The organism is Nocardiopsis alkaliphila YIM 80379 (assembly GCF_000341005.1).
Classification (GTDB): Bacteria; Actinomycetota; Actinomycetes; order Streptosporangiales; family Streptosporangiaceae; genus Nocardiopsis; species Nocardiopsis alkaliphila.
In genome coordinates this window covers 1-57,269 of record NZ_ANBD01000124.1, presented here as the reverse complement: position 1 = coordinate 57,269, position 57,269 = coordinate 1, and the positions used below count along the sequence as shown (strand labels likewise).

Annotated in this window: 54 protein-coding genes, 1 tRNA gene, 1 pseudogene and 1 riboswitch (1 of these 57 running past the window's edge); of the genes and pseudogenes, 26 read left to right on the top strand and 30 right to left on the bottom strand. The window is 67.5% G+C overall.

What is annotated here, in order from left to right:
• Positions 1-873, top strand: partial view of an N-acetylmuramic acid 6-phosphate etherase gene (locus D472_RS0117550; RefSeq protein WP_017605779.1) — the 3' portion only. It extends 120 nt beyond the left edge of the window; only the last 873 of its 993 coding nucleotides appear in the window; the start codon falls outside the window, past its left edge; it ends in the stop codon at positions 871-873.
• A gap of 302 nt (positions 874-1,175) precedes the next feature.
• Here D472_RS0117550 and D472_RS0117545 read toward each other — a convergent pair whose 3' ends face one another.
• The 3 genes from D472_RS0117545 to D472_RS0117535 form a co-directional block, all read right to left on the bottom strand.
• Positions 1,176-2,633, bottom strand: a complete 1,458-nt coding sequence (locus D472_RS0117545; RefSeq protein WP_017605778.1) for a hypothetical protein — start codon at positions 2,631-2,633, stop codon at positions 1,176-1,178.
• A 291-nt stretch (positions 2,634-2,924) separates the two neighbouring features.
• Entirely contained in the window at positions 2,925-3,542 is a 618-nt protein-coding gene (locus D472_RS0117540; RefSeq protein WP_026117814.1) for a SanA/YdcF family protein, read from the bottom strand.
• Between the two features lie 77 nt (positions 3,543-3,619).
• Positions 3,620-4,249, bottom strand: coding sequence for a DUF1707 SHOCT-like domain-containing protein (locus tag D472_RS0117535; RefSeq protein ID WP_026117813.1), 630 nt, complete (start codon positions 4,247-4,249; stop codon positions 3,620-3,622).
• 762 nt (positions 4,250-5,011) lie between these two features.
• Here D472_RS0117535 and D472_RS0117530 point away from each other — a divergent pair.
• Positions 5,012-6,832 (top strand): UvrD-helicase domain-containing protein, encoded by a 1,821-nt coding sequence (locus D472_RS0117530; RefSeq protein ID WP_026117812.1) that lies wholly within the window; start codon positions 5,012-5,014, stop codon positions 6,830-6,832.
• A 67-nt stretch (positions 6,833-6,899) separates the two neighbouring features.
• Here the strand turns inward: D472_RS0117530 and D472_RS0117525 are convergent, their stop codons facing one another.
• Positions 6,900-8,300, bottom strand: coding sequence for a DUF6114 domain-containing protein (locus D472_RS0117525; RefSeq protein ID WP_017605774.1), 1,401 nt, complete (start codon positions 8,298-8,300; stop codon positions 6,900-6,902).
• 4 nt (positions 8,301-8,304) lie between these two features.
• Positions 8,305-8,949 carry a DUF6230 family protein gene (locus tag D472_RS0117520; RefSeq protein WP_017605773.1) on the bottom strand — a complete coding sequence of 215 codons (645 nt, stop codon included), beginning with the start codon at positions 8,947-8,949 and terminating at the stop codon, positions 8,305-8,307.
• Positions 8,950-9,166: 217 nt separating this feature from the next.
• On the opposite strand from D472_RS0117520, the gene D472_RS0117515 reads away from it, so the two are divergent.
• Complete coding sequence (locus D472_RS0117515) at positions 9,167-11,017, top strand: GMC oxidoreductase (protein ID WP_017605772.1); 1,851 nt, start codon at positions 9,167-9,169, stop codon at positions 11,015-11,017.
• Positions 11,018-11,123: 106 nt separating this feature from the next.
• Here D472_RS0117515 and D472_RS0117510 read toward each other — a convergent pair whose 3' ends face one another.
• Positions 11,124-11,903 (bottom strand): MerR family transcriptional regulator, encoded by a 780-nt coding sequence (locus D472_RS0117510; protein WP_017605771.1) that lies wholly within the window; start codon positions 11,901-11,903, stop codon positions 11,124-11,126.
• A gap of 362 nt (positions 11,904-12,265) precedes the next feature.
• Between D472_RS0117510 and D472_RS0117505 the strand changes: the two genes are divergently transcribed.
• The 5 genes from D472_RS0117505 to D472_RS0117485 all read left to right on the top strand — a co-directional run bounded on the left by D472_RS0117505 (position 12,266) and on the right by D472_RS0117485 (position 17,053).
• Positions 12,266-13,120: an SDR family NAD(P)-dependent oxidoreductase gene (locus D472_RS0117505; RefSeq protein ID WP_017605770.1), complete on the top strand. Its 855-nt coding sequence runs from the start codon at positions 12,266-12,268 to the stop codon at positions 13,118-13,120.
• A gap of 12 nt (positions 13,121-13,132) precedes the next feature.
• Positions 13,133-14,047: an AurF N-oxygenase family protein gene (locus D472_RS0117500; protein ID WP_017605769.1), complete on the top strand. Its 915-nt coding sequence runs from the start codon at positions 13,133-13,135 to the stop codon at positions 14,045-14,047.
• 236 nt (positions 14,048-14,283) lie between these two features.
• The gene (locus D472_RS0117495; RefSeq protein ID WP_026117811.1) at positions 14,284-15,795 is read left to right on the top strand and encodes a flavin-containing monooxygenase; all 1,512 of its coding nucleotides are present in this window, start codon (positions 14,284-14,286) and stop codon (positions 15,793-15,795) included.
• Between the two features lie 15 nt (positions 15,796-15,810).
• Positions 15,811-16,143, top strand: coding sequence for a DUF4873 domain-containing protein (locus tag D472_RS0117490; RefSeq protein ID WP_017605767.1), 333 nt, complete (start codon positions 15,811-15,813; stop codon positions 16,141-16,143).
• A 25-nt stretch (positions 16,144-16,168) separates the two neighbouring features.
• A complete protein-coding gene (locus D472_RS0117485) occupies positions 16,169-17,053 on the top strand; it encodes an alpha/beta fold hydrolase (protein WP_017605766.1) in 885 nt (294 codons plus the stop codon).
• Between the two features lie 63 nt (positions 17,054-17,116).
• On the opposite strand, the gene D472_RS0117480 is transcribed toward D472_RS0117485, so the two are convergent.
• Both D472_RS0117480 and D472_RS0117475 read right to left on the bottom strand, forming a co-directional pair.
• Positions 17,117-18,478 (bottom strand): four-carbon acid sugar kinase family protein, encoded by a 1,362-nt coding sequence (locus tag D472_RS0117480; protein WP_017605765.1) that lies wholly within the window; start codon positions 18,476-18,478, stop codon positions 17,117-17,119.
• A gap of 125 nt (positions 18,479-18,603) precedes the next feature.
• Positions 18,604-19,710: a Gfo/Idh/MocA family oxidoreductase gene (locus D472_RS0117475; RefSeq protein WP_017605764.1), complete on the bottom strand. Its 1,107-nt coding sequence runs from the start codon at positions 19,708-19,710 to the stop codon at positions 18,604-18,606.
• Positions 19,711-19,942: 232 nt separating this feature from the next.
• Here D472_RS0117475 and D472_RS0117470 point away from each other — a divergent pair, with 232 nt between their 5' ends.
• The 3 genes from D472_RS0117470 (at position 19,943) to D472_RS0117460 (ending at position 23,295) form a co-directional block, all read left to right on the top strand.
• Entirely contained in the window at positions 19,943-21,286 is a 1,344-nt protein-coding gene (locus tag D472_RS0117470; protein WP_017605763.1) for an ABC transporter substrate-binding protein, read from the top strand.
• A 69-nt stretch (positions 21,287-21,355) separates the two neighbouring features.
• Complete coding sequence (locus tag D472_RS0117465) at positions 21,356-22,333, top strand: carbohydrate ABC transporter permease (protein WP_017605762.1); 978 nt, start codon at positions 21,356-21,358, stop codon at positions 22,331-22,333.
• Positions 22,330-23,295 (top strand): carbohydrate ABC transporter permease, encoded by a 966-nt coding sequence (locus tag D472_RS0117460; protein WP_017605761.1) that lies wholly within the window; start codon positions 22,330-22,332, stop codon positions 23,293-23,295. Before D472_RS0117465 ends, D472_RS0117460 begins: the two co-directional genes overlap by 4 nt.
• Before the next feature lie 114 nt (positions 23,296-23,409).
• On the opposite strand, the gene D472_RS0117455 is transcribed toward D472_RS0117460, so the two are convergent.
• From D472_RS0117455 to D472_RS0117435, 5 genes are read right to left on the bottom strand one after another with little or no spacing between them, the layout of a single operon-like run.
• Entirely contained in the window at positions 23,410-24,351 is a 942-nt protein-coding gene (locus D472_RS0117455) for a fructosamine kinase family protein (RefSeq protein ID WP_017605760.1), read from the bottom strand.
• A gap of 4 nt (positions 24,352-24,355) precedes the next feature.
• On the bottom strand, positions 24,356-24,883 hold the full coding sequence (locus D472_RS0117450; RefSeq protein WP_017605759.1) for a low molecular weight protein-tyrosine-phosphatase: 528 nt from the start codon (positions 24,881-24,883) through the stop codon (positions 24,356-24,358).
• A gap of 52 nt (positions 24,884-24,935) precedes the next feature.
• The gene (locus D472_RS0117445; RefSeq protein ID WP_017589192.1) at positions 24,936-25,370 is read right to left on the bottom strand and encodes a response regulator; all 435 of its coding nucleotides are present in this window, start codon (positions 25,368-25,370) and stop codon (positions 24,936-24,938) included.
• A gap of 24 nt (positions 25,371-25,394) precedes the next feature.
• Positions 25,395-27,350 carry a sensor histidine kinase gene (locus tag D472_RS25840; RefSeq protein WP_017605758.1) on the bottom strand — a complete coding sequence of 652 codons (1,956 nt, stop codon included), beginning with the start codon at positions 27,348-27,350 and terminating at the stop codon, positions 25,395-25,397.
• 25 nt (positions 27,351-27,375) lie between these two features.
• Positions 27,376-28,641, bottom strand: a complete 1,266-nt coding sequence (locus tag D472_RS0117435; protein WP_017605757.1) for a PP2C family protein-serine/threonine phosphatase — start codon at positions 28,639-28,641, stop codon at positions 27,376-27,378.
• A gap of 442 nt (positions 28,642-29,083) precedes the next feature.
• Here D472_RS0117435 and D472_RS0117430 point away from each other — a divergent pair, with 442 nt between their 5' ends.
• From D472_RS0117430 to D472_RS0117420, 3 genes are all read left to right on the top strand, one after another.
• Positions 29,084-29,764 (top strand): biliverdin-producing heme oxygenase, encoded by a 681-nt coding sequence (locus D472_RS0117430; protein ID WP_026117810.1) that lies wholly within the window; start codon positions 29,084-29,086, stop codon positions 29,762-29,764.
• A gap of 68 nt (positions 29,765-29,832) precedes the next feature.
• Complete coding sequence (locus tag D472_RS0117425; RefSeq protein ID WP_017605755.1) at positions 29,833-30,492, top strand: TetR/AcrR family transcriptional regulator; 660 nt, start codon at positions 29,833-29,835, stop codon at positions 30,490-30,492.
• A 160-nt stretch (positions 30,493-30,652) separates the two neighbouring features.
• Complete coding sequence (locus tag D472_RS0117420) at positions 30,653-30,907, top strand: hypothetical protein (RefSeq protein ID WP_017605754.1); 255 nt, start codon at positions 30,653-30,655, stop codon at positions 30,905-30,907.
• 44 nt (positions 30,908-30,951) lie between these two features.
• Here D472_RS0117420 and D472_RS25835 read toward each other — a convergent pair whose 3' ends face one another.
• Entirely contained in the window at positions 30,952-31,956 is a 1,005-nt protein-coding gene (locus D472_RS25835; protein WP_051046020.1) for a 3'-5' exonuclease, read from the bottom strand.
• A gap of 262 nt (positions 31,957-32,218) precedes the next feature.
• Between D472_RS25835 and D472_RS0117410 the strand changes: the two genes are divergently transcribed.
• Both D472_RS0117410 and D472_RS0117405 read left to right on the top strand, forming a co-directional pair.
• Positions 32,219-33,181 (top strand): asparaginase, encoded by a 963-nt coding sequence (locus tag D472_RS0117410; protein ID WP_017605752.1) that lies wholly within the window; start codon positions 32,219-32,221, stop codon positions 33,179-33,181.
• A gap of 57 nt (positions 33,182-33,238) precedes the next feature.
• Positions 33,239-34,504, top strand: a complete 1,266-nt coding sequence (locus D472_RS0117405) for an NAD(P)/FAD-dependent oxidoreductase (protein WP_017605751.1) — start codon at positions 33,239-33,241, stop codon at positions 34,502-34,504.
• Here D472_RS0117405 and D472_RS0117400 read toward each other — a convergent pair.
• The 3 genes from D472_RS0117400 to D472_RS0117390 are packed head-to-tail and all read right to left on the bottom strand — an operon-like array spanning position 34,488 to position 36,580.
• A complete protein-coding gene (locus tag D472_RS0117400) occupies positions 34,488-34,679 on the bottom strand; it encodes a ferredoxin (RefSeq protein WP_026117809.1) in 192 nt (63 codons plus the stop codon). The two genes, D472_RS0117405 and D472_RS0117400, sit on opposite strands and share 17 nt — an antisense overlap.
• Positions 34,680-34,709: 30 nt before the next feature.
• Entirely contained in the window at positions 34,710-35,666 is a 957-nt protein-coding gene (gene pip, locus D472_RS0117395; RefSeq protein ID WP_017605749.1) for a prolyl aminopeptidase, read from the bottom strand.
• Between the two features lie 44 nt (positions 35,667-35,710).
• Positions 35,711-36,580: a DUF4429 domain-containing protein gene (locus D472_RS0117390; RefSeq protein ID WP_017605748.1), complete on the bottom strand. Its 870-nt coding sequence runs from the start codon at positions 36,578-36,580 to the stop codon at positions 35,711-35,713.
• Positions 36,581-36,791: 211 nt separating this feature from the next.
• Here D472_RS0117390 and D472_RS0117385 point away from each other — a divergent pair, with 211 nt between their 5' ends.
• Both D472_RS0117385 and D472_RS0117380 read left to right on the top strand, forming a co-directional pair.
• The gene (locus D472_RS0117385; RefSeq protein ID WP_026117808.1) at positions 36,792-38,507 is read left to right on the top strand and encodes an AMP-binding protein; all 1,716 of its coding nucleotides are present in this window, start codon (positions 36,792-36,794) and stop codon (positions 38,505-38,507) included.
• Positions 38,508-38,701: 194 nt separating this feature from the next.
• Complete coding sequence (locus tag D472_RS0117380; RefSeq protein ID WP_017605746.1) at positions 38,702-39,763, top strand: 3-deoxy-7-phosphoheptulonate synthase; 1,062 nt, start codon at positions 38,702-38,704, stop codon at positions 39,761-39,763.
• A gap of 60 nt (positions 39,764-39,823) precedes the next feature.
• Here the strand turns inward: D472_RS0117380 and D472_RS0117375 are convergent, their stop codons facing one another.
• On the bottom strand, positions 39,824-40,729 hold the full coding sequence (locus D472_RS0117375; protein ID WP_026117807.1) for a penicillin-binding transpeptidase domain-containing protein: 906 nt from the start codon (positions 40,727-40,729) through the stop codon (positions 39,824-39,826).
• 148 nt (positions 40,730-40,877) lie between these two features.
• Positions 40,878-40,979: riboswitch (glycine riboswitch) on the top strand.
• A 148-nt stretch (positions 40,980-41,127) separates the two neighbouring features.
• On the opposite strand from D472_RS0117375, the gene gcvT reads away from it, so the two are divergent.
• The 4 genes from gcvT to D472_RS0117355 all read left to right on the top strand — a co-directional run bounded on the left by gcvT (position 41,128) and on the right by D472_RS0117355 (position 45,538).
• On the top strand, positions 41,128-42,240 hold the full coding sequence (gene gcvT / locus D472_RS0117370; RefSeq protein ID WP_017605744.1) for a glycine cleavage system aminomethyltransferase GcvT: 1,113 nt from the start codon (positions 41,128-41,130) through the stop codon (positions 42,238-42,240).
• A gap of 159 nt (positions 42,241-42,399) precedes the next feature.
• The gene (gene gcvH / locus D472_RS0117365) at positions 42,400-42,780 is read left to right on the top strand and encodes a glycine cleavage system protein GcvH (RefSeq protein ID WP_017605743.1); all 381 of its coding nucleotides are present in this window, start codon (positions 42,400-42,402) and stop codon (positions 42,778-42,780) included.
• A 2-nt stretch (positions 42,781-42,782) separates the two neighbouring features.
• A complete protein-coding gene (locus tag D472_RS0117360; protein ID WP_017605742.1) occupies positions 42,783-44,051 on the top strand; it encodes a serine hydroxymethyltransferase in 1,269 nt (422 codons plus the stop codon).
• 74 nt (positions 44,052-44,125) lie between these two features.
• Positions 44,126-45,538: an L-serine ammonia-lyase gene (locus D472_RS0117355; RefSeq protein ID WP_017605741.1), complete on the top strand. Its 1,413-nt coding sequence runs from the start codon at positions 44,126-44,128 to the stop codon at positions 45,536-45,538.
• A 479-nt stretch (positions 45,539-46,017) separates the two neighbouring features.
• Here the strand turns inward: D472_RS0117355 and D472_RS29540 are convergent.
• A pseudogene (locus D472_RS29540) lies at positions 46,018-46,176 on the bottom strand (type II toxin-antitoxin system Phd/YefM family antitoxin); the annotation flags it as partial.
• Between the two features lie 103 nt (positions 46,177-46,279).
• On the opposite strand from D472_RS29540, the gene D472_RS0117350 reads away from it, so the two are divergent.
• On the top strand, positions 46,280-46,915 hold the full coding sequence (locus tag D472_RS0117350; RefSeq protein ID WP_017605740.1) for a hypothetical protein: 636 nt from the start codon (positions 46,280-46,282) through the stop codon (positions 46,913-46,915).
• A 48-nt stretch (positions 46,916-46,963) separates the two neighbouring features.
• Here D472_RS0117350 and D472_RS0117345 read toward each other — a convergent pair whose 3' ends face one another.
• The 7 genes from D472_RS0117345 to purU all read right to left on the bottom strand — a co-directional run bounded on the left by D472_RS0117345 (position 46,964) and on the right by purU (position 50,783).
• On the bottom strand, positions 46,964-47,554 hold the full coding sequence (locus tag D472_RS0117345) for a hypothetical protein (protein WP_051046018.1): 591 nt from the start codon (positions 47,552-47,554) through the stop codon (positions 46,964-46,966).
• A gap of 2 nt (positions 47,555-47,556) precedes the next feature.
• Positions 47,557-48,162 carry an alkaline shock response membrane anchor protein AmaP gene (locus tag D472_RS0117340; RefSeq protein ID WP_017605738.1) on the bottom strand — a complete coding sequence of 202 codons (606 nt, stop codon included), beginning with the start codon at positions 48,160-48,162 and terminating at the stop codon, positions 47,557-47,559.
• 1 nt (position 48,163) lies between these two features.
• Positions 48,164-48,532: an Asp23/Gls24 family envelope stress response protein gene (locus D472_RS0117335; RefSeq protein ID WP_026117805.1), complete on the bottom strand. Its 369-nt coding sequence runs from the start codon at positions 48,530-48,532 to the stop codon at positions 48,164-48,166.
• A 14-nt stretch (positions 48,533-48,546) separates the two neighbouring features.
• Positions 48,547-48,720, bottom strand: a complete 174-nt coding sequence (locus D472_RS28700; protein WP_017605736.1) for a hypothetical protein — start codon at positions 48,718-48,720, stop codon at positions 48,547-48,549.
• A gap of 41 nt (positions 48,721-48,761) precedes the next feature.
• Entirely contained in the window at positions 48,762-49,079 is a 318-nt protein-coding gene (locus tag D472_RS0117325; protein WP_017605735.1) for an Asp23/Gls24 family envelope stress response protein, read from the bottom strand.
• A gap of 2 nt (positions 49,080-49,081) precedes the next feature.
• Complete coding sequence (locus D472_RS0117320) at positions 49,082-49,561, bottom strand: Asp23/Gls24 family envelope stress response protein (protein WP_017605734.1); 480 nt, start codon at positions 49,559-49,561, stop codon at positions 49,082-49,084.
• Between the two features lie 334 nt (positions 49,562-49,895).
• Complete coding sequence (gene purU, locus D472_RS0117315; RefSeq protein WP_026117804.1) at positions 49,896-50,783, bottom strand: formyltetrahydrofolate deformylase; 888 nt, start codon at positions 50,781-50,783, stop codon at positions 49,896-49,898.
• Positions 50,784-50,961: 178 nt separating this feature from the next.
• Between purU and D472_RS0117310 the strand changes: the two genes are divergently transcribed.
• Entirely contained in the window at positions 50,962-52,182 is a 1,221-nt protein-coding gene (locus D472_RS0117310; protein WP_017605732.1) for an amino acid deaminase/aldolase, read from the top strand.
• Positions 52,183-52,262: 80 nt separating this feature from the next.
• Here D472_RS0117310 and D472_RS0117305 read toward each other — a convergent pair whose 3' ends face one another.
• Together D472_RS0117305 and D472_RS0117300 are read right to left on the bottom strand one after the other, a co-directional pair.
• A complete protein-coding gene (locus D472_RS0117305) occupies positions 52,263-52,661 on the bottom strand; it encodes a DUF3618 domain-containing protein (RefSeq protein WP_017605731.1) in 399 nt (132 codons plus the stop codon).
• A gap of 17 nt (positions 52,662-52,678) precedes the next feature.
• Complete coding sequence (locus D472_RS0117300; protein ID WP_017605730.1) at positions 52,679-53,776, bottom strand: CDP-alcohol phosphatidyltransferase family protein; 1,098 nt, start codon at positions 53,774-53,776, stop codon at positions 52,679-52,681.
• A gap of 341 nt (positions 53,777-54,117) precedes the next feature.
• Between D472_RS0117300 and bcp the strand changes: the two genes are divergently transcribed.
• Together bcp and D472_RS0117290 are read left to right on the top strand one after the other, a co-directional pair.
• Entirely contained in the window at positions 54,118-54,600 is a 483-nt protein-coding gene (bcp, locus tag D472_RS0117295) for a thioredoxin-dependent thiol peroxidase (RefSeq protein ID WP_017605729.1), read from the top strand.
• Between the two features lie 90 nt (positions 54,601-54,690).
• A tRNA-Leu gene (locus D472_RS0117290) sits at positions 54,691-54,765 on the top strand.
• Between the two features lie 133 nt (positions 54,766-54,898).
• Here D472_RS0117290 and D472_RS0117285 read toward each other — a convergent pair.
• Both D472_RS0117285 and D472_RS0117280 read right to left on the bottom strand, forming a co-directional pair.
• A complete protein-coding gene (locus D472_RS0117285; protein WP_017605728.1) occupies positions 54,899-56,089 on the bottom strand; it encodes a serine/threonine-protein kinase in 1,191 nt (396 codons plus the stop codon).
• Positions 56,090-56,427: 338 nt separating this feature from the next.
• Positions 56,428-57,269, bottom strand: an 842-nt coding sequence (locus D472_RS0117280; RefSeq protein WP_017605727.1) for a M16 family metallopeptidase, incomplete at its 5' end; no start/stop codon positions are given.

Genomic DNA, 57,269 nt, shown 5'->3' with positions numbered 1-57,269 from the left:
GACATCGACCTGCTCCCGGCCCTGGACATCCTGCGCCAGATCAACGCCGAGGACACCACGGTCACGGCGGCCGTGGCCGCGGTCCTGCCCGACCTGGCCAAGGCCGTGGAGATGGGGGTGGCGGCCTTGGAGGCGGGCGCCGGCATCCACTACTTCGGAGCGGGCACCTCGGGGCGGATCGCCGCCCAGGACGCCGCGGAGCTACCACCCACCTACGGGATCCCTTCGGAGTGGGTCGTGGCCCACCACGCGGGTGGCGGTGATGCTCTGTCCAAGGCATTGGAAGGGGTCGAGGACGACTGGGAGGCCGGTCGTGCCGACGCCGCCGAGGTGCCCGAGGGCGCCCTGGTGATCGGTCTGGCCGCCAGCGGACGCACCCCCTACGTGGGCGGGGCACTGGAGGCGGCCCGAGAACGGTCGGCCTCCACCATGTTGATCAGCGCCAACCCCGACGCCCCGCTGGCCGCATCCGTCGACGTCCACGTCGGGGTGGCCACGGGTGCCGAGGTGATCGCCGGGTCGACCCGAATGAAGGCGGGCACCGCGCAGAAACTGCTGTTGAACGCCTTCTCCACCGCGGTGATGGTACGCATGGGCAGAACCTACTCGAACCTGATGGTGGGGGTGGACGCCACCAACGCCAAGCTGCGAGGACGCGTGGTGACGATCCTGATGGAGGCCACCGGGTCGAAGGAGGAGACCTGCGCGGAGGCGTTGACCGCGGCCGGGGGCGACACCCGAGTGGCGCTGGTGTCGCTGTTGGCCGAAGTGGACGCCGATCGGGCGGCTGAGGCATTGGACCGGGCCCGTGGGCGGGTGCGGGTGGCCCTGGCCGAACTGGATCCCGCCAACGGCTTGGGGTCGGGCTCCTAGGGCCTTGCCAGGGGGCGGCGGCCGTGGTCGACCACCGCCCCTGATCTCTCGGGCCCGGGTGCCCGAGGACTCGATCGTCCAGGATCGCGCCGATGGGGCCGAGCGGCGGCGCGCCCAGCGCCAACGGTTCACGACGCAAGCGTGACGGGCGAGACCCGCTCCCCCCGCTTCCGCGCCCGCACACCCGTTCTTCGGTCCTTGAGCGCCACGGAGGACCGGGGTGAACGGGGCCCGGCCCAGGCCGCCGAGGGGGCGATCGAATGGTCAGGGCCCCGAACCGGGGCGGGAACCGCCAAGGCGGCTCAGCGGCCTCCTCCGAAGAGGCGCCCGAACAATCCCTGCGGAGCCTGGGGGGCCTGTGGGGCCTGAGGTCGCTCCGGGGCGGGCTCGGGCTCGGGTTCGGGCTCCACTCCGACCAGGGCGCAGTACTCCTGGGCGTCCTCGGGCAGAGCCCACGCGGCCAAGGTCGCGGTGAACTCCTCGTCCTCCCAGGCGGAAGCGGGCAGCTCCGCGATGGCCCACAGAACCTTGAGGGTCTCCTCGTCGTACTCGGCCTGAACGTGCTCTTGGGGGGTGCGGTCCTTGGAGCGGGGGCCCAGGACGAGTTCCAGGCCGACTCCGGTGACCAGGGCCCGGGATTCCTCCTCTGTCTTGATCAGCCCGGGCAGGATGTCCAGGCGCAGTCGTCGGGCCCTGTCCCCGGCCCGACCCAGGGCAAGGAAACCCAGGACCTGTGGGGAGCGCCGACCACAGTGCGGCCAGGATTCGTTGAACAGTCCCTCGTAACCCATGGAGGTGCCGCCGCCGCGACCGATCCGCCGCAGGCCCTCCCTCGGGGTGTTCTCACCATGGATGAGCACCATGGACACCGAGGCGGCGAAGGAGTTGTACAGGTTGCCCCCGGCCATCTGGTGGGTGAGCCCGATGGTGGTGTCGATGTCGTGCGGGGTGGCGAGCAAACCGAGGGCGAACAGTTCGGCGGGCAGGGGCTCAAAGTGACCGATACCGCCGGTGGCGGCTTGTTCCATGGCCTCGCGCAGGCCGGTCGGGGCCTTGGGGGTGGGACGCAGGTCCTTGGCGAGGAGGAAGTGGGAAGCGCCGGTGATCTCCGAGACGATCCGCTCGGACTCATCGGGCAGGAACGCCAACAGGTAGCTCACCCACTCTCCAGCCCGGTCCATGCCGCCGCGGTTGGTGCCACCGTGCAACAGGGTGGCCAGGTCGGGCACACGGGCCAGGACGGCCTCGTAGGTGTCGAGTTCGGCTTGAAGGATCTCGGCACCCGCATCGGACTCCATGACCACGAGACGGTTGCGCATGCGGTGATACTGCTGCTCGTCGGGGGCCTCGTCCCGCCAGGTCCGGTACTGGGCGCGCACCTTCTCCACGTCGTTGGTGGAGGCCCAGGCCACCTCGTCGCGCCACTGGGCGAGGTCGCGGTGCTGGGGAAAGCGATCCTCCGCGTGCGCGCCGACCAGTTCCAGCAGGAGGCTGAGCGGACGCCACCGGCCCATGTCCGGAGTCGTGTCGGCGGTCGCGGCGTCGACCAAGTGGTCGACGACCTCGGGTGCGGCGCGGTGACCGGGCTCCGGGAACCGGATGATGTCGTGAAGGTCGGACAGCGCATCGTTGCTCTGGGTGACCCGTTCGAGGAGCTCGGGGATGCGCTCCCCACTCGGGGCGAGAGAGGCCCAGTCGACCTCGGGGGCGACGTCGTCGGCGGCGTTGTCGTGTGGTTCGTTTCCCGTCGTGGCGTTCATGCCTTGATTATCTCGGCTCCGGGCCGTGCTCGACGTAGGTGGTCTTCTCGACGCCTCCGCTCCCCCATTCCTCGCTCGTCAGCACCCTCGACGGCGTCGGTCCGGCGGCCGATGGCCCTTTCCCCGGCGCCCCCGTCTCCGGCGCTTACACGAGTTTCGACGAGCCGGGCCTGGAGGCTCCGTAGGTGGGATCGCGAGGTAGGAGCCATCACACCGTAGGTACCGAAGGTTCCTGGCTCCCAGGCGCCCGAACACGCCAAAGCGAAGCGGAGGCGCTAAAAGACACTGCGCCTAACCCTCTTGGGGGTCGGGGCGTCCGCTGTGGGCCGGTTCGGGGCGTAGGAGAGCGTCCTTGAGAGCCTTGACGGCGGCGGGGACCTCGCGCAGGTAACCGATCACCGTCGACCGCCTACGTGCGCCGAGGCTGGCGTCACCCACACCCAGGGCATCGATACCGGCGGCGCGGGCCAAGGCCACGGTTCGGGGCAGGTGAAAGGACTGGGTGACCATGGTGGCCGCGTCCACCCCGTACCGGTTCCTTACTCGAACACAGGTGTCCCAGGTGCGATAGCCGTACGGGTCGGCCTCGATCCGCTCGGCGGGGATTCCGTGTTCCACCAGGTAACGGGTCATGGTGTCGGTCTCGCGGTTGGACACCTCACGGTTGTCACCGGAGACCAGGATCCGGTCGACCCTTCCCTCGTCCATGAGGCGCACGGCCAGGTCCAGACGCCGAGCCAGCAGGGGTGAGGGCCCTTCGCTCCAGGCAGCGGCGCCCAAGACGACGGCCACGGGCCGGTGGGGGGCGTCGGTGATCTCCGGGCACCGCCCGAGGCAGGCCAGGCGCGTCCAAGCGTACGGCCCCAGGGCGAGGACCACGAGACCGATGGTCCCGATCCAGATTGGCAAATCCGCCGCCTTCCCGTGTCGGCCACGGCCGACGCCGCGGTGCCCCACCATCATGGCGCACGGCGGCGGAGGTCGAGTCAGGAGAAGAAGTTCCAGCTTCCGGCGCGCTTGTGACGCACCCGCAGGCCGCCGCCCTGGGCCGTTCCGGTGATGACGAAGTGGGTGGCGTCGGCCCGGCGGATGGAGTCGACGTCCGAACGCAGGCTGCCGAACCAGGAGGAGTCGACGTCGATCTCGGCGGTGCCGTCCTCTGGCAGGATCAGGTCGGCCGAGCCCCAAGAGGCGTCCAGCCAGACCTCGACCACCGGGGTGGAGATGCGTGCCTGGCGAAAGTCGAGTTTGATGGAACCGAAGCGGGCGTCCACCTCGATACGGTGCGGCACGGTCCATTCGCCCTTGCGGACCACCTGATCGCCTCTGCCCTTGAGCGCCAGCACCTGTCCGGCCGGAACGGCCGAGGGGGTCTGGTGCTGGGTGATGGCGGATCCTCCGGTGACACCGGAGGTGAGGCCTGCGGCACCGGCGGGCAGATCGGCGACGATGGGTTCGAGGTCCGCGTAGGTCTTGGCGGCGTAGACCGCGCTGATCCGCTCATCCAGCTCTTCGAGGTCCAGGCGTCCTTCCCCCGCGGCTTCACGCAGGATCTCCGAGACCTGGTCGCGTTCGGCGTCGGAGATGCGCATCCGACTCATGTCATTGGGACCCACGTGCTTCCTACCGCTCCTTCTGCCCGGTTTGTCAGACCCACGTTAGAGCATGTGGAGCGAGGAGGAAGGAATCCCACCGGAGGTAAGGGTCTGGGCACCCTCCCGCTTTGGGCGGGACGGAGGCTGGGTATCGCTTCTCTAGGGTGGTTGTGGACTCTGCCGGGGTAGGACGGACCCCGGCAGAGTCCTGAACCATGTGGGATTCCTTCCCAGGCTCCGTCCACGATCCCGCATCACAACCCCTACGCACAGAACGTGTCCACATGTGGCCATAGAGTGAGCATCGAGGGTCGGGCTCTCACGTTCACCGAGAGAGCCGGAGGCACCGCGCCCCGCCCCGTTTTCGGTCGCCCGATCCACTGCGCCCCATCCTGCCCCTTGAACCTCCGCCTCCAAGCAAGGGGCCCTATCCGGCCTACGTCGGCTAGTTTCGGCCAGACGATTAATCGACATCTGGACATAGAGGACCACCGAAGAACCCCTGGTCACGCGACCGACCCCGAAGAGTGCGGAGAAGTCCTTCGAAAATCTTCGAACACGTCTCCGTAAAATAAGCTTTGAGCTGCCAAAACGTGATCCCTTTGACGTTCGGGGGAATCTACCCTTCACCACCTGTTCGGAAGCGTTTGCCCAAATTCCACGGCGAGCATGTTCCAAGTGAGCGCGAACGGTCACCCGACCGACCTCTTCTCGCGCGACGCCCATCCGCTCCGACCATCCAGCAGAGCCATCACCAGGTCGAAGACCGGAGGAGACCACGACGTGTCCGCCCTTGCGATCGCCCCGACGTTCCTCAACGACTTCACCCGCCTCACGCCCGACGTCCAACTCGGCACCCTGGCCGTGATGCGCGCCTACCAGGCGGGCGAAGACCCCGGATCGGAATCCGTCGCGGGCGCCGCCGATCCCCGGATCCGGGTCGTCGACATCGCCCCCGACTGGTTCGGCGTCATCGTTCCCGACACACGCGTCGCACCGGACGCCCAAGCCGAGGGCCGGGACGCCCATGAGGACGACTCGAACTACCGGCTACTCACCGTGCGGCCACGCGCCGAAGCCCTTAGTTACGCCCGGAACCTGCGCCCGGAGACCTTCACCGCCCCCGGGCCGAGGGTCGCCGACCCCACCCCCGTGGGCCCGCCCGAACTGTCCGATGCCCTCGCAGCGCCGTTCGACCAGTGGCAGATCACCCTGCACCCGGACCAGCAGCGGATCACCGAAGCCCACTTCAACGGATCGGTACGGCTCACCGGTGGCCCAGGGACCGGAAAGACCGTGATGGCGCTCCACCGAGCCGCGCACCTGGCCGAAGCGGACGCCACCGCCCGCCCCGAACAAGACCGTGAATCGATCCTGCTCACCACCTACAACCGGACCTTGGCCCAGACCTTGGCCGAACGGTTGGACCAACTCCTGCCCGATCCCGGAGTCCGCTCCCGTGTCCGGGTGGCCACCATCGACAGCCTGGGCCGTTCCATCGTGCAGTCACGCACCGGCATCGCCCCACGGATGATCGGCCGGGACGAACTCGCCCAGCGTTGGCGGGCGGTCGCCCTCGCCGACGGGCTCCCGTTCTCCGGACGCTTCCTGGTCGACGAGTGGGAACAGGTCATCCTGGCCAAGGGTCTGGAACTGTTGCCCGACTACATTCGGTGCGAACGCAGTGGCCGCGTCCAGCACTTGGCCCCCGAACATCGACGCCAGGTCTGGGAGACGATCCGTCGGTACGTGGGCGCGATGCGTGTGGAGGGGCTGTGGTCCTATACGCAACTGGCCGCCGAGGCCGCCCGCCTGCTCACGCGTTCGGACCCGCTGTACCGGCACGCGGTGGTCGATGAGTCGCAGGATCTGCACCCGACCCAGTGGCGGATGCTACGCGCCGCCGTCCCCGAGGGGCCGGATGACCTGTTCATCGTCGGCGACCCGCACCAGCGGGTGTCCGACGACCGAGTGTCGTTGGCCTCTCTCGGCATCAACGTGCGCGGACGAGGCCAACGGCTCAGGGTCGGCTATCGGGTGACCCAGGAGATCCTCGACTGGAGTACGCCGATCCTGGGACGACGCCCCGCCCCGGGCCCGGCCGACGACGCCGACACCCTCGCCGGCTACCGTTCCCTGCTGCACGGTCCCGCACCGGTGCTGCGCGGTTGCGACGACCGCGCCGAGGAGCTTCAGGCTCTGGGTGAGTGGATACGGGTGTGGTCGGGGGCCGGTGTGAACCCGAGCGAGATCGCGGTCGCCGGGCGCAACCAGTGGGTCGCTCGGGAGATCACCAAGGAGCTGGAGGCGAGCGGGATCGCCACCACACCGTTGGAGGGCGTCAACGGCCCTGAAGCGGTGCGGGTGGGCACCATGCACCGGATGAAGGGACAGGAGTTCCGTTGTGTGGCGCTGGTGGGGGTGAGCGATCACCTACTGCCGCCCAAGGCGGCGATCGAAGCGGCCGACGGTGACCAGGTCGCCCTGGAACACGCGGTCCAGCAAGAGCGGACGCTGTTGTTCGTGGCTTGTACTCGAGCACGGGACGCGCTGTACGTGTCCTACGTGGGTCGGCCCAGTCGACTCATCTCCGATAGTCGGTAGCGGAACCGAAGAAGGTCGGGGGCGCCGCGTGATCGCGACGCCCCCGACCCGAGTCCGGATCCGGGGCTCAAGAACCCCCGCCGGCGTGCTGGGAGTCGAGTCCGGGGATGGTCATCTTGTCGGTGGAGGCCATCGGATCACCGACGTCGACGTCGGTGACGTACATGATCGGCAACAGCAGAGGCGGCGGGAAGTCCGGGGTGAAAGTCAGCGGGATCCCCAGCAAGCGCACGCTCATGCTGGTCACGTGTAGTTCCACGTTGCCGTCCATCCGCATCGTGGGCAGACCCAGCGACATCCGAACTCCGGCGTCGTCGAACCACAGCTCACCGCCGTCCATGTCACTGCGGCTCATGGTGAGCCGCAGGTAACGCCGAGGACCATCGGCGGTGGGGCACTCGACCACTCCCTCATAGCGGGCGCCGAACATGGTGAGGCTGTCGGCGGTCAGCCCCGAGTCACGGACCGAGCCGCGGAAGCAGTCGTATTCGGAGTCGATCATGACCTCGGGATAGGCGCCCTCCTCCTCCGCGGCCTCGCAGGCCAGGACCGCGCGGAGGAATTCCTGCTCGTCGTCGATGACGGCCGAGTCACCGATGCGCAGCTCGCAGTCCTCGGCGTCGGCGTCCTCGGCGTCGAGGTCCTCCTCGTCCTCCTCCCGTTCCTCCTCATCGGTCTCGCCCTCGGGGGTGTCGTCCTCGGGAGCGTCGTCCTCGGGGTCGCTTCCCTGTTCCGGGTCCTCGGGATCCTCCGAAGGACTCGGGGAGGGTTCCTCCTCAGGCGTCTCCTCGGACTGTTCCTCCTCGTCCCCGGGAAAGAGCCAGTCCCAAGGCCAGCCCAGGGCGGGGGCCGGGGCGGAGGCGATGGTGACCGCCACGGCGAGGGGAAGCGCGATCGCGGCCAGGGGGCGGGCGTCCGTGCGCGGATCGTCGACGGTGGTGTCGGCCTCGTCCTCGGAGGTGGTGAGCGAAGGGCCGCCTTCGGTCACGGCGGTCTCTTCGCCTTCGTCGGGTCCTTCGGTCTCCGTGGTCCGGGCGAGGGCCTCGCCGGCCCCGGCCCGGCGGCGACCACGTGGATTTCGCCGGGCGTCAGGGCCCCAGGCGAACACGAGCGCACCACCGACGATACCGAGCAGCATCCCGATGACGAAGCCGCCGAAGTTGGAGGTCACGAAGGAGACCAGCGCGAGCATGAGTCCGACCACGCCGAAGAAGGTGTGCTGGGCCGGCTGCAGCCAGCTCAGCACACCGATCGCGATCAACAGGACACCGATGAGGGTGCCGGAGACCCCGGCGATACCGGCGTAGATGATCAGGTCGATGGGCAGGATCAGACTCTGCGCGGCCGGTGCGACCAGCAGCTCGACTCCGGCCGCCAGGAGGAGGAGTCCGCCCCAGAACGGCCGTGTACGCCGCCAGGCGCGAAACCATCCCCATCCCGCACGGAGCGTGTTCATCACTTGGGCCATGGGCTCAGAAGCACTCGTGGTTACCAGGGCGGATGGCCAGGTTCAGACCGCTCAATCGCAGGGAACCGGAGGTGACCGCCCAGGAGGTCAGCTCCATGTCGGAGACCTCGATGGTGTCGGCCTGAAGCCCGAAACCACCAGCGGGTCCCTGGCCACCGTCGGCCTTGTCGAGAGTGCTGGCGTCACGGCCGATCTCGATGGCACTGAACTCGGCGTTGCCCTGGAGTTGTTCGATGTCGATGACCATCGAGGTGCCCTCGACCGGGGAATCGGCCCCGGCCTTGATCACCAGGGTCGCTTCACCGATGGGCAGGTCCCATAGGGAGGACATGCACAAATTCTTCAGCTCGGTGGAGTCCACGGTGGACAGACCGACCGGACGGGCCGAACCGTCGACCGAATTGGCCACGTCTCCGTACTGGGCGAACCCGGTGCCGGAAAGCTGATCCGCGGACATCTTGAAACTGTCTCCGGAGACCGCGAAGGAGGCAGCGAGCAGACCCTGCGTGGTCGCGCCGCCCAGGACCGCGGCAGCGACGAAGCCGGGCACCGCGAGCAGAGCGAACCTGCGCCAGCGGGTCCCCCCGCCGTGGTGCTCTTCGGGTGCGTCCTGAGATGCCTCGGGCACCTCTTCAGAGGTCTTGGGCATGTCTACCTCCAGAAGGTTCCGCCGTCGGGGGACGGCGTGAGGGAAGGGAGCTTGCGCCGACGCACGCCACGTGTGTTACATGGGACACACCTTACTCGGCGGTAATGAAGAACATTACAATAGTAAATGTCACATTTCTAGATGGCGCAATCATCGTTGCGGACTCGTATCCGGCGCATTACGGGCGTCCGCTTCTGACTGGAGAGAGGCTTCAGCCATGCCCCCTCAGCGCGAGGAAGAGTCCCCCGCCGACCAGAACCCACCCCACGACGGCTTCGACTACGACGTGATCGTGATCGGCTCCGGCTTCGGCGGATCGGTGAGCGCGCTCCGCCTCACCGAGAAGGGATACCGCGTCGGTGTCCTGGAAGCCGGACGACGCTTCACTCCCCAGACCCTGCCCTCGTCCTCTTGGGACCTGAAGAACTTCCTGTGGGCCCCACGGGCCGGCATGTACGGCATCCAGCGCATCCACCTGCTCCGGGACGTCATGGTCCTGGCCGGGGCCGGCGTGGGGGGCGGCTCGCTCAACTACGCGAACACGCTCTACCACCCCATGGATCCCTTCTTCGAGGACCCGCAGTGGCGCCACATCACCGACTGGAAGTCGGAGTTGGCCCCTTTCTACGACCAGGCACGTCGCATGCTCGGCGTACGCACCAACCCCACCATGACCCCCTCCGACGTGCACCTGAAGGCCGTCGCCGAGGACATGGGCGTGCAGGACACCTTCCGGATGACCCCCGTGGGCGTGTGCTTCGGTGATGGTCGGGACGGCTCGGGTACCAAGGCCGCGCCCGGTGAGTCCATGGGTGATCCCTACTTCGGCGGCGCGGGCCCTGACCGCAAGGCCTGCACCGAGTGCGGTGAATGTATGACCGGTTGCCGTCACGGCGCCAAGAACACGCTCACCGAGAACTACCTGTACTTCGCCGAGCGCGACGGGGCCGAGGTCCATCCCCTGACCACCGTCGAACGACTACGCGAACTGCCCGAATCCCAGGGAGGTGGCTTCGCCGTCGATACCCTCCGCACCGACGCGCCCCGGCGCAAGGGGAACGCCCGCACGTTCACGGCCCGCCAGGTCGTGGTCGCCGCCGGCACCTACAACACCCAGACGTTGCTGCACCGGATGCGTGACGAGGGGATGCTGCCGCGCCTGTCCGACAGACTGGGAACCCTCACTCGTACCAACTCCGAGGCGCTGGTGGGCGCCATGAGCCGGAAGGTGCCGGACGAGGACCTCACCCATGGGGTGGCGATCACCTCCTCCATCCACCCCAACGAGAACACCCACATCGAGCCGGTCCGCTACGGCAAGGGCTCCAACGCGATGGGCCTGTTGACCACCATCCAGGTGCCGGGTGGTGGCAGGATCCCGCGCTGGCTGCGCTACATCGGGCTGGCCCTGCGGCACCCCTACGTGTTCGCCCGCAGTTTCTCCAACCGTCGCTGGTCCGAGCGGATCATCATCGGCCTGGTCATGCAGTCCCTGGACAACTCGCTGACCACCTCGCTCAAGCGCGGACCGTTCGGTGGACGCAAGAAACTGACCTCGCGGCAGGGCCACGGTGAACCCAACCCCACCTGGATCCCCGAAGGGCAGGAAGCCGCCACCCGGCTGGCCGAACGCATCGACGGCTATCCGGGCGGCACCCTCGGCGACCCGTTCAACATCCCGATGACCGCGCACTTCTTGGGTGGATGCCCGATCGGGGACAGCCCCGAGAACGGTGTGATCGACCCCTACCACCGGTCGTACGGACACCCGGGGCTGCATGTGGTGGACGGCTCGGCGGTCACCGCGAACCTGGGGGTGAACCCGTCGCTGACGATCACCGCCCAGGCCGAACGGGCGATGTCGATGTGGCCCAACAAGGGCGAGAAGGACACGCGCCCGGTACAGGGCGAGGCCTACCGCAAGGTCGCACCGGTCTTCCCGCACGCTCCCGCGGTCCCGGCCGGCGCGTTCGCCGAACTGCGCTATACCCGGCCCCTGCCACTGACGGTGGTCGATCCGAGTGCGGACGCCAAGGTCTCCGAGACCGCCGAGCCGGACCCCTCCTGAGCCGACCGATCCGGGTACGACCCGAGCGAACGACCCCTGGGCTCGGGTGAGGGGTGGGCCCGGCCCTCAGCGGCGCCGGGAGCCCACCGCGACTCCGGGACCAGGCTCAGGGACGTTCCGCCGAACCCACGTGGTCGCCTTCCTGCTCGGCCTTGATGTGTTCCATGGCCTCGGCGAAATGGTGGCCCATCACGTCGTTCAGGTGGTGGGCCATCTCTTGGGCCAGAACGGCGTCGACGGCCTGTTGGGCCAAGGGGCGCACTCGGCGGACCAAATCGGCGATCTGGGCGACCTCATCGCTGCGGACCACGGTTCCGGGTGCGTACTCGGCGATGATGTGGTCGGAGACCAGGCGGACCATGTGTTCGGAGACGTCGCCGATCTTCTCCCTCAGGTTCTCGGCGATGTCGAGGACGGATTCGACCGTCATCCCCAGCTTGACCAACTCGGCCCCGGCGTGGAGCAGGCGAGGGCTGGGGACCCGGAAACGCAGGCCGTCGCGCTCGAGGAGCCCTAGTTTCAGAGCGCGCCTTATCGTGGCGGGGGTCACCTCCTTACCGAAGAGCTCCCTCAGGTCACCGAGGCCGAGGTAGTCGGCGATCTCGTCACTCCAGGCGTCACCGATCGCGGATTCGAAACCGAGGATCTCCGACAGGTCACCACCGCGCTCCCATACCTGGAACATCTCGCCGATGTTGGCGAAGGTGTAGCCACGGCGAAGAAGCTGGCCGATCAACCGCAGACGTGCCAGATGTGCCTCGGAGTAGATGCCGACGCGCCCTTGGCGTCGAGGTGGGGCGAGCAGCCCTCGATCCTGATACACCCGAACGTTGCGCACCGTCGTTTCGGCGAGCCGGGCGAGTTCGTCAATGCGGTATTCGGCCATGGGACCAGCCTAAGAGGCTGCCGGCCGAGAACATCGAGCGATCATGCCCCGGGGTGGGCGGAGCGCCCAGGGTGGGGGCGTGATCGTGCTGGTCGGGCACGGGGAGGTGTGTTCGTGATCCGAGGGCCCGACCAGGGCAGGACGGCGTCGCCCTTGCCCCCGGCGCTGCCATTGGCGCCAACCCAAGCGCTGGGGGCAAGAGCATCGGGTGCGGGGAGGGCGCAAAGAAGGACAGCGACCAGGAATCCCCGGGCGACCTGCGGACACCCAGAACCTACTCGCGAGTAAATTTCTGACGCCACCCCATTGCATTGTGACAATGCTCGTTGTAACGTTCCGGCAATGACTGTGGAGGAGATCACATGAGGACCCCCCTGCCGCGCCACCTGCGTCGGCTCCCCGGCCAGAACGCCATCGTCACCGGCGCCTCCGGAGCCTTCGGAAGCGCGACCGTGGCGGTCCTGCGCCACCTCGGCGTCAACGTCGTCGGCATCGATCACAAGCCCGCCCCCGGGGTCATCGCCTGTGACGTCACCGACGACCAACAGGTACGCGAAGGGGTCGCCGAAGCGATCGAACGGCTTGGCGGCGAACTGGACCTGCTCATCCACTACGCCGGTGTCGGCCCTTCCGTGGACCTGGGAGAACCACCACACGCCCACGCCCTGCAGGCATTGGAGGTCAACCTCCTCGGTACGTGGCGGGTCACCGCGGCCGCCCTGCCCCACCTGGTGCGCAGCCGGGGTCGAGTCATCGTGACCGCTTCCCTGCTGGCCCACCTCCAAGTACCCCTGGCCGGCGCCTACACCATCTCCAAGCGCGCCGTCTCCGCCTACGCGGACTCCCTGCGCGCCGAGTACGGCACCCACGTCGGCGTCACCACCGTCTACCCCGGTTACGTGGACACCCCCATCCACGAGAGCTCCCGCGCCACCGGCGCCTCCCTCGACGGTCTGGTCCCCGCCGAGACCACGCGCGACACCGTCATGACGGTGGTCCGCGCCGCCGGGGCCGGACGTCCCCCGCGAGACATCGCCTCCACCCCCCTGGGCACCGCCGCCCTGCACCTGACCCGACACTTCCCGGGCACCACCGAACAGATCGTGTCGCTCCAACTCGGACTACTTCTCACCGACGGCACATTCGCCGACGCGGAGATCGCGCGGGGGCTGCATTCGCGCCACGGCACCCCGCACGCCCCGACCACCCTCTCCTGAAGGAGGAACCGGATGACCGCCGAAGCCGCAGCCAAACCCAAGACCACCGACCGCGAGGACATCGCCAAGCGTCTCCTGCGCGGTTCCGCCAAGGCCTCCTATGACCCGCTCGTCGAGATCGACTGGGACGCCCCCGTCGACCCCGACATGTGGGCGATCCGTCCCGAGCGCATCTCCCTCTACGGCACCTACCTGTGGGATCGGCTGAGTGACGCCCAGCGCAAGGAACTGTCCCGGTTGGAGGTCGCCAGCATCGCCACCATCGGCATCTGGTTCGAGACCATCCTCATGCAGATGCTGGTCCGGCACACCTACGACAACGACCCCACCACCCTTCACGTCCAGTACGCCTACACCGAGATCGCCGACGAGTGCCGGCACACGGTCATGTTCGCGAAGATGATCGAGAAGCTGGGCTGGGAGGCTCACCGGCTCGACCCGGTCGCCCACCAGCTCGGGCGACTCTTCAAGACGATCGCGCACGGCCCGCTGATCTTCGCCGGTGCCCTGTTCGTCGAGGAGGTCCTGGATCAGTTCCAGCGTGAGGCCATCCCGGACGAGGAGGTCCTCCCGCTCGTGCGCGCGGTCGCGCGGATCCACGTGACCGAGGAGGCCAGGCACATGCGCTACGCCCGCGAGGAGTTCAAGCGCGACTGGCCTCGACGTGGTGCCCTCAACAAGGCCTACAGCCGCATCGTGCTGGGCCTGGTCACCTACTACTCCGCGACCCGCCTGATCAACCCGAAGGTCTACGAACAGGTCGGTTTGGACCCCAAGGAGGCCTACCGGGTCGCCAAGGGCAACCCCCGCTGGATCGAGACCAAGACCTGGGCCTCCCGAAAGGTGGTCGACACCCTGGAGACCGCGGGCGCCATCTCCGGCCTGGGCAGGTACTTCTGGAAGAAGGCCGGTCTACTCGGCCGCTGACCTTCCCCGCCACGGCCCGGGACCACGATGGTCCCCCGAGAACACCGTCGTCGGAAGGCGAAACGCGCCACGTCTTGCGACGACGGTCCCAACGTCGGGGCCCGAGGGCGAACGCGCCACGTCCTCGGGTCCCGGCACCTCTCCCCGGACGCGGAACGCACCGTGACTCCGGGGCCATACTTACCGGTCGGTAGAGTTTTATCGCCCCGATCGTGCCCTACGAAGGGAAGAGCAACGTGACCGAAGCAGTGCCGCACTACCGGGTGGCCGTCATCGGCTCGGGTTTCGCCGGGATCGGCATGGCGGTCCGTCTCAGGCAGGCCGGGCTCAGGGACTTCGTCATCCTCGAACGGGCCGACGCCCTCGGTGGGACCTGGCGGGACAACTCCTACCCGGGCGCCGCCTGCGACGTCCCCTCCCACCTGTACTCCTTCTCCTTCGCGCCCAATCCGCACTGGAGCCGGACCTTCTCCCCCCAGCCCGAGATCTGGGAGTACATGAAGCGGGTCGCCGGGGAGCACGGCATCGACGATCACGTGCGCTACGGCAGCGAGGTCACCGCGGCCCACTGGGAGCCCGACCGCAATCGATGGCGGCTGGAGACCACCGGTGGCACCGTCACCGCCCAGTTCGTCGTGAGCGGCGCCGGCCCGCTCGCCGATCCCTCCCTCCCCGACATCAAGGGGCTGGACACCTTCGAGGGCAAGCTCTTCCACTCCGCCGAGTGGGACCACGAGCACGATCTGGCCGGACGCAGGGTCGCGGTGATCGGCACCGGCGCCTCCGCCATCCAATTCGTGCCACGGATCCAACCGAAGGTGGACAGGCTGACCCTGTTCCAGCGCACCGCTCCCTGGGTGATGTTCCGTCACGACCGCGACATCACCCGTCTGGAGGGATGGCTGTACCGCAACGTTCCCGGGGCCCAACAGATCGCCCGCAAGAGCATCTATTGGGGTCGGGAGACCTACGTCCTGGGGTTCGCCAAGAACCCCAGGTTCCTCGGCATCGTGGAACGCCTGGGCCGAGCCAACATCGCCCGCAGCATCAAGGACCCCGAACTGCGCCGCAAGCTCACTCCGAACTTCCGCGCGGGGTGCAAACGCATCCTGATGTCCAACGACTACTATCCCGCCTTGGCCCGCCCCAACGTGGACGTGGTCACCGACGGCATCGTCGAGGTACGTCCGAATTCCGTCGTCACCCGTGACGCCTCCGGCGAGATGACCGAGCACGAGGTGGACACCCTCATCCTCGGTACCGGTTTCCACGTCAGTGATCCGCCCATCGCTCGCCGCGTGTACGACTCCCAGGGGCGATCGCTGGCCGAGTACTGGGGCAGCGACGCACAGGCCTTCCGTGGCACCACCGTCCACGGATACCCGAACCTGTTCGTGCTCGCCGGACCCAACACCGGCCTGGGACACACCTCGCAGGTGTTCATGATCGAGGCCCAGATCCGATACACGATGCAAGCGCTCAAGTTCGCCTGCAAGAACGGGTTCGACCGACTCGAACCCCACGCCGAGGCCCAGCGTTCCTACAACGAGATGGTGCACCGGTCGATGCGGGGCACCGTATGGGTCACCGGTGGCTGCGACAGCTGGTACCTGAACGAGGAGGGACGCAACACCACCCTGTGGCCCACCTTCACCTGGAGCTACGCACTGCGTACCCGCTGGTTCGATCCGCACAACTACGACCTGCGCCGCATCCCCTCGACCGAGAAGCACGGCGTTCCGGCCTGACGAAGGAGTAACACCTTGAGCGGGTTCGACGATGACGAAGAGGAATACCAGGGCACGGTGACGGTCCTGTTCTCCGAGGAGGCCACCGAAGGGGTCCAGGTCCGGGCCCATCTGGCCGGCCACTTCTCCCCCCTGACGGGTGACTACAGGTGGACCGGCCGTTTGGCCGCCAACCCCGACCTCACCAAGGCGTACGAGGACGGAGCGCGAACCGTGGTGGTGCGTACCCCGGACGGACACGAAGGGGTGGGTGCCTTGGACGCCCCCAACCTGTGGGGCGGGCACCCGATCAAAGGCTCGGGCACCCCACCCTTCGCCGTTCCCCACATCGTCCTCGAAGAGGATTGACGACCGAGGAGAGAAGCGACCCCCGATGGCCACACCACACCTGCACAGAGCCCAAGAACTCGATGTCCGTTCCGCCGATGGCACCCGACTCCACGTGGAGGTACGCGGTCCAGGCGATGGTCCGACCGTGGTCTTCTCACACTGCTGGGCGACCTCCCTGGCCTCCTGGGGACCGGTGGTCCGCCTCTTGGACCCCGGCCTGCGTGTGGTCCTGTACGACCAGCGCGGCCACGGCCGTAGCCAGACCCCCCTCACCCGCGCCGGATACGGCACCGAGAAACTCGCCGACGACCTGTGCGCCGTCTTGGAGGCCACCGTTCCCGAGGGCGAGAAGGCCGTGGTGTCCGGACACAGCATGGGCGGAATGACCATCATGGCCTCCGCCCCCCGCAAGACCTTCCAAGACAGGGTGGGCGCGGTCCTGCTCACCAACACCGGATCCACCGACCTGCCCGCCAGATCCACGGCGTTCCCCCTGCCGGGGCCTCTGGGCGCCCTGGGCGCGAAGGTCTTCCTGACCGCGTCGCTCCCCCTGGGCCCGCCCGGTCCGGTGAGCGCGAAGGTCCTCAAGTTCCTCGTCCTCGGCAAGAAGGCCGACGCGAGGACCGCACGGCTGTGCGACAGGCTGGTCCACGATTGCGGCAACGTCCCTCGCGGGGAGTGGGGCCGGGTCATGACCACCCTGGACCTGGACGACCACGTCCGCCGGATCACCGCACCCACCGTGGTCGTCGGTGGCTCCGAGGACAAGCTCACCCCGCTCTGGCACGCCCGGCACCTGGGCGAACTACTCCCGAACTGCGAGGAGGTCCGGGAGCTCCCTGAACTAGGACACATGGGCCCCTTGGAGGCTCCGGACACCCTGGCCGAACTGGTCGGCGAACTCGCCATCACCCACTTGAGGGTCTGATTCCCTCACTCGGGTGAAACCGTAGGCGCCCGCCGGGGCGTCTACGGCAGCGCGCCCCGCCCGCTAGGAGGGGTCGCGCGTCAGGACGGGGATCACGTGTTCGGATACCTCGGAGTGGACCTGGTGGAGCCTGGCCTGGACCGCCCGCCGGAGCTTGGCCAAACACTCCACCAGGGTGATGTCATCACCCACCATCCCACCCTTGGCGATGGTCGGGGTCCCGTCGAGGGGACCGCCTCCGAGGTGACCGTGGACCGCCAGGGGAACGACCTCGCCACCGACCTCGAAGGTGTGTACGTCCAGCTCGTCCAGCACGCTGGCGACCAAGTCCCCACCGGTCAGGTAGAGGCCGCTGGGCAGGGCATGAGGGCCCACGGTGTCGGCGAGTTCGTTGACCACCTCGGCGACCAGACCCGCAAGGCGCCCGGGAAGTTCGGCGCGGGCCTGGGGCGGAAGTTCCCGGACGCGCTCGGCAGTGGTGACCATCCGTAGTACGCACAGTTCGGGAAAGCCCGAGGACGACAGGTGCTCGGTGAGTTCCTCGGCGACCGCGTCGGCGTGGTCACTGTCGGGGTCGCTGAGCGAAACGGCGTCGACGTCGACGAAGCGCACGGCTCCGGTGCGGGCCACGGTGGCCAGTTGCCGGTGGGTGAGTTCCGTGGTGCTGCCCGCCACCGCCAGCAGGGGCCCACGAGAACCGGCTTGGCCGCGCAGACGCAGGGCATAGGCCAACAGCGCCCCGGTGGGGCCCGGGTCGACGGTCACCCACACGGTGCCATCCGAGTGGTGCGCCTTGGCCGCGGCCTCGGCGATGTCGTTCAGGTGCTGCTCGGAGGCCGCGTCGCACACGACCACGGGTTCGTCACCGGCGAGGAGTTCGGCGGTGAGGATCTCCTGGGTGACCTGGCGCATGGGCACGTTGCGCACCGCCAGGTCGCTCTGCGCGCCCAGGATCTCGGCGACCACGCTGGTGGTCATCGGAGAGAGCGGATCCAGTGCCAGGTCGGTACGCTCTAGGGGAATCCCGTTGAGGAGTTGCGCCCCGCCCTCGGTGACGCGTCCGGCACCAGGGAAGGCGGGGGTGAACAGCACACGTACCCGGGTACCGGTGGGCACGCGTTCACGCACCGCGTCGTAGGCGGCCTCCACCTCGGCGCCCACGTTGCCGCGCAGGGTGGTGTCGGTGCGTTTGACCACCAGCCCGACCGGCCACACCGCTTCGATGACGTCGGTGACCAGGTCGGCGGCCTGCTCGGCGGGGACGTGGCGGCTATCCAGGTTGGCCACGACCACGTCGTAGTCCCCGGCGACCCGGCTGACGTGCTCGGGCGTCACCGTGGCCACGCGCATCCCGGTGCGGGCGAACCTCGCGCCGGTGGCGTTGGCGCCGGTGAGGTCATCGGCGACCACGAGAACCTGGGCCACGGGGAGTCTCCTTCGGTGGGTGGAAAAGCCTGGACCAGCCTCCTTCCAACATAGGGCCAAGCCAGGACGGTGGGAGCGTTGCCCACGGCCTCCCCTTCAACGTGCGTACCGTTGGAGAGGGCTGGTCAGTCGTGGGACGGTTCCACGATGGTTCGGGTGGCGGCGGAGCGCCGGGCCGCCTCGATGACCTCCAGTCCGTGGATCACCTCGTGCGTGTCCACCGGCAGCGGCTCGCCCTCCCCCACCGCGTCCCGCACCCCGGCGTAGAACTCCTGGTAGGCGCCGCGTTCACTGGGTACCGAGCGCAGCTCGCCGTCGATTCCGAGCGACCCCCACTCACTTTCGGGGACCACACCCCAGTCCGGGGTGGCGGGGCCCTCTCCCGCGACCAACCGGGCCTCTTGGCCGTCCATGCCCTGGCTGGTGTAGGCGGCACGGTCGCCCAGTACCCGGAACCGGGGTCCGTTCTGCGCGCTCAGCGCGCTCATCCACAGGTGTGAGCGGGTGCCGCGCGCATGCTCCAAGGCCAAGAAGACGTCGTCGTCGGCGTGGACTCCCTCCCGGTGGGCGTCCACCTCCGCGTAGACCGAGGCCACCGGACCGAACAGGTTGACCGCCTGGTCGATCAGGTGCGGGCCCAGGTCGTACAGCAGTCCCGCACCGATCTCCACGTCGCCGCTCTCCCGCCAATTCGCCTTGGCCCGAGGCCGCCACCGTTCGAAGCGCGACTCGAAGCGATGGACCCGCCCCAAGGTCCCTTCCTCGATGAGCCTCCACAGGGTGAGGAAGTCGGCGTCCCAGCGCCGGTTCTGGTAGACGGTGAGCACCTGGTCCAGGTCTGCGGCCAAGGCGGTGAGGTCACGGGCCTCCGATGTGGTGAGCGCGAACGGTTTGTCCACGACCACCGCAAGGCCTGCCCGCAGGGCCGCACGGGCCAGGGGAACGTGCGTCCGGTTCGGAGTGCTCACGACGGCGATCTCGTAGCGTCCGGCGTCCGCCCAGAGTTCCTCGACGGACGCGTACACGGTGATCCCGGGATAGCGCCGACTCGCGGCCGTCTGTCGGTCGGGCGAGCCGGTGACCACGGCGGACAATCGCAGACCGGGGACGGCGTCGATGAGCGGGGCGTGAAAGACCTCGCCGCCCTTGCCATAGCCGATGAGGGCCACGTGCAACTCGAGTCCGTCATGTGCGGTGGTGCCCTGACCGGGGCCGGTGGGTGCGTCGACCATGGCACCAATGTACTTTTCGGCTCCGGCGTGACTGCACGCCAAAGCCGGTCCTTCGACTTTGGAACCAGAGCAACACCTGGACAAAAGGGGAAAACGCAAGATTTCAGATTGTTACGCAAAATTTTACATTAAGCCTGGACAGGGAGCCTAAAGCAGACTTTCATCGAAGTCCGCATGACTTGGACCACACGCGCCGGACGGCGAGTGTCCCTGCCCTGCCGAAGGAGTCCCCTTGTCCAGATCCGGCTATCGTCCCGTCCTTTCCCTGGCCGCGGCCACCGGCGGTCTCGTACTGCTCGTCTCCGGCTGCAACTACCTCAGCGGCGGCGAGAGCGCTTCCGTGGACACCTCCGACATCGATTGCTCCCCCTACGAACAGTGGGAGGGCACCGGCGGCACCGTCTCCATCTACGCCTCGATCCGTGACGAAGAGGGCGAGCGTCTGGAGGAGGCCTGGTCCGATTTCGCCGCGTGCACCGACATCACCATCCAGTACGAGGGCAGCGGCGAGTTCGAGGCCCAACTGCCCATCCGGCTGGACGGCGGCAACGCCCCCGACCTGGCCTTCATTCCCCAGCCCGGTCTTTTGGAGCGATCGGTGGAGGACGGCCACGCCGTACCCGTCGCCGACGGTGTCCGTTCCAACGTCGAATCCGGTTGGGGCCAGGACTGGCAGGGTTACGCCACCGTGGACGGCGAACTCTACGGCTCCCCGTTGGGCGCCAACATGAAGTCGATGGTCTGGTACTCCCCCACCTTCTTCGCCGACAACGGCTACGAGGTCCCCCAGACCTGGGACGCAATGGTCGAACTCAGCGAGGACATCGCCACCGACGGCACCAAGCCCTGGTGTGTGGGCTTCGAGTCCGGCGACGCCACCGGATGGCCGGGTACCGACTGGATCGAGAACGCGCTGCTGCGCACCTCGGGCACCGACGTCTACCACGACTGGATCAGCAACGACGTCGCCTTCGATTCCCCCGAGGTCGTGGAGGCCTTCGACCTGGCCGACGGCATCGTCCGCAACGAGGACTTCGTCAACGGCACCTTCGGTGGTGTGGACAGCATCGCCGTCACCTCCTTCCAGGAGGCCGGGCTGCCCCTGCTCGACGGCGGCTGCGCCATGTACCTCATGGGTTCCTTCTACGCCGCGCAGTTCGACGAGGACGTGACGATCGGCGAGGACGGCGACGTCTACGGCTTCGTGTTGCCGGCTTTGGAGGCCGACGGTGAGGTGCCCATCATGGGCGGTGGTGAGTTCGTCGTGGCCTACGACGACCGCCCCGAGGTGACGGCCGTCCACGAGTACCTGTCCTCTGTGGAGTTCGCGAATCAGCGCGCCTCACTCGGTTCGTGGGTCTCGGCCCACCAGGACCTGGACCACTCCCTCCTGGCCGACCCCACCGACCAGTTCACCGCCCAGACGCTCGCCGACCCCGACACCGTCTTCCACTTCGACGCCAGTGACGCGATGCCCTCCTCCATCGGCACCGACGTCTTTTGGACCGCGATGGTGGACTGGGTGACCGGTTCCGACACCGAGGACGTCCTCGAAACCGTCGAATCGGCCTGGTAACCGGCCCTAGATCCGGGCGGGTGCGGGTGGCCCACCCGCACCCGCCCATCCACCCCAAGGAACCTGTCCATGGAGTTCTCGCTCCTGTCCGAGCTCCCCAAGCTCGTGTGGATGCTCATCGGGATCGCCGCGTTCCTGGCGGTCATCGGCCTGTTGCTGGTCGTCATCGACCTCCCCCGTACCAGACGGGACCGTTGGCAGGCGTTCTGTTTCCTCGCCCCCGCCCTGATCCTTCTGGTCGGCGGCCTGGTCTACCCCGTCGTGCGCACCACGATGCTCTCCCTGTACGACCGCACCGGTACCGAGTTCGTCGGCCTGGCCAACTACGCGTGGATGTTCCAGCGCCCCGAGATCCTCCTGGTGTTGCGCAACACCTTGCTGTGGGTACTGTTCGCTCCGGTACTGGCCACCGCCATCGGACTGCTGTACGCGGTGCTCATCGACCGTTCCCGGTTCGAGTCCATCGCCAAGTCGTTGGTGTTCATGCCGATGGCGATCTCGTTCGTGGGCGCCGGCATCATTTGGCGGTTCGTCTTCGCCTACCGCCCCGCCGACCAGGAACAGTACGGCCTGTTCAACCAGATCGTGGTCTGGTTGGGCGGTGAACCACGTCTGTGGCTGCTGATGCAACCGGTCAACACCTTCCTGCTGATCATGGTGTTGATCTGGGTGCAGGCGGGGTTCGCGATGGTGGTGATGTCCGCAGCGATCAAGGCGATCCCGGCGGAGATCGTCGAGGCCGCACGCATCGACGGGGCCGGCCCCTGGCAACTGTTCTTCCGCATCACCCTGCCCTCGGTCTGGCCCACCCTGCTGGTCGTCCTCATCACCATCACGGTGCAGACCCTGAAGGTCTTCGACATCGTCCGCACCATGACCGCCGGTAACTACGGCACCAGCGTGATCGCCAATGAGATGTACAGCCAGGCTTTCCAACAAGGCCAGGTCGGACAGGGCTCGGCCCTGGCCGTCTTCCTGTTCGTTCTGGTCATCCCGCTGGTGATCATCCAGATCCGGCGTTCGAGAAAGACGAGGGAGCTTCTGTGAGCCACTCGAAGCCCGCCTCCGGGGCCGGCACCCGAACGATCCCGGACGTACGCGGTGGCGCCGCCGCCCGTGTGCGTCGCCGATTGAGCGGCGGGGCCGCGAGTCTGGCCGCCCTGGTGATCGCCGCGCTGTGGACCCTACCGACCGCCGGGTTGTTCGTCTCCTCGTTCCGCCCGGCCGAGGACATCCGCACCACCGGTTGGTGGACGTTCTTCGCCGACCCCGAGGTGACCCTCGACAACTACCGAGACGTGCTGTTCGGTAGCGCCAGTGACGGACGCTTGGCCTCCTACTTCGTCAATTCGTTCGTGATCACCCTGCCGTCCACGGTGTTCGTGCTGGGGGTGGCGGCGCTGGCCGCTTACGCACTGGCCTGGATCGACTTCCGCGGGCGGGACTGGCTGTTCCTGGGCATCTTCGCGCTCCAGATCGTTCCGTTGCAGATGTCGTTGGTGCCGCTGCTGCGCTTCTTCTCTCAAGGAGTGTCCGTGGCCGGGGTCCAGGTGCTGCCGGCCTGGGAGTTGGGCGGCGCGATGGCGTTCACCAACGTGTGGGTGGCACACACCATCTTCGGGTTGCCACTGGGTATCTTCCTCCTGCACAACTTCATCTCACAGTTGCCGAAATCGCTGTTCGAGGCGGCACGCGCCGACGGCGCCGGGCACGGCACGATCTTCTCCCGGATCGTGCTGCCGCTGATCGCTCCCGCCCTGGTCTCCCTGGGCATATTCCAGTTCCTCTGGGTGTGGAACGACCTGCTCGTGGCGCTGATCTTCACCGGTGGTGACACCTCCACCGCCCCGCTGACCGTACGTCTGGCGGAACTGGCCGGCACACGAGGAGAGGCCTGGCACCGGCTCACCGCGGGCGCGTTCGTGTCCATGGTGGTTCCGCTGATCGTGTTCTTCCTGCTGCAGCGATACTTCGTCCGAGGATTGCTCGCCGGCAGCGTGAAGGGGTAGGGGCCGTCTTTGGATCGTTCTCCTCGCACCGTCGTCCACCAACCTCGGGAACGACTCCTGGGGGTCGGTCGTACTTCAGTCGAGCGAGCCGGCGAAGCACTGAACCGAACACCCCTAGCCGGCGTGGCGAGCGGAACGGGCGGCCTCCAGCGTGGTGGTGCGGTAGGCGGCACCGAACAGGCACAGATGTACCAACAGGGGGTGCAGCTGGTGCAGGGCCACCCGCCCCCGCCAGCCCGCGGACAGCGGCGCCACCTCGTTGTAGGCGTCGCGCACCCGGTCCAGGTGGGGCAGACCGAACAGGGCCAGCATCGCCAGGTCCGCCTCACGGTGACCACCGTGCGCGGCGGGGTCGATGAGCACCGCGTCGCGCTCACGCCAGAGCACGTTGCCGTTCCACAGATCGCCGTGCACACGTGCGGGAGGCTCGGGTTCACCGGCCAGTTCGTGCACCGAGTCGATGACCCGCTCCACCTCACGAGCGTCCCCTGGGGTGAGGGAGCCCTGATCCAGGGCACGGCGCAGATAGGGACGCAGACGTTGTTCGGCGTAGAAGGTCGGCCAGTCGGTGCTCAAGGTGTTGTCCAGCGGCAGAGGACCGATGTAACCGGGCCAGTCCGCGCCGTAGGAGTCCGTACCGGTCAGGTGCATTTCGGCGAGTTGTCGACCGAGCCGTTCGGCGGCCTCCGGGGAGGGCTCGTCCTCCCCCACCCAGGGCAACACGAGCAGATGATCGTCCCAGGCCAGCGGAGTGATCACCGGCGAACCGAAGCAGCGCCCCAACCACTCCAGGCCCCGGGCCTCCGCGGTGAGCACACCCGTGGCCGGCGAGCCCCGTGTCGTGGACTTGACGAACAGGCGGGTCCCATCTTCGAGTTCGGCGTAGGACAGGGTCCATTCGTGGCTGGTCCCGGCACGGGCCGCGCGCCGTACCGGCCGGCCCAACAAAGTGGACACACGGTCGGCGAGGGTGCCGGTCAAAGGGTCACGTCGAGGTCCCTCCGGATCCCGGGTCCCGTCCGGTCCGGAGGAGGGCGCGATCGGCTCGCCGTCCACACCATCAACCCCGCAACCGGGAGACGAGTTCGCCGGTCAACCCCTTGGACGCGGCCTCGACCATGTTCAGTACGGCGGTGAACCCATCATCGCCCCCGTAGTAGGGGTCGGGGACCTCGGGGTTGGGTCCGCCGCCCGGCGCGAAGGAGCGGAACAGACGCAACCGGGACATGTCGAAGCCGAACTCTTCTCCCCGTTCATCGATGACGCGGCGCAGGACGTCCATGTTGTCCAGGTCCATGACCAGGATCAGGTCCCGATCGGCCAGGTCCTGGGGGTCGAACTGGCGGGCGGTGTGACTGGTCAGGTATCCGTGCACGCGCAGGGTGGACGCGGCGCGAGGGTCCATCTCGCCGCCGACGTGCCAGTCGCCCGTACCGGAGCTGTCGACCTGGACCAGGTCGCTCATTCCGGCACGTTCGAGGTCCGCGGCGAGCACCTTCTCCGCCATCGGAGAGCGGCAGATGTTTCCCAGGCACACCAGACTGACGCGGTAGGGACCGGCGGGGTCACGAGGTTCCGGCAGGCTCATACTCCTTACCGTAACGAAAAACCGCCGCACCCACCCGTTTCGGCGCGGTGGCTCAGCCTTTGGGAAGACGCACCACGGTGACGAAGAAGTCGTCGATCTGCCGCACCACGCGGATGAACTGTTCGAAGTCCACCGGCTTGGGGACGTAGGCGTTGGCGTGCAGGCGGTAGCTGCGCAGCACGTCCTCCTCCGCCTCCGAGGTGGTGAGCACGACCACGGGAATGTGGGCGAGGTCGTCATCGCTCTTGACCTCCTCCAAGACCTCCCTGCCGTCCTTACGCGGCAGGTTGAGGTCGAGGAGGATCAGGTGGGGGCGCGGGGCATCCGCGAACTCGCCCTCACGGCGTAGGAAACGAAGCGCTTCGACGCCGTCCGAGACCACGTGCAGGCGATTGCCCAGCTTGTGTTCCTCGAACGCCTCCTTGGTCATCAGAACGTCACCGGGATCGTCCTCGACCAGCAGCACCTCTATGGGATGCACCAACATGACCTCGCTCAAGCTTCCAGACCCCTATACGGGCCCCGGCCCGTGACCGGGCGGTGCCGTACCGCCGGTGTCCTCGGATGGCGAAGGTCCTCTCCCCGGCGATTCATGGCTTGGGGGATCGGTCTCCGTCTCGGTGACGCCGGACTCTCGTGTGGTCGTCGGTGCCTCGTCCGCGGGGGCGGATTCGGCGGCCTCGACACCCCCGACGTCGTCAGCGACCTCGTCGGCCGTTTCGGTCTCCTCCTCGACGGTCGCCGCGGCCGTCTCCGCTTCGACGTCGACGGGCAGGGTCCAGCATATGCGGGTTCCGGTCCGTCCGGAGTCGGCCTCGTCAGTGGACCCTTCTCCCTCGGACCGCTCCACGTTCACCGAACTCGTGTCCAGCCACATTCGACCACCGTGGAACTCGATGATCTTCTTGCACATGGCCAGGCCGATACCGGTGCCGCCGTACTTGTCACGGGTGTGCAGCCGCTGAAAGATGACGAAGATGCGTTCGGCGTACTGGGGCTCGATACCGATGCCGTTGTCGGTACAGGCGAACACCCATTCGTCGCCTTGGCGTTCCACACTGACGTACACCTCGGGCGCGTCCTCACCACGGAACTTGACCGCGTTGCCGACCAGGTTGAAGAAGACCTGGGTGAGCAGGGTGCGATCTCCTTGGATGGTGGGCAGGTCGTCACCGGTGACCACGGCCCCCGCCTCCTCCAGACGGGTCTCCAGGCTGTTCAGGGCCTCACCCAAGGCCACGTTGAGGTCCACGGACGCGAAGTTCCTGGTACGTCCCACCCGGGAGAAGGCCAGCAGGTCGTTGATGAGGGTCTGCATGCGTTTGGCTCCCTCGACCGCGAAGTCGATGTAGGAGTCCGCGCGTTCGTCCAGCTGACCGTGATAACGACGCTGGAGTAGCTGACAGAAGCTGGCCACCTTGCGCAGCGGCTCTTGGAGGTCGTGTGAGGCCACATAGGCGAACTGCTCCAACTCCAGGTTGGATCGGCGCAGTTCCTCGGTCTGGTGTTCCAGGAGGGTGGACTGTTCCTGAAGCTTGCGCCGAGCCGAGGCGACTTCGTCCAGGTCTTGCACGATGCGTTCGCGCATGGCGTCCACGTCCTGACCGAGCCGGACGATCTCGGGTGGCCCGTGCAGGGAGATCCGGTGGGCGTAGTAGCCCTCGGACACCTGTCTCATGTGGCCGGCCAGTTCCTCCAAGGGTCGCAGCACCCACTGCTGGAGCATCACCCACAGGAACACCGATAGGAACACCACGACCAGACCGACGAGCACGAGCAACGCCACGACCTGTTGGGTGGCCAGGGTGAGACCGCTCTGTGCCTCGGCGATCTCGTTCTCCAGGTGGTTGGCGGTGTCGTCCGCGGCCCGGTTGAGTTCCAGGAAGAGCACGCGCCCGAGTTGAAGGTCCTCCTGGGTGGGTTGCTCGCCCTCGCGCACCTTCTCCGAGACCGGCTCGGCGAAGTCCCTGCTCCACACGTCGCCGGCCTCGATGAGCTCTTCGATCTTGGGTGCGACGTCCTCGTTCTCATCCGCCAGGATGGTGAGCGCGTTGCGGTACTCGGCCAGCGACATGCGCTGTTCGATGTAGGGCTGGAGGAACTCCCGATCCCCGGTCAGGATGTAGCCGCGCAGGGCGTGGTCCTGGCTGAGGTAGGCCGAACGGGCCTGCTCGACGGTACTCAGTCCAGGGGTGAGCGATTCGACCTGCAAGGCCAGGGAGTCGCGGGCTTGGAAGGCGGCCAAGGTGATCACCGACACCGCCACCACCAGCACGACGGCGACGACGGTCAGCAGGCTGGTGACCCTCCGACGCAGGCTCCAAGAGTTGCGAACGGTCTCCGGTCCCTGGTCGTCGAGCCCACCGACGACCAGGGAATCGTGGCCGTCCTCGAAGGTGTCCTCTCCCCGGTCCGGCCCCGCCTCCTGGTGTTCGAGGTCTGATTCGGGCTCGGGCTCGGTGTTCATGCCGCGGTCTTCCTCCCCCGGAGGTTCACTCCGGCTCTCCGTGGGTGATGAGCAACATCGCCACGTCGTCCTGGAGCGGCCCTCCGTTGCTGCGCTCCGCCTCGTCCACCAGGTGCTCGGGCAGGTCGTTCAGGGCGACCCCCTGGTCGAGTACCCCGTTGACCACGCGGCGTAGGCCTGCGACCTCCAGGCGCGCGGGCGGAGCACCGTCGTAGGCATCGACCAGACCGTCGGTGTAGAAGAGCAGTCCGGTGCCGCGAGGCAGGACCATCTCGGTGAACTCCTCTTGGTCGACCGGGAACACGCCCAGAGGCGGTTGGGGCACGGCCTGGATCTNGATCTCCTGGGCGGCACCGCCGGTGATGAGCATCGGCGGGGGGTGGCCGAGGCAGCGGATTCGGGCTCGCTCGCTGCCGGTGTCGAGGCTGGCCATGCACAGCGTCGCGTACATCTCCTCCTTCGCGCGCTCACTGGCCAGGAGTTCCTCGAGGTTGGGCAGAATGCGTTCCTCGGGCACCCCGCTCATGACGAGGGCCCGCCAACCGATGCGCAGGCTGACGCCGAGAGCGGCCTCGTCGGGGCCGTGTCCACTGACGTCACCGATGATGACGTGGGTGGTGCCGTCCTTTTCGACGGCGTCGTAGAAGTCACCCCCGACCAGGGCACGTTTGCGTCCGGGCCGGTAGTAGGCGCGGTGGTTCAGGGGTGAGCGTTCGAGCAGGACCTGGGGCAACAGACCGCGTTCCAGCCGCATGTTCTCGCGGGCACGCATGCGTGCCTCGCGCAGTTGGCGGGCGTTCTCGTCGGCTCGACGCCGTTCGAGGGAGTAACGCAGGCTACGGGCGAGGAGAGAACCATCGACCTGCCCCTTGACCAGGTAGTCCTGGGCACCGGCGGCGACCGCGGCGATGCCCTCGTGTTCGTCGTCCAAGCCGGTGAAGACCACGACGGCGGCCTGGGGTGCGCTCTCCAAGACCTCACGCAACAGCCCGAGTCCTTGCCCGTCAGGAATGTTGAGGTCCAGCAGAACACAGCCGCGAAAGTCCGTGAGGTGTTCGCGAGCGGCCTTGAGGGTGGTGACCCAGGTGATACGTGTGGCCAGTGGTGTGTCCGCGAGAAGCTCCTCGGCGAGAAAGGCGTCGCCGGGGTCGTCTTCGATCAGCAGGACGTCAACCGATTCGACGGTAGCCTCCACCCGCTCGTCCAAAATGGTGTCGTCACCCAGGGAGACGCTGCCGTTCACGGTAGCGCCTTCGGCTTCTGGAGCCGCTCCATCACCGATCGCCTTCACGGGATCGTGCTCTGTTCTCCTGGTATCCACTCATCGCCTCAAGGTTCGTGGCCCGTGGGGCGCGTCGCCATGCCACAGGGCCCGAGGACACCTCGGGCCTACTCGGCGGTTCGGACCACACGACATCCAAACGATAAACGCCTCACCGACCAGTTGACCAGCGGATGCGACGAGACACATCCAACGTCGCGATGGGGAACCGGGGGCCGGAACGGACCCCGGCAGGCGGTGGAGCACGCCCTTGTGGGGTCTTTCGCTCCTCAGGCACGGGCTCGGAACGTGCTCGTGCACGCACGGAGGACGCACTTTATGCGACGGAAGACACTACCTGGGACCTTCGCCTCGACTTTCCTGACAGGGCGTCGTATACGTGCTTGACAGGGACGCGTATCGAAATGACATCATGTCGTCAAAACTCCGAAGCAAGGGATGGAGAGCGCCGATGAGCGCGAGGTCTCCGATGCCGACACCGCCCCCCACCCTGGACGTCCCCGAGGCCTTCTCCGAGCGTCTCAAGACCGCCACCTGGAACCATCACGCGGCCGCCGAGCACCACGGTTTCACCAAGGCCCTGCTGGAAGGCGAACTCTCCCTCGACGGGTACACCGCGATGGTCGCCCAGCACCACTTCGCCTATGTCGCCCTGGAACGGGTGGGCCGCGTCTTGGCCCACGACCCCATCGCCGGCCGTTTCCACCATCCCGAACTGGAGCGTGTCCCCGCCCTGGAGGCGGACCTGGAGCACCTGCTCGGCCCCGACTGGTCGGAGCAGGTCGCGCCGAGCCCCGCCACCCGCACCTACGTAGCCCGTATCGAGCAGATGGCCGACCACCCTGAAGGGTTCGTGGCACACCACTACACCCGTTACATGGGCGACGTCTCCGGCGGCCAGTTCATCCGCCGCGTCGCCATCAAGACCTACGGTTTCACCAACGGGGCCGGGGCCGACTTCTACGACTTCGGGTCCTTGGGCAGCCTGCCCCGGTTCCGCGCCGGATATCGGGAGCGTTTGAACTCACTGCCCTTGAACGAAGACACCGCCGACCTCCTGATCCAGGAGGCCCGTTTGGCCTACCAACTCAACACCGAGGTGCTGGCCGACCTGGGCCGCCACCACTGCTGAGGCGGCGAATCACCACCTCCCATCGGTGGAGCCGACCGGGGCTCCTCGAGCATGCCACCATAGGAACCATGCCCAAGATCACGGCTCCCACCATCGCCGCTCACCGTGCCCGCACACGGGAGCGCATTCTGGCGGCCGTCGACGAGCTGACCAGGTCCCAGGGGATCGACCGTGTCTCCATGACCGACGTGGCCGGCACCGCGGGCATCACCCGCACCGCGCTGTACAACTACTTTCCGGACAAGTCGGCCCTGCTCTTGGCATTCACCGAGCAGGTCAACGCCGCGTTCGTGGAACGGTACAGAAGCGAGCTTCCTTCGGGGGTGTCCGCCGCGCGACGCCTGTCGGCCTTCCTACGCCTCCAGTTGGAGGGGCTCCTCGCCCATCCGCACCCGCCCGCCGCCGAACTGGGGGCCAGCCTCGGCCCGGACGCCTACCACGCCCTGGCCGCGCACGTGGCCCCGATGCAGCGCCTGCTCACCGAGGTCTTGGAGGAGGGCGTCCTGTCCGGTGAGTTCGACCGCCTCCCCTGCGAACGTGTCGCCGGGCTCACCTTGTCCATGGTGGGCTCCCAACGGCTACCCATGGTCAGTGGTGAGGCCGACCTCGCCGATACCCACGCCTTGGTGACCCGGTTCGTCCTTCGCGCACTCGGGGTGGAGACCGAAACCATCGACACGATCCTCCTCGACACACCCCCGACCATCACCTTGGGTGATGGCATATAAGCATTATGCGATAAGGGGCATGACGTAACCACGGGTGGCCAGGGGTGGCCACTGTGAAACCGCATGAACGTGAGACTCACGGGGAACGAGTCGGTTCAGCCCGCCCCCGCCCGGGCCACCCACCCGTCCACCCTCGAAACCCCGTGAGGCCCTCTCCGACGTGTCCCTCGTACTGATCGTCTTCGGCGCCGCCCTGGTGTCCCTCGCCATGTTCAACAAAGTGCCCCAGTTCGTTCCCGGGCGCGCGCCCGCTCCCCGGACCGGTGGTGGGGTCGCCACCGCCCAGCGCGCCGCGACCCCACCACGGCTACGTCTGGTCGACGCCCGACTCACCGAACAGGGGCGCGCGGTGTTCACCGCCATCGGCGGCAGCGCGCTGATCATCGCGTTCTTCCTGGCCCTGTCAGGACTGTGAACCGTGCTCGTAGGGGCCACCGGTGTCCTGCGCCCGAAGTTCGTTCAACGACCGGGTAGGCCCGTTTCGTGAGTAAGCGCGGGCCAGTCGGATGCTCGCGGCCCACCTCGTCTCGCGCGGTGTCGGCGCCGACCCGCTCCGAGCGCGCCCGAGCGGCGGACGGCTCTTCGGGCGCCGGCCATACGTAGCAGCAGTCCACCGGCGAGCGTGGCCGCGATCCCGCCCGTGGCCACCGCGGCCCGAGCCAGCCGCTCACGCGCACGTGCGTCCCGCCGGGCGGTGGCCTCGGCCCGGGCGCGTTCGCTCCCTCGGAAGGCCCCACCGCACAACAGCGGATCGAGTTCATGGGAGCGCCACCGGGCCGACCAGTCCCTCAACGGCGACCACTCCTCAGCGCTCGGGGTCGTGCGCGATTTGAACCGCACCGGCTCCTCCTCGGGCACCTTCCCTTGTAGGAAGCGTGGGGAAGGTCCCACGTAGTGCAATTCACCCGGAGCGTTGGCGATCATCTCCACCAAAAGCCGGGCGCAGGCTCGTGCGTCCCCCAATGCGGTGTGCTGCCCGGTAGGCCAGTCACCGCTGAGCAGGTGCGAGGCGCGCGGCAAGGAGTAATGCGTCAGGTCCAGCTGGGAACGCAGGGCCCGCAGCGTGCACAGACCCGCCTGCCCCGCCGGCAACCCCGAGGGCACCAACTCCGCGGCGAGGAAGCGCTCTTCGAAGTCCAGGTTGTGACCGACCACCACCGCCCCCGAGAACAACCGGGCGATCCGAGGAACGAGCCGCGCGACACGAGGGGCACCGATCACGTCCCCCTCACCGATTCCGTGGAACTCCTGGCCGCCCATTGGCGCCCGAGGATCCACCAGGGTGCTGAACTCCTCGATGACGCGGCCATCACCGCGTACCCGAACCACGGCGACCTCCACCAGGCGAGCGCCCTCCTTCGGATCGAGGCCGGTCGTCTCCACGTCCAGGACCGCGTACTCCAGGTCCGCCGCCCGCGTTCCGACCCTTCTGCGGGTCAGCGCGCCCGTCCGCAGCGTTCCCATCGTCTGTCCCAACTCCTCGTATCGCACACCGTCCCGGCGGTCTCACCACCGGCAACGACCTTACTGCCCAGGTCCGACAGCATTGGTCCCGGACCGGCCCCTCGGACGGCCCCACGAAACCATGAAGAGGTGACCGACCCTAGGGAAGAAGAGCGTAATTGTGTACGTTTCTACGCGTGCCCGGTATCGATCGGGGCCCGGTCATCTCCGGACCCCGTCCGGACACCCCACGTTCGGCCCACAAGGCGAGGAGATCCCCGACATGGCCCACCCCCCGCTTCCCGGTTACGTCCCCCTGGCGGAGGTCATCCGTTCCGGAATGCGCGAGAGCGTCCACTACGGCACGGTCGTGGGGCTGTCCCCCGAAGGAGAGATCTCCTACGCGCGCGGTCCCGTGCACGACCCCATGTTCCCCCGCTCGGCCGCCAAACCCTTCCAGGCGCTGGCCATGCTGCGGGCCGGCGCGGACCTTCGGGGACCGGCCCTGGCGATCGCCGCGGGCAGCCACGGCGGGGAGGACTTCCATGTGGCCGAGGTCGAACGCATCCTGGCCTCGGTCGGGCTCGACGCCGACGTCCTCGGTTGCCCAGAGGACATCCCTGGCCCTGGGGAGGCCCGCAGGACCTTCCACGCCGAGGGCCGCTCCCCCTCTCGTCTGTACATGAACTGTTCGGGCAAGCACGCGGGAATGCTCGCCGCCTGTGTCGCCCAGGGCTGGGACACCGACGGCTACCTGGACCCCGAACACCCCTTCCAACTGTCGGTCCACGAAGCGATCGAAGACATGTGCGCGGAACGGGTGGCGCACACCGCCGTCGACGGTTGCGGAGCGCCCCAACTCGCCATCTCGCTCGTGGGGCTGGCCCGGGGAGTGCAGAGTATGCGCATGTCCCCGGAGGGCGGCCTCGAACGCTCCGTACCGGAAGCGATGAGCGCCCACCCCGAGTACGTCTCGGGTACCGACCGGATCGACACCGAACTGATGCGTCGTATGCCCGGACTGGTCTCCAAGGTCGGTGCCGACGGGGTACTCGTGCTGAGCGCCCCCGGCGGTGAGACGGTCGCCGTCAAGATCAGCGACGGTGACGCCGAACAGCGGTCGCGTACGCTGGTCGGCGTCACCGCCCTGAAGGCCTTGGGCGTGGACGTGGACCCCATCGCCGACCACCTCACCACCGACGTCCACGGTGGTGGACGAGTCGTGGGCCGGGTGCAGGCCCTGTAGCGAGCCCCGTCCCCCATGGACGGACCGACACCAACGACGTGGAAGGGGAAGTGCGCGGTGTCCGACACCCTGGAACGAATCGTCATCGCCGGGGCCGGGATGGCCGGCCTGCACGCGGCCGAGGCCCTACGTGAACGAGGCTTCGAGGGCCGTTTGACCCTGGTGGGCGAAGAAGCGCACCGACCCTATTCGCGCCCGCCGCTGTCCAAGGAGGTCTTGACCGGGGTCGGGATGGATCCGGCCATAGGCGGGCCGGGGTGGCTGGTCGGGCACCGGGCGCTCAGCCTGCGCGAGGACTCGGTGCTCGATGAACTGGATCTGGACTGGCGACTCGGTGAGCGGGCCGTGGGGCTGGATCCGGTGGCCCGCGAAGTACGGGTGGACGGCCCCGAGGGCACCACCCCTTTGCGCTATGACGGGCTGATCGTGGCCACCGGGGCGCGGGCCGGACGCCTTCCCACGGACCTGGCCGGGGTACACGTCCTGCGCACGCTGGAGGACGCCGAAACGGTGCGTTCGGCCTTCGACTCCGCCGGACACCTGGTGGTGGTCGGGGCCGGGTTCGTCGGTGCCGAGGTGACCGCGAGCGCCCGTGCCATCGGCATGGAGGTGACCCTCGTCGAGGCGGCACCGACCCCTCTGACCCGAGTGGTCGCCCCGGTGATCGGCGACGTCCTCACACAGATGCACCGGGACAACGGTGTGGACGTGCGCCTGGGAGTGGCCGTGACCGGAGTCGAGGGCGCGGGCCGGGTGGAGCGGGTCCACTTGTCGGACGGTTCCACGGTCGAATCCTCGTTGGTGGTCGCCGGGATCGGTGTGCACCTGAACACCGAGTGGCTGCGCGGCTCGGGCGTGGAGTTGTCGAGAGAGGGGGCGGTACTGTGCGACCGGTACTCGAAGACCTCCCTGCCGAACGTCTACGCCGTCGGAGACCTGGCGAACTGGCCGCACCCCCGCTACGGCGGCAGGATCCGACTGGAGCACTGGACCAACGCGAGCGAACAGGGGGCGGCGGCCGCCCACAACCTGCTCGCCGGTTCGGGAAAAACGCCCTTCACCCCGGTGCCCTATTTCTGGTCCGACCAGTACAAGAAGAAGATCCAACTCTTGGGGCAGGGCGCCCCGGCGGATCGGGTCACCTTCGTGCACGGGTCGCCAAAGGACCGGAAGTTCGTGGCCTTCCTGGGGCGCGGGGGGATGCTCACCGGGGTGTTGGGCCTGCGCTCCACCCCGCGCACCATGCGTTACCGGAGCCTGCTGGAAAAGCCCACCACGTGGGACGAGGCCTTGGTCGCCGCGGGCGTCAGCCCCGCAGTGTGATGGCCCGCTTGGGGCACAGCCGCTCGGCCTGGCGGACCTTGTCGTGGAGGTTCTCGGCGGGCTCCTCGGTGAGCAGGTACAGGTAGTCGTCGTCCCTGACCTCGAACACCTCGGGGGCCGCCCCCATGCACAGGGCGTTGCTCTCACACTGGTCGTAGTCGACTTCGACTCGCATGACCACCTTCTCTCGTCCTGGGGGTGTGCACTACTCGGCGAAACGGTCGGTGGCCTCGATGAGCCGGTCGAGGATGCCCGGTTCGCTGAAAGCGTGCCCGGCGTCGTCGACGATGTGCAAGTCCGCCTCCGGCCAGGCTCGGTGCAGGTCGTAGGCGGTGCGCACCGGGGTGCACACGTCGTAGCGGCCTTGGACGATCACCCCGGGGATGTGGCGGATCCGTTCGGCGCCCTCGATGAGCTGATCGGGGGTGAGGAACCCCCTGTTGTGGAAGTAGTGGTTCTCGATCCGAGCGAAGGCCAGCGCGTAGTCCTCGTCGGCGTAGTTCTCGCGTAGCGTCGGGCTGGGAAGCAGGGTGATGGTGGAGCCCTCCCACACGCTCCACGCTCGGGCGGCCTCCAAGCGCACCTTCCGGTCCGGGGAGGCCAGACGGCGTGCGTAGGCGGCGATGAGGTCGTCCCGCTCCTCTTCGGGGATGGGGGCCAGGTAGGACTCCCACAGGTCCGGGAACAGGTTGGAGGCGCCGTCCTGGTAGAACCAGCGCAGTTCCCCCTCCCGCAGCGTGAAGACACCACGCAGGATCAACTCGGTGACGCGTTCGGGGTGCTTCTGGGCGTAGGCCAGGGCCAAGCAGCTGCCCCAGGACCCACCGAAGACCTGCCACGCGTCCACGCCGACCATCTCGCGCAAACGCTCGATGTCCTCGACCAACGTCCAGGTGGTGTTGGTGGCCAGGTCCACGTCCATCCGACTCGCGTGCGGGGTGGAACGGCCGCAGTTGCGCTGGTCGAACAGCAGGATGCGGTACTTGTCCGGGTCGAAGAGCCTGCGATGGTTCGGGGCGCAACCCCCGCCCGGGCCCCCGTGCAGGAACACCACGGGCTTGCCGGTGGGGTTTCCGCACAGCTCCCAGTAGACGCGGTGCCCGTCACCGGTATCGAGCATCCCCGAGTCATAGGGCTCGATGGGTGGGTACAGAGTGCGCAAGGTGTGGCCTTTCGTGACTGTGACGGGCTCCGGTCGGTCCGGGATCAGAGCCGGTCCAAGAGCTCCGCCTTCTTCGTGCTGAACTCGTCCTCGGTCAGCAGCCCTTCGGCGTGCAGGCGTCCGAGTTCGCGGATCTTCGCGAAGACCGCTTCATCACCATCGACCGGGGTGACGGCCTCCAATTCGGGGGGTGCCTGTTCCCGGGCGATGTGGCTGTTGACGGTGGCGGCCATCAAAAGGGTCTCGTCGCTGCCTTTGAGGCCGTGGGAGACCAGCGTGAAGAAGTCGTTCTCCAAGTCTGTGGCCTCGGGGAGGCTCACTCCGCTCAGGACCACTCGCAGGTGCCCTTCGTCGAAGTCGACCTGGGGGACCCAGGAAAGGCCCTCGATGTCGGAGAGCCGGTATTCGCGGGCCTGTTCCCGTTCCTTGGGGGTGCTCGCCAACCAGCCATCCCACTGAAGGCGCACCCGGTCGCCGTCGAAGGAGGCCGATCCTTCGGCGGTGCGCACCTGCAGGGGCGGACGGGCCACCAGGCCTCGGGCGACCTCGGTCGGGTCGAGGGGGCCATCGAGGGTCTGGCGAGCGTAGCGGGAGGATGCGGTCAGCTGGTCGGCGAAGTACTCGGTGACCAACTCACGATCGTGCGGGCCGGTGAGCAGAAGCGGGGTGGAGGCCTTGCCGGTGGCGTCCAGTCGGGTATAGGGGTCGGCTCCGTCCATCAGGTGGAGTCGCAGTCGCCACCCGCGTTTACGATCACCGGGGTGGAAGTCCACGTCCTTCACCGCGGCCAACGGCAATTCGCAGTGGCCTAGTGCCTTGTACAGCTGGGGCACCTTGCGTCCCGCCCCGAAGGCGATGCGCAACGTCTCCTCGTCGAACCGCCAGATCGCGTGGTGTCCGTGTACTTCCTCCATGGTCCACCACCTTAGAGGGGATGGGGAAAGACACGACCCCCTTAGTGACCCCTCTAGACGGAAACTTCCGAATACGAACGAATGCGAGCAAGGCGTCACGAGGACCCCTAACGGGTAGAACCACAAAGGCACGCCCCGTCCCACCGTTCCAGGACGGTGGCCGTCAGTGGGTGGTGCGCCCGGTGCACCGACCCCGAACCGGAGGTCTTCGATGGCTAAAGGGATGTCCGAGGGGGCGCGGGAGTTCCGCGCCGCGCGGGACCTGCTCCTACGTCACCGGGAGGACCAGGAGAGCGCCCACCGGGAATTCACCTGGCCCCGGACCGAGCACTTCAACTGGGCACTCGACCACTTCGACCAGGTGGCGGCCACTCGTCCCGACCGTACGGCTCTGTGGCTGGTGGAGAAGGACGGCACCCAGACCCGGCACACCTACCGAGAGTTGTCCGAACGTTCCGATCAGGTAGCGAACTGGCTGCTCGGCCAGGGGGCCCAGCCGGGTGACCGGATCATGGTGGCCTTGGACAACCAGGTCGAACTGTGGGAGCTCACCCTCGCCGCGATCAAGCTGGGTCTGGTGCTCAGTCCTACGTCACCGACCCTGTCCGAAAGCGACCTGGTGGACCGGCTGGATCGGGGGGACATCTCGCATGTGGTCTGTTCCCCGACCGAGACCGAGCGCTTCGAGTCACTGAGCGGCCACTGGACCCGGATCTGCGTCGGCTACATGGACGGGTGGCTCAGCTACCCCGACTCCGAACACGCCGGGCTGGAATTCCACCAACCCCGGCCGACCTCGTCCGATGACCCCTTGTTGCTGTACTTCACGTCCGGAACGGCGTCCCGCCCCAAACTGGTCACCCACACGCAGAGTTCCTATCCGGTCGGACACCTGTCCACCATGTACTGGTTGGGGCTCCAGCCCGGCGACGTGCACCTCAACATCTCTACGCCCGGATGGGCCAAACACGCCTTCGGTAGTGTCTTCGCCCCCTGGAACGCAGAGGCGACCGTCCTGGTGGTGAAGCAGGATCGTTTCGATCCCGTCACGTTCCTGGACGCCGTGGTGCGCTGCGGGGTGGACACCCTGTGCGCTCCGCCCACGGCGTGGCGGATGATCCTCCAGGTCGACCCGGGGGCCTGGAAGGTCGGGCTGCGTGAGGCCGTCGCCACGGGCGAACCGCTCAATCCCGAGGTGGTCCGTCGTATCCAACAGGCGTGGGGACTCACCGTGCGCGACGGGTTCGGGCAGACCGAGACCACCATGCTCATCGGCAACGGTCCCGGTCAACCGGTGGCCATCGGTTCCATGGGGCGACCACTGCCCGGCTACGACATCGTGATAGCCGATCCGGCCACCGATGAACCCGCCGAATCCGGGCAGATCTGCGTGGATCTGACCAACGACCCCGTCGGCACTATGAGCGGTTATCCGGACGAGCCCGAGCGCACCCGGGAGATGGGGCGCGGAGGCCTGTACCGCACCGGGGACATCGCCACACGCGATTCGCACGGCCACATTACCTATATCGGCCGAATCGATGATGTGTTCAAGGCCTCTGATTACCGCATCTCACCATTCGAACTGGAAAATGTTCTGGTAGAACACGAATACGTGGCCGAGGCGGCGGTGGTGCCCTCCCCCGACCCACTGCGGTTGTCGGTCGTCAAGGCGTACGTGACCCCGACCGAAGGAACGACCCCCGACGCCGAGAGCGCCCAGGAGATCCTTCGGTACGCGCGCGAACGACTGTCCCCCTACAAGAGGGTTCGCCGTCTGGAGTTCGGCGACCTACCCAAGACCACCTCGGGTAAGATCCGACGTGTGCAGCTGCGACAGGCCGAGGCCGAACGCGGCACGGTCACCGACGGCACGCGCAACCCGCGCGAGTTCTGGGAGGAGGACCTCCCCGGGTTGAAGGAATGATCCCTCCTCACCCGAACAGATCGGGAATGGCAGCCTGAGCCTTTTCGTCTCGAATAATGAGACATCGTTCACGGCAATAGCGAATGTGGCCTTTCCCATCCCCGTGAACCGGTGGAATCACTCACGTGACCGTGTGGGCCCGGATGTGCCGCGCTACGGTTCTACTGCCGAAATACAACGAGGGACGGGAAACGATGACCAGTACCAACGACACACGCGTGGCGAGTTACAAACCGCTCATCGCGCCCGGAGACCTGCTCGCCGAACTCCCACTCGGTGAGCAGAGCACGGACCTCGTGGAGAATGCGCGCGCCGAGGTCAAGCGTGTCCTGGATGGCGAGGACGACCGTCTCCTGGTCGTGGTCGGCCCCTGCTCGGTACACGACACCGAGTCCGCGATGGACTACGCGCGACGCCTGAGCGAACTGGTGCCCTCCGTCAGCGCCGACCTGTGCGTGGTCATGCGGGTGTACTTCGAAAAGCCCCGCACCACCGTGGGTTGGAAGGGCCTGATCAACGACCCGGGCCTGGACGACACCTACGACGTGCACCGGGGCCTGCGCACCGCTCGCAAGCTACTGCTGGACATCAACGCGCTGGGCCTGCCCGCGGGCACCGAGTTCCTCGACCCGATCACCCCGCAGTACATCGCCGACGTGGTGTCCTGGGGCGCGATCGGGGCCCGCACCACCGAGAGCCAGGTGCACCGTCAACTCAGCAGCGGCCTGAGTACCCCGGTCGGCTTCAAGAACGGTACCGACGGTGACGTGCAGGTCGCCGTGGACGCCGTCGGCGCGGCCGCCGCCTCGCACACCTTCTTCGGTGTGGACCCCGCTGGTGCCGGTTCGGTCGTGGAGACCACCGGCAACCCGGACTGTCACGTCATCCTGCGCGGTGGGCGCAGCGGGCCCAACCACGACCCGGCCTCCGTCGGTGCGGCCCTGAACGTCATCGGCGGAGCCGGTCTGCCGCGTCGGTTGATGATCGACGCCAGCCACGCCAACAGTGGCAAGGACCACGTCCGTCAAGTGGGTGTGGCCGAGGAGATCGCCGAACAGGTCGCCGAGGGTGAGAAGGGCATCATCGGGGTCATGCTGGAGAGCTTCATCGAGGAGGGCGCCCAGAAGCTGGGCGACCCGGCGAAGCTGACCTATGGCCAGTCCATCACCGACAAGTGCATGGGCTGGGAGACCACCGAGGGTGTGCTCGCCGGCCTGGCCGAGGCCGTGCGTCGGCGCCGCAAGAACGCCGCCTGAACCACGACTTCCACGGGCGTCCGAACCGATCTTCCGGGCGCCCGTTCACGCTTTTCGGGCTCAGTTCCCGGTGGCCGCCTCCGCGGGGAGCACGTCCAACTCCACCAGGAAGTCGCGTCCCAAGGACTCCCGCAGGTCCGCGTCACCATCTTGTTCGACGTTCAAACGCAGCGCGAACGTGTACAGACCGTCCTCGCCCTCGACCCATCCGACCCACCAACCGGGAGAGGGGTCGGCCTCGGTTCCCAGACCGGTGCGTCCGAAGAGCCGATACCCGTTTCCTTCCTCCAACGCCACCAATTCCTGGAGCTCCTCCTGGTGCGCCACGTCCACGGGCAATTCGGAGCGGGCCAGTGCCGCCAGGAAGGTCGCCTGTTCCACGGCGGAGATCTCCAACGGCCCCTCGACCCAGAATCGGCCCAGCTCCCCGTCCTCGCCCACATGACGATTGCCGTAGTCGAACCTGTCCACCCAGGTGGACATCCGGTCGTACCCGATCCGGTGGGCGACCTCGTGGTGGACCGTCACGTCCGTGGTCGGCAGCGCCTCGCGCAGGCTCGATTCCTCCTCACCTTCGGGGGAGACCACCTCGTCGATGTCGGCCACCACCCCTGTCTCCAAGGCGATGAGCGTGTTGGGGAGTTTGAAGGTGGAAGCGGGGACGGCGCGTTCACGGGCCTGGTCCACGCCCACCAACACCGCGGAACCCTCCCGCACGTCGTAGAGCACGAACGTGCCATCCACCCCGGCGTCGGCGAAGAGCGAGGACAGGTCGTCACGTTCCACGGCCTCCAGGTCGCCGAGTGCCACGGGGGTACCGCTCTCCCCCCGTTCCGCCACGGGTCCCTCTTCCTCCTCGGCACCCCCACAAGCGACCCCTGCCAACAACAGGAGAGCACCACCGGCCGCTCCAAAGCGACTTCGTGCCCTCGAAGGTCTGGGGGCGGGTTCGGTGTCGGTACGCACTCGGCTCCTCCAGTGGTGTACGAGGGGACGTCCATCATCACGCTAGAGCATCCTCCCCGGCCGTTGCCCCTTCGGAGGGAGAGCCGCCCACGACCCGTCGGCCGACCTTGGGTGCCCTGTGACCCCGCTGCTAGGCTGATCGTGTTGCTGACCCCGTACGGGAGAGCGCCCGTGTAGCCAGCTCGGGCCGCCGAAGGAGCAATCCCTCCCCACAGACAACCTCTCAGGCACAGCGGACCGTGCGGGCGAGACCACTCTGGAAAGCAGGGAAGCACGTTCCCTCGCCGAAGGTGCAAGTCACGCCGAACGCGTGGCGAAGCTCTCAGGCACCCATGACAGAGGGGGAGGATGGCAACGCCTCAACGCAACGACCGACGCCCATCCTCTCGGGAGTGCCCATGTCAGAGCCCACCGCCGCGCCGCGCCCGACGGCGCTGCACAAGATCCATGAACAAGCGGGTGCCAACCTCGTCGACTTCGCCGGGTGGCTCATGCCACTGCGCTATGGCAGCGAGACCGCCGAGCACACCGCGGTCCGTGAGGCAGCCGGGCTCTTCGACCTGTCCCACATGGGCGAGATCCGGCTCACCGGACCACAGGCGGGCCAGGCCCTCGACCACGCCCTGGTCGGCCACCTGTCCAAGCTGAAGACCGGCCGGGCCCGTTACACCATGCTCACCGCCGAGGACGGTGGTGTCTTGGACGACCTCATCGTGTACCGCCTCGGTGAGGAGGACTTCCTGGTCGTGGCCAACGCGATCAACGCGCCCCTGGTCGCCTCCACCCTGGCCACGCGCGCCACCGGCTTCGACGCCGAGGTCGTCGACGAGTCCGCCGATTACTCCCTCATCGCCTTGCAGGGCCCCAAGGCCGTGGAGGTCCTCGCCCCGCTCACCGACGCGGACCTGGACCAGATCCGCTACTTCGCCGGATATGAGCACACCGTGGCGGGGGTCCCCGTCCTGTTGGCCCGTACCGGCTACACCGGTGAGGACGGCTTCGAGATCTTCATCCGGCCGGCCGACAAGGCGCCCGAGGTCTGGACCGCCCTGATGAACGAAGGCGCCGGGCATGGACTGGTCCCCGCCGGGTTGTCGGCACGCGACACCCTGCGCATGGAAGCCGGTATGCCGCTCTACGGCCAAGAACTCACCGCCGAAATCACCCCCTTCGACGCCGGGCTGGGCCGCGTGGTCAAGTTCGACAAGGGTGAGTTCGTGGGCCGTGCCGCCCTGGAGGAGGCCTCACGCACCGCGCGCGCCCGACGTCTGATCGGATTCCTCGCCAGAGGGCGACGCCCCCTACGCAAGGGGCAGGACGTGCTTCGCGACGGCGCCGTCGTCGGCAGGATCACCAGTGGCGCCCCCTCCCCCACCCTGGGCCGCCCCATCGCCATGGCCTACGTGGACGGCGACCTCGACACCACGACCGGAACGTTCACCGTGGACGTGCGGGGTCGTGGCGAGGAAGTCGACGTGGTCGAGTTGCCGTTCTACCAGCGGCAGTCGTAGGAACGGAGTCCCGAGCGGGACTTCGAGGACCTGCACGCGCCGTGCGGTCGCCCCCACGAGGGGCCGGCCGCACCAGGGGCGTGACCAGGCGTAGGCCGGGCCGGGCCGCCCCATGGGCGCACGGCAGACAACGAAAAAGCACCTCCAAGGAGAGTTGAAGTGAGCGTTCCCACGGAGCTGGGCTACACCGCCAAACACGAGTGGGTCGTGATCGAGGACGGGATCGCCACCGTCGGCATCACCGCGTTCGCGGCCGAGGCGCTGGGCGACATCGTCTTCGTCGAGCCGCCCGAGGTCGGCGGTGAGGTCACCGCGGGAGAACCCGCCGGTGAGGTCGAGTCCACCAAGTCCGTCAGCGAGATCTACTCGCCCGTCAGCGGGGAGGTCATCGAGGCCAACGAGACCCTCGAGGACGCCCCCGAGACGATCAACTCCGCTCCTTACGAGGGCGGCTGGCTGTTCAAGGTCCGCCTCTCCGAGGAGCCCTCGGACCTGCTCTCCGCCGAGGAGTACACCAAACTGATCGAAGGCGAGAACTGAACATGACCAGCGACAACCTGCTCGACCAGACCCTGGCGGAACTGGACCCCGAGGTGGCGGCCGCGGTCGACGCCGAGTTGGGTCGCCAGCGCGACACCCTCGAGATGATCGCCTCCGAGAACTTCGCCCCCCAGGCGGTTCTGGAGGCCCAGGGCACCGTCCTGACCAACAAGTACGCCGAGGGCTACCCCGGCCGTCGCTACTACGGCGGCTGTGAGCACGTCGACGTGATCGAACAGCTCGCGATCGACCGGGCCAAGGAACTGTTCGGCGCCGAGCACGTCAACGTGCAGCCGCACTCGGGTGCCCAGGCCAACACCGCGGTGTACTTCGCTCTGCTCAAGCCGGGCGACACCATCCTCGGGCTGGACCTGGCCCACGGTGGCCACCTCACCCACGGGATGCGGATCAACTACTCCGGCAAGATCCTCAACGCCATCGCCTACCACGTGCGCGACGAGGACGGCACCGTCGACTACGACGAGGTCGCCGCGCTGGCCAAGGAACACCGGCCGAAGATGATCGTCGCGGGCTGGTCCGCCTACCCGCGTCAGCTGGACTTCGCGAAGTTCCGCCAGATCGCCGACGAGGCCGATGCCTTGCTGATGGTGGACATGGCGCACTTCGCCGGTCTGGTCGCGGCCGGACTGCACCCCAACCCGGTGCCGTTCGCCGACGTGGTCACCACCACCACGCACAAGACCCTGGGCGGCCCGCGTGGCGGCATGATCCTGTCCAAGGCCGAGCTGGGCAAGAAGATCAACTCCGCGGTCTTCCCCGGCATGCAGGGCGGCCCCCTGGAGCACGTGATCGCGGCCAAGGCGGTCTCGTTCAAGGTCGCCGCGAGCGAGGAGTTCGCCGAGCGCCAGCGTCGCACCATCGCAGGTGCCCGCATCCTCGCCGAGCGCCTCACACAGCCGGACACGGCCGAGGCCGGGGTCAAGGTCCTGTCCGGCGGTACCGACGTGCACCTGGTCCTGGTGGACCTGGTGAACTCGCCGATCAACGGTCAGGAGGCCGAGGACCTGCTGCACGAGGTGGGCATCACGGTCAACCGCAACGCGGTACCCAACGACCCACGCCCACCGATGGTCACCTCGGGTCTGCGGATCGGCACTCCGGCCCTGGCCACCCGCGGCTTCGACGAGGCGGACTTCACCGAGGTCGCCGACGTCATCGCCGAGACGCTCAAGCCCGGACGTAACGTCGCCGCCCTACGCGAACGGGTCGAGGCCCTGGCCGCCAAGCGACCGCTCTACCCCAACCTGTAGCAGTGCCCGACGCCGTGCGGGGCCGAGTGGACCCGCACGGCCCTTCCCACGGCACCTCAACGAGGAGGACGGCCATGGCCATCAGTACCTTCGATCTGTTCAAGATCGGTATCGGACCTTCCAGTTCGCACACCGTCGGCCCGATGAAGGCGGCCCGGACCTTCGTGTCCGGTCTGGAAGCGGACGGATCACTGTCACGGGTGTCCCACGTACGGGCCGAGCTGTACGGCTCCCTGGCGCTCACCGGCAAGGGACACGGAAGTGACACGGCCGTGGTGTCGGGGTTGATGGGCCACACCCCCGAGGGCGTGGACGTGGATTCGGTGCCTCACCTGATGGAAGAGGTCCGCTCGTCCCGAACCCTGCGTCTGGGCGGCCCACAGGGACCCTCGGTCACCTTCGACCCGGCCGTGGACGTGGACTTTCGCCGTAAGGAGAGCCTGCCGGGCCACCCCAACGGGATGCGATTCGTGGCACTCGACGGCAAGGGGGTGGAACTGGCCGCCCGGGTGTACTACTCGGTGGGTGGCGGGTTCGTCGTGGACGAACAGGCCGCGGGGGCGGATCGGATCAAGGCCGACGACACCGAACTCCCCCATCCCTTCTCCTCCGCCGAGGAGCTACTGGAGCTGTGCGAGCGGACGGGGATGTCGATCAGTGCCCTGATGCTCGCCAACGAACAGGCCTTCGGGCGCACGCCCGAGCAGATCCGTTCCGAACTGCTGGAGATCTGGGCCACGATGCGTCAGTGCGTACGACGCGGTGTGATGACCGAGGGCACCCTGCCCGGCGGCCTGAAGGTGCCCCGTCGGGCGCACCGGCTGTACCGACAGCTGGGCGGCAACTGCGACGAGCACGGCCTGTCGGCGCCCACCCACGTGGATCCGGACCCGATGCGCGGCAGCGACTGGATCAACCTGTACGCGCTGGCGGTCAACGAGGAGAACGCGGCGGGCGGCCGGGTGGTGACGGCACCGACCAACGGCGCGGCGGGCATCGTCCCGGCGGTGCTCCACTACTATCTGCACTTCAGCCCGGGCGCGAGCGACGAGGGTGTCGTGCGATTCCTGCTGACCGCGGCGGCCATCGGCATCCTGTTCAAGCAGAACGCATCGATCTCCGGGGCCGAGGTGGGCTGCCAGGGCGAGGTGGGTTCGGCTTCCTCCATGGCGGCGGCCGGTCTGGCCGAGGTCTTGGGCGGTTCCCCGGCCCAAGTGGAGAACGCCGCGGAAATCGCCATGGAGCACAACCTCGGTTTGACCTGCGATCCCATCGGCGGCCTGGTTCAGATCCCGTGCATCGAACGCAACGCGCTCGCCTCCGTGAAGGCGATCAGCGCCACCCGGATGGCGCTGCGCGGTGACGGCAGCCACTTCGTGAGCCTGGACGAGGTCATCAAGACCATGCGCGACACCGGCCGCGACATGCACGACAAGTACAAGGAGACCAGTCGCGGTGGCCTGGCCGTCAACGTCATCGAATGCTGAGGGGCGCCCACTCGAAAGGTGTTGATTCGCCAACCGGGTCGGGGCGGGCTCGGACCACCCGGCCGGCCGTACCTGGGCGCTGACCTGGCTGATTGATAGGCCGAGGGGAGCAGGCCTTGGCCGCTTCCGGTCATTGCTCGGCCGTCCCCGACGATCGACGGCTCATCTGGCAGTGGTCGAAGAAAGCCGAGGGCGGAGCGGGCAGGAATACCCTGGGGACGTTTCGGGTTATAACGGACGCACGGTCGGCAATCGGGCTTGAGCTCCCACCCGCTCGCCCGCCGACCGTCACCCCGGGTCTGGTGGCTTGAGCTCCGCTCGCCACCAGATCCGCCCCTTCTCACCGGCCCAGACCTCGCTTCCGGATGATGACGACGGCTCACCGACGCTTCATCACGCTCCAGCGTCTGCTCCAGCACCTCGGACAGGGATACCGTCGGCGAGTTCCTACGTTCCTCGACGATACGGCGTAGCTCCGCCTCTTCCCGGAGTCTGGCCTGCTCCAAGACCTCCATCGGCACGAAGGCCCCCACCGGTCTACCGTTGTGGGTGACCACGGTGGTGTCTGCGGACTCGGCTCGGTCCAAGACCTCGGACAAGCGGGTACGAAACTCGCGGGAAGAAAGTGTCTGAGTCATGCACACAGTGCATGCGGTGGTCATTGTGTACACGATGCACACGCGGCGTCGGCGTCACGACAGCCCCCTGAAACCGGCGGCACCACCCCCGAGAAGGTAGGACATGGACCTGAAAAAGCGCTACACACGACTCCACGAAGGCATCCGGTTCACCATCGAGACCATCAAGGACGCCTACCCCCTGTTCAAGCACCTGGACGACGAACTCCAGACGTGGGTGCTCGCCGAATGGGAGAGCCGGAGAAACGACATCGACTGGTGTGACAACAGACGGGACCTGCTCCAGGTGACCACCGGTCTGACCGGACTGGCCGAGTCGTACCGGTCACTACGCAAGGAACTCTTCTCCGACCTCCACCACTTTCGTGAAGAGTCCCCTTGGCGCAAGGTCCATAGGGGGCTTGCGATCCGATTGCCCATGCACCTTCACCGCAAGGCCCCCGAGCACTACGTCCTCCGCCAAAGGACCGGAACCGGATGGACCTTCGTGGTCCACGGTCGAACCGACAAGGACGGGGAGGAGGAGGCCACCCCACGCGAATTCGACGTGGAGCTGTCCGAGCGTTCGTGCCGTATCCCCGACGAACTCGATGGCGACCCCCTACTGACGCAGCTCTTCTACGGACTGCGGCTGATGACGGGTGAGCACTACTACATGCGCACCCTTCGCCAAGAGGTCACCCACGAGGCCGAGAGCATCCTTCGCGCGGAGGAAGACGACGGGGATCACCGGCCATAGTGGAAGGGCCGGCGCACTCGCGGGTGCGCCGGCCCTTCGTCTTTGCGATCAGACCAGACCACGACCGGCGTTCTTGGCGGGAGAGGTCATCGACATCCGAACGACCGCGGGGATCTGCTCCAACTCGAGCGCGGTCCGCAGATCGGCCAATGCCTCCTCACGCACCCGGTACCACACTCGCGCCACGTCGGCGTCTTCCTCCAAGGTCAGCGCCAGCCTCAGGTGGGGACGGTCGTTGGACTCGGTCAGCCGTGCCCGTGCCCGACGGACCCCCGGGTACTCGGCGACCTCCCGCTCGAAGGCGCCACGAGCCACGCTCTCGGACATCTCGACGTTGCCCGCGTCACCCTGTTCCAGGTGGAGCCGGCTCAAGGTGTCGTTCATGCCCTGCACCGTCAACCACCGTAGGGCCAGGAAACCGGCGACCAGGGCCACCGCCACGGCGACGTAGGGAACCCACTGCTGTGTGAGCGTCTCGGCGATCGGGCCTGACGACAGCGGTGTCTGCGCCGGTCCGGGACCGAAGAGCCCTTGTCCGACCGCGAGCGCCGCCGCACCCGCCACCAGAAGCAGCGTTCCGACGATCACAAGCCCTAGGCGGTTTCCCCGGGCCGCCCTTCGGTACCTGTCGCGCGCCATGGTCAACCCTCCGTGTGCCGAACCTGGGTGATGATCCGCATGCTGCGCAAAGGGGCCAGCTCCGCCAAGCGCCGTTCCACCGCCCTGGTCACCTCGGCCGGCAGACCACGTGTGTCACGCATTCCGGTACTCACGTGGATACGCATCTTGTTACCGCGCACCCTCACGTGCGCGCCGGCGACTCCGCTGACGTCCTGGACGGCGGCCGCCACCGTCCGGCGTAGCGCCGAGCGGGTCAGTCCGACCACGAGCGCCGGGTCGTCGGTGCGCAGGGCCATCCATCGTCCCCGCCCCGGGACCAGCGCCACCACGATCAGGGTCAGGCCGATCAAGGCGAGGATCGCCGAGGCGATCTGCACGGAGGGTTCGGACCAAGTGGTGGTGGCCACGTAGTCGGTGGCCGTCCCGACCGGAAGCAACCGCAGTGGGTTACCCGCCAAAGCCGCTATGACCTCGGCCGCCGCGATCACCGCCACGACCAGGACGAGAAAACCGATGATGATCGCGGGCCAGGAACGGCGGGGCCGGAACGTGTGGATGGCGATCCGCTTGGCTCGACGGTCGACCCCTTGGTCGGGGCGGCCGAGCACCTCTTCCACGGTGGTCATGTCAGCGCATCAACTCCGTGATCTCTATGTCGATGTGGTGGACCCGCTTACCGGTGATCCACTCGACCCGGCTCTTGACGTGTTCTCGTACCTCCTCGGCCGCTCGACGAACCGAACGTGGATAGTCCACCTCGATCCGCAAACGCAGAAGGACGACCTCGCCGCTGACCCGCACGCGGGCAGCCCTGAAACGAACGGTTCGAACCCCCGGGACCTCGTCCGCGCTTTCGGTCACGACCTTCCCGATGACGGACCCAGGGATGTCGACGCGCCCCCCGGGGTCGCGGGCACGGACGTGTCTTGCGCCCGCCTCCTCTCGTGGACCCGGCACGGTCCCTCGAGGGACCGTGCCACCGCGCACCCCGACCATGTCCACTCCCCCGTCTAGGCCGAACGCCGGGTGAACATCTCGGCGAGGTCGGTCTCACCCTCCATCGTCCGACCCACGACGAACCCGACGAGGCCCAGGACCAGAACCAGCGCGAAGGCGAAGAACCCGCCGAACGCCGCCGCGAGCCCCAGCACGGTCCCGTAGGACAGTCCAACGATGGGCCACATGGCTTCCCCTTTCATCAAACACCCTGCCTTTCGCTCGGTGTTCAGCCGGACGCGTGTGTACCGTCGTCGAGTCCGGCGACCACGTCCTCCACGGACACGTGGACGACGCGGCCACCGGCCAACGCGGCCAGGTCCCGACGAAGCTCGGTGGCGATCTCCGGCAACGGCCTCCCGTACTTGACCACCACACCGATCTCAACGTGATCGTCCCGAACCGTGACCCCTGAGATCCGTCCTCCTCGAACGGGGGTACCCAGGGTTCCGAAGGCCCCCGAGGACAGTTCCACCACGTCGGGAAAACGGACGGCCGCCTCCGCGAGGGCCCGTGCAGTCCGTCCGGGTGCGTGGACGCCGGTCATGGCTACTGCACCCGAGGTTCTGAATCGCCATCGTCGGACTCGTCGTCCCCCGGCAAGTGGATGTCGTCCACCTTGATGTTGATCTCGGTGACCTCCAAGCCGGTCATCCGCTCCACCGCCATGGTGACGTTGCGACGGACGGCCGCGGCCAGGTCCTGGATGGCGATGCCGTACTCGACCACGAGATCGATGTCGACGGCGGTCTGGCGTTCACCGACCTCGACCGTCACCCCCTGGGCCACGGAGCCGGAACCGCTCCCCTTGCCCACGGCGTCACGGACGGCTCCGACCATGCGGGCCGCGCCCCCTCCCATGGCGTGGACTCCACCGATCTCGCGTGCCGCCATTCCCACGATCTTGGCGACGACGCCATCGGCGATCTGGGTGTGTCCCTGCTCGCTGCTGCCCTCGACGTCGCGCCTGCCCCCGGCTTCGCGAGCACTCGGCACCGCGGACGCGGATTGGGTCTTACTGTCCGCCACTGGTCCCCCTACGCAGTGTGCCAACCGTTCCGAACGTTCTCGACCACGTTCGCGGCTCTCGCCATTGATGTCCCTGGACCTGAAGCGTTCGGCTCAGGATCAGGCGACCGAAACCCGCGATCTCCACCGCGATACGGACGAGACGATTCGGCCTCATCACACCACATAAGCACCCTATGAATCCATCACGACACTTAAAGCAATTCTTTGCAGGTGAGAAGCGGGGTGGTCTTACCACCACTGCCCAGAACACGGTCGTGGAATCCAGGAGCGACCAAGGAAAAAGTCGGGGGCACCCGTGGGTGCCCCTGGTGTCCGAAAATCGGTCGGCTCGTCAGTCGAAGATGACCGTCTTCTCCCCGTTCAGCAGGACACGGCGTTGAGCGTGCCAGTTCACGGCCCGTGCCAACGCGACCGACTCCATGTCCCGACCGATCGCGGTCAACTGTTCCGGGCTGTGGGTGTGGTCGACCCGGGAAACCTCCTGCTCGATGATCGGCCCCTCGTCCAGGTCCGCGGTGACGTAGTGAGCGGTGGCACCGATCAGTTTCACCCCACGCATGTGCGCCTGGTGATAAGGGCGGGCACCCTTGAAGCTGGGCAGGAAGGAGTGGTGGATGTTGATGATGCGCCCGGACATCTTGGTGCACAGCTCTTCGGAGAGCACCTGCATGTAACGGGCCAGCACCACCAGGTCGACGTCATAGGTGTCGACCAACTCCAGGAGTCGACCCTCCTGCGCGCTCTTGGTCTGTGGCGTGACCGGCAGATGATGGAACTCCACCCCGTAGGAGTCGGCGAGGAACTCCAGGTCCGGATGGTTGGAGACGACCGCGGCGATGTCGATGTCGAGCAGACCACTGCGTTGGCGGTAGAGCAGGTCGTTGAGGCAGTGACCGAACTTGGACACCATCACGAGCATGCGCGGTCGCACGTCACGGGCCTGCAGGCTCCACTCGACGAACTCCCCGTCCTGGCTCTGACCGAAGTCCGCGGCCAGGGCGGCGAAGGCACCACGCAAGGTGTCCTCGTCGACCGCACCGGAACCACCATCCTCGGCCACGAACTGCATTCGCAGGAAGAAGCGTCCCGTGTAGTGGTCTCCATACTGCTGGCTCTCGGTGATGTTGCAACCGTGGTCGGAGAGCAGGTTGGCCACCCCCGCCACGATGCCCCGGCTGTCAGGGCAGGACAGGGTCAGGACGTACTCACGCTCGCTCATCGAAGGAACCACTCCCGCAGATCGTCGGCCGAACAGCCTGACCCCCCAGGGTATCGAGGTATTCGGGCCACCGGGGTCGTGTCCGGGGTATCCCATGTCACCTGCGAAGACGAAGGCTCGCCGATTCAGGCCTTGTGTCCAATGCGAAGAGCATTCATGTTCTGGCATCCTCGATGCCATGAAAAGCCAGCGTGAGAAGTACGAGGCCGCCACCCGCGAACTCCAGGCCCCCTTCGCCATGGTCGACCTGGCCGCCTTCCGCGCCAACGCCACCGGTCTGACCCAGCGCGCCCACGGCCGACCCATCCGGGTCGCCAGCAAGTCCCTACGCAGCCGGGAACTATTGCGTCAGGCCCTGGCTCTGCCCGGGTACTCCGGCGTCATGGCCTTCACCCTGCCCGAGGCGCTCTGGTTGGCCACCGACGACCCCACCCTCAGCGATGACATCCTCGTCGCCTACCCCACCACTGACCGACCCGCCCTCGCAGAACTCGTACGCACGCCCCAGGCCGCCCGCGTCATCACCCTGATGGTCGACGACACCGCACACCTGGACCTGATCACCGCCACCGTCCGCGAGGTCGCCCCTGGGCCCGAGGCTCCCCGGATCCGGGTCTGCCTGGACATCGACGCCAGTTGGCAACCGCTCGGCCCGAACCTGCGCGTGGGCGCCCACCGCTCCCCCATCCGCACCCCGGCCCAGGCCGCCGAATTGGCCCGCGCCGTCGTCGCCCGCCCGGAACTGGAACTGGACGGGATCATGGCCTACGAAGGGCAGATCGCCGGGGTGGGCGACGCACCCCCCGGAAGACCCTTCTACGGCCGTCTTCTCCGTACGGTGCAGCGCCGCTCCGCCATCGAGTTGGCCAAGCGCCGGGCCGCCATCACCCGAGCCGTACGCGCCGTGGCCGACGTGCGCTTCGTCAACGGTGGTGGCACCGGTAGCCTGCACACCACCGGACGCGAACGAGCCGTGACGGAACTGGCCGCCGGCTCAGGGCTCTACCAGCCGCACCTGTTCGACCACTACCGTTCCTTCCGTGGCAGACCCGCCGCGTTGTTCGCCCTCCCCGTCGTACGTCGCCCCGCCCCCGGCGTCGTCACGGTCCTGGGCGGTGGCTACCCCGCCTCCGGAGCCGCCGACGCACACCGCCCGCCCATTCCGTACCTGCCCGAAGGACTGTCCTACAGTGCCACCGAGGGCGCGGGCGAGGTACAGACCCCACTGCTCGGTGAGGCCGCCCGCACGCTGTCCATCGGCGACCGGGTGTGGATGCGCCACGCCAAGGCCGGCGAACTGTGCGAACGCTTCGACGTTCTGCACCTGATCGACTCGGATACCGGCGCCTACGAGGGCGCCGTCCCCACCTACCGTGGTGAGGGCCGTACCTTCCTGTGAACGCCTCGTACACCAAAAGGGACGGGCCCCGCACCACCGGTGCGAGCCCCGTCCCACGTCCTCACGGTGATCCGTAAGAACTACTTCCGTTTACGGTGGACCGCCCAGCCGATCACGCCCACGGCGATGATCGTGCCCACTCCGGCAGCCAGGATCAGGGCTTCAGGGGGCAACCGGCCACGGGACTGGTAGGTGGTCACCACCCTGTCGTCGCCCTTGAGCACGATGCTGCCCTCGTCAGGGTGTACCGGATGGCTCTCCACACGCACCGCTCCGCCACCGACCACCAGGGCACGAGCCTCGTCGAGGATCCTCGACCCACGCTCCTTGACCTTGCCGATCTGACGCTTGGCGATGTTGGCGGGACGGGCCTGCTCACTGAGCTCGTCCAAGGTCTCGGCCAGCCGACGCTGTTCGCGATCGATCTCGGCTTGGACCTCGGCAGGGGTCTGGCGCGGTTCGGTGTCGCTTCCCGTCATAGAGACGCCTTTCTCCACTAGCGCGCGATCGTCTGAGGATCCGTGTCCGAGCCGGTGTCCCGGCCCTGTTCCTCCGCGCCGTCGGACGGACCGGAGAACCTCAGCGCACTGTCGATTCCGTCGACCACACGGAAGAAGTCCCGCGTGGACAACCACAGTTTATAGATGATGGCGATCTCGAAGGCGAGCAGCAAAACACCCACAAAAGCGGTGATCCAGCCGATCATCGACGCCCCGACCAGAGCCGCCGTCACCGGCGCCACCACGAAGACCGCCATCTGGAACTCGATGCCACCCACCAGGTGGGTACGGATACGGCGCGCGTTCAGAGCCGCCCAAAAACGCTGGTACCAGGGGAAACGGTTCCGAAATTCCTGGTGCAGATCAACCTTGGGCAGGGTCAGGTCCGGCTGTTTGCCCGCGGTGCGCTGGTTACGCGCCTCTCGCTCGTTCTGGCTGCGCAGAATCTGTTCCAACACGCCGATGCCGTGGCGCAACACCGCCTGCTCGCCACCGTCGCTCATCGTCCGGCCCCCACGTCCGGTCGCCTCACCGGTGTCGTCGCCCTCCGGTTCCAACATCGACAGGGTGGCCCGGGCCCGCTCCAAGGCCGCGGCCAGGTGCGAACGCATCTCCCGGCGTACCTTGTACACCTGGAGCGCGTTCAGGTAACGCAACATGTCCAGGAAGACCACGACCAACGCCAACCACACGAACGCCACGTGCCCGGTCTCCCGGTACTGACCACCCATGAGGGCGACCACGCACACCAACACCCGGAACCGATCGGACACATAGTCCATCCAGGCACCGAAGATCGTCTCCGAATCGGTGAGCCGGGCCAGCTTGCCGTCCATGCAGTCCACCAGGAAGCACACGTAGTACAACGCGGCGCCCAGAATGAGGAACTGCCAGTAACCGAACGCGAAACACACGGCCGCGCCCAAGCCCAGGAAGAGCGCGACCACCGTCAACTGATTCGGGGTCATCGAGGTGCGATTGGCGATCAGGCGTACCAGTCGGACCGCGATCGGATCCACCAGGTACACGGTCCACCAGGATTCGCGTTCCTTGAGGGTACGGGCCCTGACCTCGTCGAGTGTGAAACCAGCCATCGGCGCGAACTACTCCCAAAGCGAAACGGATGTGCTCCCGCCCGGCGGAAGGCCGGACATGCCATCAGGTCATCGGCGACCCGCGCACGCTACGGCATGAGGTCGAGAACAGGCCAACCGAGAGCGTTCGGTCAACAATAGGTGATCAGGGCGCCGGCCACCCCCAATGCGGATGAAACGAACCGGAATCGCAACCGAAGCACACCCCCTACACCGGTCATCACAGTGGATGCGTCCGACCCACCCTGACCACGTAGCGGGCCCTTCATCTCGTACTGTCGGGTGGAAAGGACACGGGTCGCTCCAGCCCGACCCGCCAGAAGCAGACAGGAAGACATCACGTGAACAAGACCATCCGTTTGGAGCCCGGGGACCAGGCTCCCGACTTCACCCTCAACGACGCCGACGGCGACCCCGTCACCCTGAGCAAGGTCCTGGCCGACACCGGCAAGAGCGTCGTGCTGTACTTCTACCCGGCCGCCATGACCCCCGGGTGCACCACTGAGGCCTGTGACTTCCGAGACAACCTCACCGAGTTCGCCGACGCCGGCTTCACCGTCTTGGGCGTATCCCCCGACCGCCCCGAGAAACTCGCCGAGTTCCGCGAGAAGGAGAGCCTGACCTTCACCCTGCTGGGCGACCCCGACAAGGACACCCTGCGCGCCTACGGGGCCTTCGGTGAGAAGAAGAACTACGGACGCCTCGTCCAAGGCGTGATCCGCTCCACCTTCATCGTGGGGACCGACGGCAAGGTGAGCAAGGCCTTCTACAACGTGAAGGCCACCGGCCACGTCGATCGGATCAAGCGCGAACTGGGCCTGTGATCCGCGCGAGGTCGTCCGGTCGCCCCAGGGCCGGACGGCCCCACCCCGACGGCCGTCGCACTGCTCCATTCCCGGTAGAGTGGCCCCGTCGGGGCCGTAGTCCAACTGGCAGGAGACGGCAGCTTTAGGTGCTGTACAGTGCGGGTTCGAATCCCGCCGGCCCCACTCGCCTCCGAGACGACCCGGTCGGTGCTTGAGCGCACTCGGCCGGGTCGTCTCGTCTTTTCTTCCCAGGGTCGGCCCGGTGCACGTGAGGCACCCGGGCCCGACTTCACACTCGGGGGAAGCCGCGTGAGGGCTATAGACCCAACAGTGCCCACATGACCAGGGCCAACAGGGCGAGAACACCCACACCCACGGCGAGGGCCACCGGTAGTCGGCTCTTCTCCGCGTGCTTACCCGGGCTGGTCAGGCCGAGATTGTCGGTGGACTCACGGATCGACACCATGATCGAGTTCATCGTCTCGGGACTGTGCCGCAACCGTTCACTGATGGACTCGGCCAACACCTGGGCGCCCGCACGGAAGTGCTCCCGCGCGGACTCGCGCTCCTCGACGACGGGTCCCTCGGGGGCGGCTCCCTCACCCGGAGCGGAGGTGACCGCCTGCGCGGCCGCCTGCGCGGTGGGCAGCCCTTCGGTACCTTCGGTCGGCCTCTCCGGAGACCAGGGTGCCAGGGCGGCGATACGCAACATCTTGGCGGCGTTGTCCGCGGTCAACCGCTCGGCCGGCTCCACCTTGAGCAGGCCGGCCAGAACCGGGGCCAGCGGCCCGGCGTTGCCGGCCTCGGCCGGCTCGTGCAACGGTTCTTGACGCAGGATCTTGATGTAGCCCTTGCGGTCGTAGGGCGGGTGCCCCTGAACCGCGGCGTACAGGGTGGCCCCCAGGGACCACAGATCGGACTCAGGGCCCACCGGACCGGCCTTGGCCCGCTCGGGCGGAATGTAGGCGGGCGAGCCGATGATGCGGCCCGAGGAACTCAGCGCGGACTCACCATTCCAGGCGGCCAGCCCGAAATCGGTGAGCACCACCCGCCCGGCGGCGCTGATCATGACGTTGTCGGGCTTGACGTCACGGTGGACGATGCCCTCCGCGTGCGCGACCTTGAGCGCGTCGATGAGTTGGAGACCGATCTCGGCCACCCGCTGGTAGGGCAGCGGGCCACCCACCTGGATGATCTCCTCCAGGGTGGACGCCTCCACCAACTCCATGACGATCCACGGGCGCTCGTCCTCGTCCACCACGTCCAGGACGGTGACCAGGCTGGGGTGGGTCAGACGACCGGCCACCCGCGCCTCGCGGGTGGTGCGTTGGAGGAGGGATTCGCGTTCGGAACGGCTCAGATCCGCGGGCAGCCGCAGTTCCTTGACCGCCACCTCCCGCTTGATGACCAGGTCGGTGGCGCGCCAGACCGTGCCCACACCGCCTCGGGCGATCTCCGAGGTCAGCTGGTAACGGCCCTTGAGCAGCCGACCGGCGGGCTCAACCACCGCCGCGTCCGGACGCGCCGAATCGTGCGACGTCTGAGGCCGCTGCGTGTGGGGATTTTCTAGGGAGGACACGGTTATCCACGGGTCCATTCACCGGCCATGGTGGCCTCCTGCGGAGCATTGCGGTCGCTGTCACCACGTAGGTGCACGGATCACTCGTTATACCAGCATGACGTGGGTACCACGCCGACGGTTGACCGATGGGTGACACATAGGTTCGGTTTTGTTATGTCCGAGCAGGGACGGTACATACCGTGAGGAGGATCTCCTCGGGGAATCCTTGACTCGGGCATGGGTTTCGTGCACGCGCGTTCGCGCGTGCACGAAACCCCTCGGAATCAGCTCCAGAGGGAGTCGGCAGAACGCACTTCCACCGGACCGACCCCGGTCTTGGTCAGCGGCTCACGAAGGCTCTCGGCGTCACCGACCACCACCACGACCGCTTCCTCCGGACGCAGGTACTCGACCGCGGCGGTGTTCAGGGCCTGCTCGGTGAGCGCCTCGTAGCCGGCGCGAACCCGGTCCACGTTGTCGTCGGGCAACTCGTGCGTCACGATGTCCACCAGGGCACCGGCGACGGCACGCGCCGTGGAATAGGTGACCGGTAGTCCCACGGTGTTGGACTCACGGACCGCGGCCAGCTCCTTCTCGGTGACCCCGGACTCGCGCAGTTTGGTGATCTGCTCGAAGGAGGCGGTGACCGAGTGCGCCGTGGTACCGGACTCCACCTGGGTGCTCATGAAGAACACCCCGCTGTCACGACGCAGGTCGAAGCGGCTACCGGCGCCATAGGTGTAGCCCAGACGCTCACGTAGCTCCATGTTGAGGCGGGAGGTGAACATGCCACCCAGGACCTCGCTGACACCCTCGGCCAGCGGCAGCTCCACCTGCGAACGCGAGGGGGCGCGGTGCGCGATGACCAGGGCGGACTGCACCGAACCGGGCCGGTCGACGATGAGTACCCGAGGCAGCTCGCCGGGCGGCGGTGCGGGGGCGGTGATCTGCCGCTCGGGGGCGGCGACGGTGTCGCCGAACACCTGCCGGCCCAGCTCCTCCAGATCGATCCCGGCCAGGTCACCGACGACCACGAGGGTGCCCGCGGTCGAGGCCAGGGAATCGGCGTGGAAGGCGGCCACCCGTTCTGGGGTGATGTCGGCCAGCTTGACCGGCCCGCCGGCCA

Coding starts and splice junctions, on each gene's coding strand:
- D472_RS0117545 (WP_017605778.1), bottom strand. CDS start 2,633: ATGAACGCCACGACGGGAAACGAACCACACGACAACGCCGCCGACGAC.
- D472_RS0117525 (WP_017605774.1), bottom strand. CDS start 8,300: ATGGCCCAAGTGATGAACACGCTCCGTGCGGGATGGGGATGGTTTCGC.
- D472_RS0117520 (WP_017605773.1), bottom strand. CDS start 8,949: ATGCCCAAGACCTCTGAAGAGGTGCCCGAGGCATCTCAGGACGCACCC.
- D472_RS0117515 (WP_017605772.1), top strand. CDS start 9,167: ATGCCCCCTCAGCGCGAGGAAGAGTCCCCCGCCGACCAGAACCCACCC.
- D472_RS0117510 (WP_017605771.1), bottom strand. CDS start 11,903: ATGGCCGAATACCGCATTGACGAACTCGCCCGGCTCGCCGAAACGACG.
- D472_RS0117505 (WP_017605770.1), top strand. CDS start 12,266: ATGAGGACCCCCCTGCCGCGCCACCTGCGTCGGCTCCCCGGCCAGAAC.
- D472_RS0117500 (WP_017605769.1), top strand. CDS start 13,133: ATGACCGCCGAAGCCGCAGCCAAACCCAAGACCACCGACCGCGAGGAC.
- D472_RS0117485 (WP_017605766.1), top strand. CDS start 16,169: ATGGCCACACCACACCTGCACAGAGCCCAAGAACTCGATGTCCGTTCC.
- D472_RS0117475 (WP_017605764.1), bottom strand. CDS start 19,710: ATGGTCGACGCACCCACCGGCCCCGGTCAGGGCACCACCGCACATGAC.
- D472_RS0117465 (WP_017605762.1), top strand. CDS start 21,356: ATGGAGTTCTCGCTCCTGTCCGAGCTCCCCAAGCTCGTGTGGATGCTC.
- D472_RS0117450 (WP_017605759.1), bottom strand. CDS start 24,883: ATGAGCCTGCCGGAACCTCGTGACCCCGCCGGTCCCTACCGCGTCAGT.
- D472_RS0117445 (WP_017589192.1), bottom strand. CDS start 25,370: ATGTTGGTGCATCCCATAGAGGTGCTGCTGGTCGAGGACGATCCCGGT.
- D472_RS25840 (WP_017605758.1), bottom strand. CDS start 27,350: ATGAACACCGAGCCCGAGCCCGAATCAGACCTCGAACACCAGGAGGCG.
- D472_RS0117430 (WP_026117810.1), top strand. CDS start 29,084: ATGAGCGCGAGGTCTCCGATGCCGACACCGCCCCCCACCCTGGACGTC.
- D472_RS0117425 (WP_017605755.1), top strand. CDS start 29,833: ATGCCCAAGATCACGGCTCCCACCATCGCCGCTCACCGTGCCCGCACA.
- D472_RS25835 (WP_051046020.1), bottom strand. CDS start 31,956: ATGGGAACGCTGCGGACGGGCGCGCTGACCCGCAGAAGGGTCGGAACG.
- D472_RS0117410 (WP_017605752.1), top strand. CDS start 32,219: ATGGCCCACCCCCCGCTTCCCGGTTACGTCCCCCTGGCGGAGGTCATC.
- D472_RS0117400 (WP_026117809.1), bottom strand. CDS start 34,679: ATGCGAGTCGAAGTCGACTACGACCAGTGTGAGAGCAACGCCCTGTGC.
- D472_RS0117390 (WP_017605748.1), bottom strand. CDS start 36,580: ATGGAGGAAGTACACGGACACCACGCGATCTGGCGGTTCGACGAGGAG.
- D472_RS0117385 (WP_026117808.1), top strand. CDS start 36,792: ATGGCTAAAGGGATGTCCGAGGGGGCGCGGGAGTTCCGCGCCGCGCGG.
- D472_RS0117380 (WP_017605746.1), top strand. CDS start 38,702: ATGACCAGTACCAACGACACACGCGTGGCGAGTTACAAACCGCTCATC.
- gcvT (WP_017605744.1), top strand. CDS start 41,128: ATGTCAGAGCCCACCGCCGCGCCGCGCCCGACGGCGCTGCACAAGATC.
- D472_RS0117360 (WP_017605742.1), top strand. CDS start 42,783: ATGACCAGCGACAACCTGCTCGACCAGACCCTGGCGGAACTGGACCCC.
- D472_RS0117355 (WP_017605741.1), top strand. CDS start 44,126: ATGGCCATCAGTACCTTCGATCTGTTCAAGATCGGTATCGGACCTTCC.
- D472_RS0117350 (WP_017605740.1), top strand. CDS start 46,280: ATGGACCTGAAAAAGCGCTACACACGACTCCACGAAGGCATCCGGTTC.
- D472_RS0117345 (WP_051046018.1), bottom strand. CDS start 47,554: ATGGCGCGCGACAGGTACCGAAGGGCGGCCCGGGGAAACCGCCTAGGG.
- D472_RS0117340 (WP_017605738.1), bottom strand. CDS start 48,162: ATGACCACCGTGGAAGAGGTGCTCGGCCGCCCCGACCAAGGGGTCGAC.
- D472_RS0117335 (WP_026117805.1), bottom strand. CDS start 48,532: ATGGTCGGGGTGCGCGGTGGCACGGTCCCTCGAGGGACCGTGCCGGGT.
- D472_RS28700 (WP_017605736.1), bottom strand. CDS start 48,720: ATGTGGCCCATCGTTGGACTGTCCTACGGGACCGTGCTGGGGCTCGCG.
- D472_RS0117325 (WP_017605735.1), bottom strand. CDS start 49,079: ATGACCGGCGTCCACGCACCCGGACGGACTGCACGGGCCCTCGCGGAG.
- purU (WP_026117804.1), bottom strand. CDS start 50,783: ATGAGCGAGCGTGAGTACGTCCTGACCCTGTCCTGCCCTGACAGCCGG.
- D472_RS0117310 (WP_017605732.1), top strand. CDS start 50,962: ATGAAAAGCCAGCGTGAGAAGTACGAGGCCGCCACCCGCGAACTCCAG.
- D472_RS0117305 (WP_017605731.1), bottom strand. CDS start 52,661: ATGACGGGAAGCGACACCGAACCGCGCCAGACCCCTGCCGAGGTCCAA.
- D472_RS0117300 (WP_017605730.1), bottom strand. CDS start 53,776: ATGGCTGGTTTCACACTCGACGAGGTCAGGGCCCGTACCCTCAAGGAA.